Annotated in this window: 54 protein-coding genes, 1 tRNA gene and 1 pseudogene (1 of these 56 only partly in view); 31 read left to right on the top strand and 25 right to left on the bottom strand. The window is 63.9% G+C overall.

What is annotated here, in order from left to right:
• The 3 genes from ACV7NO_RS00280 to ACV7NO_RS00270 form a co-directional block, all read left to right on the top strand.
• Positions 1-30, top strand: partial view of an efflux RND transporter periplasmic adaptor subunit gene (locus ACV7NO_RS00280; RefSeq protein WP_463404041.1) — the 3' portion only. It extends 1149 nt beyond the left edge of the window; the window shows 30 of its 1179 coding nt (coding positions 1150-1179); its start codon lies beyond the left edge, outside the window; it ends in the stop codon at positions 28-30.
• Positions 31-42: 12 nt separating this feature from the next.
• Positions 43-3261, top strand: a complete 3219-nt coding sequence (locus ACV7NO_RS00275; protein WP_463404040.1) for an efflux RND transporter permease subunit — start codon at positions 43-45, stop codon at positions 3259-3261.
• A gap of 87 nt (positions 3262-3348) precedes the next feature.
• Complete coding sequence (locus ACV7NO_RS00270) at positions 3349-4626, top strand: DUF445 domain-containing protein (RefSeq protein WP_463404039.1); 1278 nt, start codon at positions 3349-3351, stop codon at positions 4624-4626.
• Between the two features lie 17 nt (positions 4627-4643).
• On the opposite strand, the gene ACV7NO_RS00265 is transcribed toward ACV7NO_RS00270, so the two are convergent.
• Positions 4644-5345, bottom strand: a complete 702-nt coding sequence (locus ACV7NO_RS00265; protein ID WP_463404038.1) for an HAD family hydrolase — start codon at positions 5343-5345, stop codon at positions 4644-4646.
• Positions 5346-5422: 77 nt separating this feature from the next.
• Between ACV7NO_RS00265 and ACV7NO_RS00260 the strand changes: the two genes are divergently transcribed.
• The 4 genes from ACV7NO_RS00260 to ACV7NO_RS00245 are packed head-to-tail and all read left to right on the top strand — an operon-like array spanning position 5423 to position 8947.
• The gene (locus ACV7NO_RS00260) at positions 5423-6532 is read left to right on the top strand and encodes an MlaE family lipid ABC transporter permease subunit (protein ID WP_463404037.1); all 1110 of its coding nucleotides are present in this window, start codon (positions 5423-5425) and stop codon (positions 6530-6532) included.
• Entirely contained in the window at positions 6532-7377 is an 846-nt protein-coding gene (locus ACV7NO_RS00255) for an ABC transporter ATP-binding protein (protein ID WP_463404036.1), read from the top strand. The genes ACV7NO_RS00260 and ACV7NO_RS00255 overlap by 1 nt, the downstream gene beginning before the upstream one ends.
• On the top strand, positions 7377-8342 hold the full coding sequence (locus ACV7NO_RS00250; protein ID WP_463404035.1) for an MlaD family protein: 966 nt from the start codon (positions 7377-7379) through the stop codon (positions 8340-8342). Before ACV7NO_RS00255 ends, ACV7NO_RS00250 begins: the two co-directional genes overlap by 1 nt.
• Before the next feature lie 8 nt (positions 8343-8350).
• Positions 8351-8947: an ABC-type transport auxiliary lipoprotein family protein gene (locus tag ACV7NO_RS00245; RefSeq protein ID WP_463404034.1), complete on the top strand. Its 597-nt coding sequence runs from the start codon at positions 8351-8353 to the stop codon at positions 8945-8947.
• Between the two features lie 12 nt (positions 8948-8959).
• Here ACV7NO_RS00245 and ACV7NO_RS00240 read toward each other — a convergent pair whose 3' ends face one another.
• A complete protein-coding gene (locus ACV7NO_RS00240) occupies positions 8960-9919 on the bottom strand; it encodes a peptidylprolyl isomerase (protein WP_463404033.1) in 960 nt (319 codons plus the stop codon).
• A 98-nt stretch (positions 9920-10017) separates the two neighbouring features.
• On the opposite strand from ACV7NO_RS00240, the gene ACV7NO_RS00235 reads away from it, so the two are divergent.
• A tRNA-Ser gene (locus ACV7NO_RS00235) sits at positions 10018-10108 on the top strand.
• 767 nt (positions 10109-10875) lie between these two features.
• On the opposite strand, the gene ACV7NO_RS00230 is transcribed toward ACV7NO_RS00235, so the two are convergent.
• From ACV7NO_RS00230 to ACV7NO_RS00205, 6 genes are all read right to left on the bottom strand, one after another.
• Complete coding sequence (locus tag ACV7NO_RS00230) at positions 10876-11187, bottom strand: hypothetical protein (protein ID WP_463404032.1); 312 nt, start codon at positions 11185-11187, stop codon at positions 10876-10878.
• 119 nt (positions 11188-11306) lie between these two features.
• Positions 11307-11645, bottom strand: coding sequence for a DUF5681 domain-containing protein (locus tag ACV7NO_RS00225; protein ID WP_463404031.1), 339 nt, complete (start codon positions 11643-11645; stop codon positions 11307-11309).
• Positions 11642-12997, bottom strand: coding sequence for a site-specific DNA-methyltransferase (locus ACV7NO_RS00220; protein WP_463404030.1), 1356 nt, complete (start codon positions 12995-12997; stop codon positions 11642-11644). Before ACV7NO_RS00220 ends, ACV7NO_RS00225 begins: the two co-directional genes overlap by 4 nt.
• Positions 12998-13047: 50 nt before the next feature.
• Complete coding sequence (locus ACV7NO_RS00215) at positions 13048-13461, bottom strand: hypothetical protein (protein ID WP_463404029.1); 414 nt, start codon at positions 13459-13461, stop codon at positions 13048-13050.
• A gap of 83 nt (positions 13462-13544) precedes the next feature.
• Complete coding sequence (locus tag ACV7NO_RS00210; protein ID WP_463404028.1) at positions 13545-14198, bottom strand: hypothetical protein; 654 nt, start codon at positions 14196-14198, stop codon at positions 13545-13547.
• Complete coding sequence (locus tag ACV7NO_RS00205) at positions 14191-15135, bottom strand: hypothetical protein (protein ID WP_463404027.1); 945 nt, start codon at positions 15133-15135, stop codon at positions 14191-14193. Before ACV7NO_RS00205 ends, ACV7NO_RS00210 begins: the two co-directional genes overlap by 8 nt.
• Before the next feature lie 462 nt (positions 15136-15597).
• On the opposite strand from ACV7NO_RS00205, the gene ACV7NO_RS00200 reads away from it, so the two are divergent.
• Positions 15598-15789 (top strand): DUF6771 family protein, encoded by a 192-nt coding sequence (locus ACV7NO_RS00200; protein ID WP_463404026.1) that lies wholly within the window; start codon positions 15598-15600, stop codon positions 15787-15789.
• Positions 15790-16086, top strand: a complete 297-nt coding sequence (locus ACV7NO_RS00195) for a hypothetical protein (RefSeq protein WP_463404025.1) — start codon at positions 15790-15792, stop codon at positions 16084-16086.
• A gap of 442 nt (positions 16087-16528) precedes the next feature.
• Here ACV7NO_RS00195 and ACV7NO_RS00190 read toward each other — a convergent pair whose 3' ends face one another.
• Complete coding sequence (locus tag ACV7NO_RS00190) at positions 16529-17122, bottom strand: histidine phosphatase family protein (protein ID WP_463404024.1); 594 nt, start codon at positions 17120-17122, stop codon at positions 16529-16531.
• A 244-nt stretch (positions 17123-17366) separates the two neighbouring features.
• Between ACV7NO_RS00190 and ACV7NO_RS00185 the strand changes: the two genes are divergently transcribed.
• From ACV7NO_RS00185 to ACV7NO_RS00160, 6 genes are all read left to right on the top strand, one after another.
• Complete coding sequence (locus ACV7NO_RS00185; RefSeq protein ID WP_463404023.1) at positions 17367-18443, top strand: HD domain-containing protein; 1077 nt, start codon at positions 17367-17369, stop codon at positions 18441-18443.
• On the top strand, positions 18415-19347 hold the full coding sequence (locus ACV7NO_RS00180; protein ID WP_463404022.1) for a hypothetical protein: 933 nt from the start codon (positions 18415-18417) through the stop codon (positions 19345-19347). The genes ACV7NO_RS00185 and ACV7NO_RS00180 overlap by 29 nt, the downstream gene beginning before the upstream one ends.
• 173 nt (positions 19348-19520) lie before the next feature.
• The gene (locus ACV7NO_RS00175; RefSeq protein ID WP_463404021.1) at positions 19521-20006 is read left to right on the top strand and encodes a hypothetical protein; all 486 of its coding nucleotides are present in this window, start codon (positions 19521-19523) and stop codon (positions 20004-20006) included.
• A complete protein-coding gene (locus ACV7NO_RS00170; RefSeq protein WP_463404020.1) occupies positions 20003-22837 on the top strand; it encodes a DNA methyltransferase family protein in 2835 nt (944 codons plus the stop codon). Before ACV7NO_RS00175 ends, ACV7NO_RS00170 begins: the two co-directional genes overlap by 4 nt.
• Positions 22838-22846: 9 nt before the next feature.
• Positions 22847-23434 (top strand): RES family NAD+ phosphorylase, encoded by a 588-nt coding sequence (locus ACV7NO_RS00165; protein ID WP_463404019.1) that lies wholly within the window; start codon positions 22847-22849, stop codon positions 23432-23434.
• Between the two features lie 524 nt (positions 23435-23958).
• The gene (locus tag ACV7NO_RS00160; RefSeq protein ID WP_463404018.1) at positions 23959-25302 is read left to right on the top strand and encodes an IS1182 family transposase; all 1344 of its coding nucleotides are present in this window, start codon (positions 23959-23961) and stop codon (positions 25300-25302) included.
• A 598-nt stretch (positions 25303-25900) separates the two neighbouring features.
• On the opposite strand, the gene ACV7NO_RS00155 is transcribed toward ACV7NO_RS00160, so the two are convergent.
• From ACV7NO_RS00155 to ACV7NO_RS00145, 3 genes are read right to left on the bottom strand one after another with little or no spacing between them, the layout of a single operon-like run.
• On the bottom strand, positions 25901-26092 hold the full coding sequence (locus ACV7NO_RS00155; protein WP_463404017.1) for a hypothetical protein: 192 nt from the start codon (positions 26090-26092) through the stop codon (positions 25901-25903).
• Positions 26089-26421, bottom strand: a complete 333-nt coding sequence (locus ACV7NO_RS00150; protein ID WP_463404016.1) for a hypothetical protein — start codon at positions 26419-26421, stop codon at positions 26089-26091. The genes ACV7NO_RS00155 and ACV7NO_RS00150 overlap by 4 nt, the downstream gene beginning before the upstream one ends.
• Before the next feature lie 34 nt (positions 26422-26455).
• Positions 26456-26731, bottom strand: coding sequence for a hypothetical protein (locus ACV7NO_RS00145; protein ID WP_463404015.1), 276 nt, complete (start codon positions 26729-26731; stop codon positions 26456-26458).
• A gap of 376 nt (positions 26732-27107) precedes the next feature.
• Between ACV7NO_RS00145 and ACV7NO_RS00140 the strand changes: the two genes are divergently transcribed.
• From ACV7NO_RS00140 to ACV7NO_RS00125, 4 genes are all read left to right on the top strand, one after another.
• Positions 27108-27620: a hypothetical protein gene (locus ACV7NO_RS00140; RefSeq protein ID WP_463404014.1), complete on the top strand. Its 513-nt coding sequence runs from the start codon at positions 27108-27110 to the stop codon at positions 27618-27620.
• A gap of 86 nt (positions 27621-27706) precedes the next feature.
• The gene (locus tag ACV7NO_RS00135) at positions 27707-28252 is read left to right on the top strand and encodes a DUF4145 domain-containing protein (RefSeq protein WP_463404013.1); all 546 of its coding nucleotides are present in this window, start codon (positions 27707-27709) and stop codon (positions 28250-28252) included.
• Between the two features lie 175 nt (positions 28253-28427).
• Entirely contained in the window at positions 28428-28685 is a 258-nt protein-coding gene (locus tag ACV7NO_RS00130) for a BrnT family toxin (protein WP_463404012.1), read from the top strand.
• A complete protein-coding gene (locus tag ACV7NO_RS00125; protein WP_463404011.1) occupies positions 28678-28953 on the top strand; it encodes a BrnA antitoxin family protein in 276 nt (91 codons plus the stop codon). The genes ACV7NO_RS00130 and ACV7NO_RS00125 overlap by 8 nt, the downstream gene beginning before the upstream one ends.
• Positions 28954-28972: 19 nt before the next feature.
• Here ACV7NO_RS00125 and ACV7NO_RS00120 read toward each other — a convergent pair whose 3' ends face one another.
• From ACV7NO_RS00120 to ACV7NO_RS00110, 3 genes are read right to left on the bottom strand one after another with little or no spacing between them, the layout of a single operon-like run.
• The gene (locus ACV7NO_RS00120; RefSeq protein WP_463404010.1) at positions 28973-29641 is read right to left on the bottom strand and encodes a hypothetical protein; all 669 of its coding nucleotides are present in this window, start codon (positions 29639-29641) and stop codon (positions 28973-28975) included.
• Positions 29638-29922: a hypothetical protein gene (locus ACV7NO_RS00115; RefSeq protein WP_463404009.1), complete on the bottom strand. Its 285-nt coding sequence runs from the start codon at positions 29920-29922 to the stop codon at positions 29638-29640. The genes ACV7NO_RS00120 and ACV7NO_RS00115 overlap by 4 nt, the downstream gene beginning before the upstream one ends.
• A gap of 19 nt (positions 29923-29941) precedes the next feature.
• The gene (locus tag ACV7NO_RS00110) at positions 29942-30379 is read right to left on the bottom strand and encodes a DUF6950 family protein (RefSeq protein ID WP_463404008.1); all 438 of its coding nucleotides are present in this window, start codon (positions 30377-30379) and stop codon (positions 29942-29944) included.
• A gap of 86 nt (positions 30380-30465) precedes the next feature.
• On the opposite strand from ACV7NO_RS00110, the gene ACV7NO_RS00105 reads away from it, so the two are divergent.
• Positions 30466-31161, top strand: coding sequence for a M20/M25/M40 family metallo-hydrolase (locus tag ACV7NO_RS00105; RefSeq protein ID WP_463404007.1), 696 nt, complete (start codon positions 30466-30468; stop codon positions 31159-31161).
• Positions 31162-31244: 83 nt separating this feature from the next.
• Positions 31245-32903, top strand: a complete 1659-nt coding sequence (locus tag ACV7NO_RS00100; protein ID WP_463404006.1) for a dipeptidyl-peptidase 3 family protein — start codon at positions 31245-31247, stop codon at positions 32901-32903.
• A 227-nt stretch (positions 32904-33130) separates the two neighbouring features.
• On the opposite strand, the gene ACV7NO_RS00095 is transcribed toward ACV7NO_RS00100, so the two are convergent.
• From ACV7NO_RS00095 to ACV7NO_RS00075, 5 genes are all read right to left on the bottom strand, one after another.
• Positions 33131-34909 (bottom strand): pentapeptide repeat-containing protein, encoded by a 1779-nt coding sequence (locus tag ACV7NO_RS00095; protein WP_463404005.1) that lies wholly within the window; start codon positions 34907-34909, stop codon positions 33131-33133.
• Positions 34910-35220: 311 nt separating this feature from the next.
• Positions 35221-37047 carry a DUF885 domain-containing protein gene (locus ACV7NO_RS00090; RefSeq protein ID WP_463404004.1) on the bottom strand — a complete coding sequence of 609 codons (1827 nt, stop codon included), beginning with the start codon at positions 37045-37047 and terminating at the stop codon, positions 35221-35223.
• A 505-nt stretch (positions 37048-37552) separates the two neighbouring features.
• Positions 37553-39238 (bottom strand): recombinase family protein, encoded by a 1686-nt coding sequence (locus ACV7NO_RS00085; protein ID WP_463404003.1) that lies wholly within the window; start codon positions 39236-39238, stop codon positions 37553-37555.
• Entirely contained in the window at positions 39235-39663 is a 429-nt protein-coding gene (locus tag ACV7NO_RS00080) for a DUF2924 domain-containing protein (protein WP_463404002.1), read from the bottom strand. The genes ACV7NO_RS00085 and ACV7NO_RS00080 overlap by 4 nt, the downstream gene beginning before the upstream one ends.
• Positions 39660-40184, bottom strand: a complete 525-nt coding sequence (locus ACV7NO_RS00075; protein ID WP_463404001.1) for a DUF3489 domain-containing protein — start codon at positions 40182-40184, stop codon at positions 39660-39662. The genes ACV7NO_RS00080 and ACV7NO_RS00075 overlap by 4 nt, the downstream gene beginning before the upstream one ends.
• Before the next feature lie 275 nt (positions 40185-40459).
• Between ACV7NO_RS00075 and ACV7NO_RS00070 the strand changes: the two are divergent.
• The 7 genes and pseudogenes from ACV7NO_RS00070 to ACV7NO_RS00040 form a co-directional block, all read left to right on the top strand.
• A pseudogene (locus ACV7NO_RS00070) lies at positions 40460-40651 on the top strand (DDE-type integrase/transposase/recombinase); the annotation flags it as partial.
• Positions 40652-41067: 416 nt separating this feature from the next.
• On the top strand, positions 41068-42126 hold the full coding sequence (locus ACV7NO_RS00065; RefSeq protein ID WP_463404000.1) for a hypothetical protein: 1059 nt from the start codon (positions 41068-41070) through the stop codon (positions 42124-42126).
• A 30-nt stretch (positions 42127-42156) separates the two neighbouring features.
• Positions 42157-42357: a hypothetical protein gene (locus ACV7NO_RS00060; RefSeq protein WP_463403999.1), complete on the top strand. Its 201-nt coding sequence runs from the start codon at positions 42157-42159 to the stop codon at positions 42355-42357.
• Positions 42342-45011 (top strand): RHS repeat-associated core domain-containing protein, encoded by a 2670-nt coding sequence (locus ACV7NO_RS00055; RefSeq protein WP_463403998.1) that lies wholly within the window; start codon positions 42342-42344, stop codon positions 45009-45011. The genes ACV7NO_RS00060 and ACV7NO_RS00055 overlap by 16 nt, the downstream gene beginning before the upstream one ends.
• 891 nt (positions 45012-45902) lie before the next feature.
• Positions 45903-48212, top strand: a complete 2310-nt coding sequence (locus ACV7NO_RS00050) for an RHS repeat domain-containing protein (RefSeq protein ID WP_463403997.1) — start codon at positions 45903-45905, stop codon at positions 48210-48212.
• Between the two features lie 182 nt (positions 48213-48394).
• On the top strand, positions 48395-49117 hold the full coding sequence (locus ACV7NO_RS00045; RefSeq protein WP_463403996.1) for an IS6 family transposase: 723 nt from the start codon (positions 48395-48397) through the stop codon (positions 49115-49117).
• Positions 49118-49562: 445 nt separating this feature from the next.
• Positions 49563-50734, top strand: a protein-coding gene (locus tag ACV7NO_RS00040; protein WP_463403995.1) for an IS3 family transposase whose coding sequence is annotated in 2 segments (ribosomal slippage) — positions 49563-49827 and positions 49827-50734 — 1173 coding nt in all. Because the reading frame shifts where the segments join, the coding sequence is not laid out codon by codon here.
• Between the two features lie 104 nt (positions 50735-50838).
• Here ACV7NO_RS00040 and ACV7NO_RS00035 read toward each other — a convergent pair.
• Complete coding sequence (locus tag ACV7NO_RS00035; protein WP_463403994.1) at positions 50839-51075, bottom strand: excalibur calcium-binding domain-containing protein; 237 nt, start codon at positions 51073-51075, stop codon at positions 50839-50841.
• A gap of 352 nt (positions 51076-51427) precedes the next feature.
• Here ACV7NO_RS00035 and ACV7NO_RS00030 point away from each other — a divergent pair, with 352 nt between their 5' ends.
• Positions 51428-51625 carry a hypothetical protein gene (locus ACV7NO_RS00030; RefSeq protein ID WP_463403993.1) on the top strand — a complete coding sequence of 66 codons (198 nt, stop codon included), beginning with the start codon at positions 51428-51430 and terminating at the stop codon, positions 51623-51625.
• Entirely contained in the window at positions 51622-52281 is a 660-nt protein-coding gene (locus tag ACV7NO_RS00025; protein ID WP_463403992.1) for a UPF0149 family protein, read from the top strand. Before ACV7NO_RS00030 ends, ACV7NO_RS00025 begins: the two co-directional genes overlap by 4 nt.
• 80 nt (positions 52282-52361) lie before the next feature.
• On the opposite strand, the gene ACV7NO_RS00020 is transcribed toward ACV7NO_RS00025, so the two are convergent.
• From ACV7NO_RS00020 to ACV7NO_RS00005, 4 genes are all read right to left on the bottom strand, one after another.
• Entirely contained in the window at positions 52362-53195 is an 834-nt protein-coding gene (locus tag ACV7NO_RS00020; protein WP_463403991.1) for a DUF5694 domain-containing protein, read from the bottom strand.
• A 111-nt stretch (positions 53196-53306) separates the two neighbouring features.
• Positions 53307-54965: a recombinase family protein gene (locus tag ACV7NO_RS00015; protein WP_463403990.1), complete on the bottom strand. Its 1659-nt coding sequence runs from the start codon at positions 54963-54965 to the stop codon at positions 53307-53309.
• A complete protein-coding gene (locus tag ACV7NO_RS00010; protein WP_463403989.1) occupies positions 54962-55390 on the bottom strand; it encodes a DUF2924 domain-containing protein in 429 nt (142 codons plus the stop codon). Before ACV7NO_RS00010 ends, ACV7NO_RS00015 begins: the two co-directional genes overlap by 4 nt.
• The gene (locus tag ACV7NO_RS00005) at positions 55387-55911 is read right to left on the bottom strand and encodes a DUF3489 domain-containing protein (protein WP_463403988.1); all 525 of its coding nucleotides are present in this window, start codon (positions 55909-55911) and stop codon (positions 55387-55389) included. The genes ACV7NO_RS00010 and ACV7NO_RS00005 overlap by 4 nt, the downstream gene beginning before the upstream one ends.
• Positions 55912-56037: the final 126 nt, after the last annotated feature.

Genomic DNA, 56037 nt, shown 5'->3' with positions numbered 1-56037 from the left:
AAGATCAAGCCGGTGCTGAAGGCCAAGTAAGGGGCGACGACGATGAGCTTCCGCAACATCTCCGCCTGGTCGATCCGCAACCCGGTGCCGTCGATCGTCCTGTTCCTGATGCTGACGGTGGCGGGCGTCGTCAGCTTCATGCGAATGGACGTGAACAACGATCCCGACATCGACTTCCCGGTCGTCATCGTCCAGATCAGCCAGCCCGGCGCGGCGCCGACCGAGCTGGAGACGCAGGTGACCCAGCGCGTCGAGGCGGCGGTGCGTTCGCTCCAGGGCATCGACGAGATCAGCTCCGACGTGTCCGAAGGCAATTCGACCACCGTCATCCAGCTCGACATCGGCACCCCGATCGACCGTGCCGTCAGCGACGTGCGCGACGCGGTCAGCCAGGTGCGCAGCAACCTGCCCGAGGGGATCCTCGAGCCGCAGATCATGCGCGCGAACACCACCGACAACGATCTGGGCAGCTATTCGGTGATCGGCACCGACATGACCGTCGAGCAGCTGAGCTGGTACATCGACAACACGGTCGCCAAGACGCTGCTGTCGATCCCGGGCCTCGCCGCGGTGGAGCGCAACGGCGGCGTCAGCCGCGAGATCCGCGTGATCCTCGATCCCGCCAAGCTGGCGGCGCAGGGGCTGACCGCGACTCAGGTGAACCAGCAGCTGCGCCAGGTGAACCTGAACGCGGCGGGCGGGCGGGCGGAGATCGCGGGCTCCGAACAGTCGGTGCGCGTGCTGGGCAACGCCAAGAACGCCTATGTCCTGGGCCAGACGCAGATCAACGTCGGCAGCGGCCGCACGATCCGCCTGTCCGACATCGCGCAGGTCCGCGACCTGTACGCCGAGCAACGCAACTGGGCCGCGGTCGACGGACGCCCGGTGCTCAGCTTCGACTTCAAGCGCGCCAAGGGCGCGTCCGACGTCACGGTCTTCGCCGAAGCGACGAAGAAGCTGAAGGCGCTGGAGGCGCGCAACCCCAGCGTGAAGTTCAAGCTGCGCAACAACGGCGCGAAATATGCCGAGGAACAGTATGAGTCCGCGATCCATGCGATGATCGAGGGCGCGGTGCTGGCGGTACTGGTGGTGTTCCTGTTCCTGCGCGACTGGCGCGCGACGATCATCTCCGCGCTGGCGATCCCGCTGTCCGCGATCCCCGCCTTCTGGTTCATGGACCTGCTGGGCTTCACGCTGAACCAGATGACGCTGCTGGCGCTGAGCCTGGTCGCGGGCGTGCTGGTCGACGATGCGATCGTGGAGATCGAGAACATCGTCCGTCACATGCGGATGGGCAAGAACGCGTATCAGGCGTCGATCGACGCGGCGGACGAGATCGGGCTGGCGGTGCTGGCGACGACGATGGCGATCGTCGCGGTGTTCCTGCCGGTCGGGCTGATGCCGGGCATCTCGGGCCAGTTCTTCAAGAATTTCGGACTCACCGTCGTCGCCTCGGTGCTGATGAGCCTTGCCGTCGCGCGGTTGCTCACGCCGATGATCGCGGCCTATTTCCTGAAGGCGCACGGCAGCGCGTCGCACGGCGAGGGGCGGATGATGGACGCCTATGTCGGCATGCTCGCCTGGACGCTCGACGACCGGCGCGCGAAGGCGGCGGCGGCGGGCCGGGGCGTGGTCCGGCGGATGCTGGCCAAGTTCCGCGACCACCGCATCTGGGTGAGCGCGACGGGCATCGTCGCGTTCGTGCTGACGCTGGTGATGTTCGGCGTGCTGCCGCAGCAGTTCCAGCCCGCGCAGGACAACGAGCGCAGCTCGGTCGCGATCGAGATGGTGCCGGGCACCACGCTGGCGCAGACCAAGATCGTCGTGCAGCGCGTCGCCGCGCTGCTGGCCAAACAGCCCGACGTCGAGACGGTCTACGCGCGCGCCGGCGTCGGCACCGGACGCGTCACCGCGCAGCTGCGCGAGGACCGCAAGATGAAGTCGACCGAGTTCGAGCGCAGCCTGGCGCCCGAGCTGGCCAAGATCCCGGACGCGCGCGCCAACTTCCAGTCGCAGTTCGGCTGGGGCGGCAGCAACCGCGACGTCTCGATCACGCTGGGCGGCGACGATCCGGTGGTGTTGCGCCAGACCGCGAACAAGGTGGTGGCGGAGATGGCCACGCTGCCGGTGCTGGTCGCGCCGCGGATCTCGGGCGATCTCAACCGGCCGGAAATCGTCATCAAGCCGCGGCTCGATCTCGCCGCCAGCCTGGGGGTGACGACCAACGCGCTGTCGAACGCGATCCGGATCGCGACGCTGGGCGACATCGACCAGAACAGCGCGCGCTTCTCGCTGAGCGATCGCCAGATCCCGATCCGCGTCGCGCTCGACCAGGGCTCGCGCGAGCGGCTGTCGACGATCCAGACGCTGCCGGTGCAGACGCAGAGCGGCGGATCAGTGCCGCTGAGCCTGGTCGCGGAGATCGGGTTCGGCGCGGGGCCGACGAAGATCCAGCGCAACAACCAGCAGCGCCAGATCACGATCGGCGCCGACCTCGCGCCCGGCATCGTCAGCGGCGTCGCGATGAAGCAGATCAAGGCGCTGCCGACGATGAAGAACCTGCCGCTGGGCGTGGGCGAGCTCGTGCTCGGCCAGACGAAGTGGCAGGCGGAGATGATCCAGAACTTCCTGACCGCGGTGGTATCGGGCGTGTTCCTCGTCTTCGCGGTGCTGGTGCTGCTGTATCGCCGGCTGCTGCCGCCGCTGGTCAACATGGGATCGCTGCTGCTCGCGCCGCTGGGCGGGTTGCTGGCACTGTGGGTGACGGGCAACGCGATCTCGATGCCGGTCTATATCGGGTTGCTGATGCTGCTGGGCATCGTCGCCAAGAACTCGATCCTGCTGATCGATTTCGCGCTGGAGGAAATGGACAAGGGCGTGCCGATCCGCACCGCGATCATCGATGCCGGGCACAAGCGCGCGCAGCCGATCGTGATGACGACGGTGGCGATGATCGCGGGAATGGTGCCGACCGCGCTGTCGATCGGCAGCGACGGATCGTGGCGCGCGCCGATGGGCATCACGGTGATCGGCGGGCTGGCCCTGTCGACCATCCTGACGCTCGTCATCGTGCCCGCGGCGTTCAGCCTGGCCGTCGGCGTCGAGCGCTGGGTCGGGCCGCGGCTGGGCCGCCGGCTGCTCAGCTATCGTCCCGGCGACGACGGCTCGAAAGTGATCGGCCCCACCGCCACCGCGGGCGCTATCGGCGCGCCGCAGGGCAAGCTGGGCTATGGCGACGACGACGCGCAGCCGGCGGAGTGACCCCGGCCCTCCCGATCGACGCGCGCGATCGGGAGGGCGGGCACGAATAGGCCTGAACTATCCCGCGCGTCAGGGATTGTTTCGGGCATGATCTCCATCGCCCGCGGGCGGCTTCCTCACGACCCGACGCCCGCGGCGCTGGTCCGCATGCGCTGGATCGCGACCGGGCTGCTGGTCGCGATGGCGGCGACGTTCCTGGCCGTGCGGGCGTGGCAGGGCGCGCATCCCGATACCGGCGCGTGGCCGGGCTATGTCCGCGCGTTCGCGGAGGCCGCGATGGTCGGCGGCCTTGCGGACTGGTTCGCGGTGACCGCGCTGTTCCGCCACCCGCTCGGCCTGCCGATCCCGCACACCGCGATCGTGCCGCGCAACAAGGACCGGATCGGCGACACGCTGGCGGCGTTCCTGCGTGACAATTTCCTGACCCCGGTCGTGATCTCGCGCCGGATGCGGCGGATGGACATGGCGAGCGTGGCGGGCGCGTGGCTCGCCAATCCGGGCGCGTCGAGCAAGCGGCTGACGCGCGGCTCGTCACGCCTCGCGGTCGAGATCTTGCAGGCGCTCGATCAGGAACGGCTGGGCGGGATGGTCCGCGGCGCGATGGTCCAGCAGGTCCGGAACATCGATCTGGCGCCGCTGCTGGGGCAGGGGCTGGCGGCGGCGATGGCGCAGGACCGGCATTTGCCGATCCTCGACGGCATCGCCCGGTGGACGGGTCACGTCCTGCGCGCGAACGAGCATCTGGTGCGCGCGATGGTGCACGATCGCGCGGGATCCATCATGCGCTGGACCGGGCTCGACGAAACCCTGTCGAACAAGATCATCGACGGGCTGGAAAAACTCGTCGCGGACATCGCGGACGATCCGGAACATCCCTTGCGCGAGAAGGCGGAGGAGGGCCTGGCGACGCTGGCGCGCGATCTCCAGCACTCTCCCGAGATGCGCGCGCGCGTGGAGTCGCTGAAGCTGGCGCTGCTTGAGAACCCGGCGATGCAGGGCTGGATCAACGGGCTGTGGGAGCAGGCGCGCACCGCGATGCTGCGGATCGCGCGCGATCCCGAAAAGCTGCTGGCGGGCAAGTTCGGCGAGGCGCTGAAGCAGTTGGGGGAGACGCTCGAGCGCGATGCGCGGCTGCGCGCGACGCTGAACCGGTTCTTCCGCCGCGCGGTGGTCGGCACCGCATCCGACTATGGCGACGGGATCGTCAGGCTGGTGTCTGAGACGGTGCGCGGGTGGGATGCAGGCACGATCACGCGGCGGCTGGAGAATGCGGTGGGCAAGGATCTCCAGTTCATCCGCATCAATGGCACGCTGGTGGGCGGACTGGTCGGCGTCGCGATCCATGCGGTGGACGCGGCGTTGTGAGGGGGTGGACGGCGCGCCTATCGCTCCCAGTCGAGCACCGGCCAGCCGCGCAGCTTCGCGAGCGTGCGCAGCGCCCCGTGCGGGTTCACGACGAAAGCCTCGTCGGCCCATGCGAAGGTGGGCGCGTCGGAGACGTGATCGGAATAGAAACGAATCTCCGCCTCGTCGCGATCGATCCCCTCGCGCGCCATCCACGCCTCGATCATCCGCAGCTTGGCGGGGCCGTAGCAATTCTCGCCCAGGATCCGCGCGGTGATGTGGCCGCGATCGTTCGCGACGATCTCGGTGCCGATCGTGCCGTCGAAGCCGAGCCGCTCCGCGATCGCCTCGGCGTAGAAGCGGTACGAGGCGGTCGCCATGACGAGGCGGTATCCGGCGGCTCGATCCGCCGCGATCCGCTCGCGCGCGCTGCGGAAGACCCCGGTCGCGACGACGCGCGCGGCGAAGGCGTCGGCGGCGGCGCGCGCAGCGTCCGGCGTGAGCCGCCCGCCCAGCAGCAGCGTCTGCGTCGCCTGTTTCAGCCGGCCGCGATCGATCAGCCGCGCGGCGTAGCCAGCGGTGGCGAGCCCCGCGAGCGGCAGCAGCGCGAGGCGCCACGGTGTGGTCGCGCGCGCCGTGGAAACGAGGAACGGCGTCCAGGTCGGCGCATGCGTCAGCGTCTTGTCCATGTCGTAGATGGCGAGCCGATGGCGGCGGCGGTCTGTCTCGGGATCGGTCATCGCGCTGGCTCGGCTCCGCTCGTCTCTTCGGGGGAACCGCTTGCCGTTGCACGCAGTTTCCCGCAAGGGTGGCGACGATGACCGAGCGGGCCGATTTCGAGCAGACGGGAGACGGCGGCGGTGCGCTCCGCTTCTCCGGCGATCTGACCCTGTCGATGATCGGCGACCTGCCGGCGCGGCTTGCCGCGGCGGACGGTGGCGCGGTGCGCAGGATCGACTTGTCGCGGGTCGAGCGGATCGACACCGTCGGCGCCTGGGTGGTCCACCGTTTCGCGCGCGAGCACGACGCGACGATCGAGGGCTTGTCCGAGGATAATGCGCACCTGATGGACCAGGTGGCGCGCGCCGACCAGCCGGTCGCGATGCGCCGCGCGCATGTCGGCTCGTTCCAGCGCGTGCTGGGCGAGGTCGGCGATGCGGTGGTGACGTCGGGCCGAACGCTGCTGGGTCTTCTGGGATTTCTCGGCGCGACGGTGATCGCGTTCGGCGCGGTGATCCGGCATCCGCGCCGGTTCCGGTTCAACGCGGTGGTCCAGCAGCTCGAGGTGGTCGGCGTGTCCGCGCTCGGCATCGTCGGGCTGATGAGCTTCCTGATCGGGATCGTCATCGCGCAGCAGGGCGCGGTGCAGCTGCGCCAGTTCGGCGCGGAAGTGTTCACGATCAACCTGATCGGGCGCATCACGCTGCGCGAGCTCGGCGTGCTGATGACCGCGATCATGGTCGCGGGCCGCTCTGGCTCGGCGTTCGCAGCGCAGCTCGGCACGATGAAGCTGACCGAGGAGATCGATGCGATGCGCACGATCGGCGTGTCGCCGATGGAGGCGCTGGTGGTGCCGCGCACGCTGGCGGCGGTGGTGCTGATGCCACTGCTCGGCTTCTATGCCTCGCTGGTCGCGATCATCGGGGGCGGGCTGCTCGCCTGGCTCCAGCTCGACATTCCGCCGGTCACCTATGTGCAGCGGATCCGCGAGGTCGTGCCGATCACCGACCTGTATGTCGGGCTGGTCAAGGCGCCGGTGTTCGGCGCGATCATCGCGATCGCGGGGTGTTTCCAGGGGATGCAGGTCGAGGGCGATGCCGAGCAGGTCGGGTCGCGCACGACCTCCGCGGTGGTGCAGGCGATCTTCCTCGTGATCGTGCTCGACGCGTTCTTCGCGGTGTTCTTCACCTGGATCGGGTGGAACTGATGGCCGATCGCGCCGAAACCATCATCGAGGTCCGCGGTCTTCGCAACAGCTTCGGCGAGTCGGTGATCCACGAGGGCCTCGACCTGGACGTGCGCAAGGGTGAGATCCTGGGCGTCGTCGGCGGGTCGGGCACCGGCAAGTCGGTGCTGATGCGCTCGATCATCGGGCTCCAGACTCCCGACGAGGGCGAAGTGACCGTCTTCGGCGAGCCGACGATCGGCAAGGATGCGACCGAGGCGGTCGACGTGCGCAAACGCTGGGGCATCCTGTTCCAGGGCGGCGCGCTGTTCTCCACGCTGACGGTGGCGGAGAACGTGCAGGTGCCGTTGCGCGAATTCTATCCCGATCTGGATCTGGCGCTGCTCGACGAGATCGCGTCGTACAAGGTGGTGATGACCGGGTTGCCGCCCGATGCTGGCCCCAAATATCCGTCCGAGCTGTCGGGGGGCATGAAAAAGCGTGCAGGCCTCGCGCGCGCGCTCGCGCTCGATCCCGAGCTGCTGTTCCTCGACGAGCCGACCGCGGGGCTTGACCCGATCGGCGCGGCGGCGTTTGACGAGCTGACCAAGTCGCTCCAGCGGACGCTGGGGCTGACGGTGTTCCTCATCACCCACGATCTCGATACGCTCTACGCGATCTGCGACCGCGTCGCGGTGCTGGCCGACAAGAAGGTGATCGCGGTAGGGACGATCGACGAACTGCTCGCGCTCGACCATCCGTGGATCGAGGAATATTTCAAGGGACCGCGCGGCCGCGCGGCCGTGGCGACGCAGGAAGCCCATGAGGGCCGCGCGCGCGCCGAAACCCCCGCTGCCACGCCAGCCGCGACGATGAGGGCCGACTGATGGAAACCCGTTCCAACCACGTCCTCGTCGGGGCGGTCGTGCTGATCCTGCTGGCGGTGCTGGCGCTGTTCACGGTGTGGATCGCGCGGCTCGGCGGCACGAGCGAGAAGGAGTATGACATCTTCTTCCGCCAGTCGGTCGACGGGCTGGCCAAGGGCTCCGCGGTCACCTTCTCGGGCGTGCCGTCGGGGCAGGTGAAGGAGATCGCGCTCTGGAAGCCCGATCCCCAGTTCGTTCGCGTCCGGGTGAGCGTCAACGAGGATACGCCGGTGGTGCAGGGCACGACCGCGACGATCCAGGGCAGCTTCACCGGCACCAGCACCGTCTCGCTCGACGGCGCGCGCAAGGGCGCGCCCGCGATCGTGTGTCCCGAAAGCAATCCGCTGACGGCCTGTCCTTACGGCAAGCCGGTGATCCCGACGCGGCAGGGCGGGCTGGGCGCGATCCTGAACTCCGCGCCGCAGCTGCTCGAGCGGCTGTCGACGCTGACCGAGCGGCTGACGGGGCTGATGACCGACAAGAACCAGGCGTCGATCGCGGGTATCCTCGACAATACCAACCGGCTGACCGATGCGCTGGCCGATCGCGGGCCGGAGATCGCGGCGACGCTGGCGCAGACGCGGGTCGCGATCCAGCAGGCTGGCGACGCGGCGCAATCGATCGGGCAGCTTGCGGCGACCACCAACGGCATGATCGCGCAGGACGTGGCGCCCGCGATGAAGAACCTGAACGGCGCGATCGCCGCCGCGCAGCAGTCCGCCGAGACGCTCAACGGCGCGATCGCGGATGCGCGGCCGGGCCTTCAGACCTTCTCGAAGCGGACGATCCCCGAGGTGAACCAGCTGGTGCTCGACCTGCGTCGCACCTCTGCCGCGTTCGCCTCGATCGCGGAGAAGGTCGACCAGCAGGGTGCGAGCTCGCTGGTCGGCTCGCCGAAACTTCCCGATTACAAGCCGGCCAAGTGAGGGTGACGATGAACAAGCTCCGGGTATCGCTCGCCGCGATCGCACTGTCGGTGCCGCTCGCCGGGTGCATCAGCTTCGGCGCGAAGCCGCCCGCGTCGCTGATGACGCTGACCGCGACCGCGCAGGTGCCGGCGGGGCAGGTCCAGTCTAGCGCGGCGGCGACCTCGTCGATCACCGTCCTGGTGCCCTCCACCCCGCAATCGCTCGCGACCGCGCGGGTGCCGGTGCAGGCGACGCCGACGACGGTGGCGTATGTGAAGGATGCGCTGTGGGTCGAGCCGCCCGCGCGGCTGTTCGCGCGCGTGCTGTCGGACACGATCGGCGCGCGGACCGGGCGGATCGTCGTCGGGACGGAGCAGGCCTATGCCGATCCCGGCGCGCGGCTGACGGGCGAGCTGCGGTCGTTCGGCCTGGATGCCGCGACCAGTGCGGCGGTCGTCACCTATGACGCGGCGCTGGTCCGCGCGGACGGCAAGGGAGTCGAGAAGCGCCGCTTTACCGCCAGTGTGCCGGTCGCCGCGATCGATTCGGCGTCGGCGGGTCCCGCGCTCAACCAGGCGGCGAACCAGATCGCGGGCGAGGTCGCGGACTGGGTCGGCCGATAGGCGCGGCCGGCCCTATGGGACTGCGCGTACCGGCACCGGAATGTTGCAGACGTCCGCCGCGCCCGCGGGCCTGATGAAGAACGGCAGCTCGCGGTTCTGTCGCGCCTTCGTATAACGCGCGAAGGTGTCGGTGTCGGTCGCCAGATACTCGAACCGGGGTCGCTCCGCGGCGGGCAGGTCGCTCGCGAGGCGGATCGTGCGGATCGCGACGCGCTGGTCCGGGCGCGCGTAGAAGCCCATCCCGCCGGTGCCGCGCGGCAGCACGGACAGATACTCGATCCCTTCCAGGACGCGGCCGACCAGTGCGACGTTGCGATCGAGATGGCGCGGCGCGTGGCCGATCACCGCATAGAGTTCCGCGCCGGAGCCCGTGTCCGGCGACAGGTCCCGGCCGACCCCCACCATGCCGTAGCAATGGATCGGCCACGCCGTCCTGCGATCGGTCGCCAGCGGGAAACCGCGATAGTAGAAGAGCGCGGGTGCGTAGACGTCCGCCAGGGTCGTGCCGGTGCCGGTCGCGAGGGGGCGGGTGGCGGCGGGATCGATCGCGGCGATGGCCGTGTCGTAGTCGCGCTCGGGCACCTTGGGCAGCCCGGCGGGCAGGGGCTTCTTTTCGGTCGCGTCGCCCCATTGTGCGACGTAGTTGTCCTGCACGCGGTTGATGCTCGTCCCGTCCCACCAATGGGCGGCAGCGAGCGCGCGGACGTTGGCGACGTGGCCGGCGGAGACCGGCGCCGGGATCAGCTGGATCACGATGCGCCGGGGCGCACCCGCGGTATCGGGGGCGAGGTGCATCACCAGCAGGTCCGCCGCTGCGATCGCGCGCCAGTCCGCGGCAGGCGCGGCCGCCGCGATCGCGGCGGGGGAGGGCGGGGCGTCCGCGGGCGCGCGTCCGGCGGCCTGTGCCGCGGCGGCCTGTGCCGCGGCGGCCTGGCCGAGGGTGGCGACGATCGAGAGGAGCGATGTAAGCATGCGCGGGATGGTGCCCCGTCGCGCCGCCGGACGCAATCCATCCCCACCCCTTGCACCCGACGTCCTCCCGGCCTAGTGCGCTGCCTTCCGAGGCATGCGGAGCGGTGGCCGAGTGGTCGAAGGCGCTCGCCTGGAAAGTGAGTATACGTCAAAAGCGTATCGTGGGTTCGAATCCCACCCGCTCCGCCACCTAGTGTCCTGATTCGACTGTGTTTTTCGGAAAAACCGATCGAGTCAGACTGCCAATTTTCTCCGTTTTTAGTACGGATTCTGAAAATCGTGGCTGATTCGGCCTGATTGTTTCTCTTGGTACAGTTTTCGGAATAATATCCCGTAAAATCAGTAGCCTGTCCTCGATTGTATTCCGAGTTCGAATCCGTCTCGCTCCGCCACACAGTCGTAAGTTACTGAGGTAGCAGGATTTTAGGCCTGGAAATGGCGCAGAACTGCCCCGTTTCTGCACCGTTCGGTAGTGCGGAGAGTCATCTGCAAACCGGAAATACAAAATCGGGGCCGGGTTTCTCCGCCGCTATCCCGGCCAGTACGGAATCAAAAACCCACCGGTTTCAGATCGGATCCCGGAGCGAGTCTTTGCTCGCCCCGCGTCGGTGGCAATGGTCCACGCGACCCATACGGCGCAAGATGACCCGCCGATGGCGCCTCTTCCCAGCGCCTCGCGACCGACATGGTTCGAGACGTTCGTTTTTTCGACACCGCTGGCTGGGTCGTTTCCCAGCAATCCCTCACCCAAGTCGTTGTTTTGTAGCCGGAAAGATGGCTGCCATATTACGGCCACGCGCAATTCAGCAGGAGCGCCAGCAGGCACGATACAGGCGACGCTGCAGGTAGAAAACATGTCCTGGCAGGCCTGACCGTGGCCTGATTCGCCGCCACCGTTTTACAAATCTTATCGTCGCAGCCGTTGATGGCGTAACCGACGGTATAAGGGGTGAAATTCAGGGGCGTTCGCGTCGCGCCGCCATCTGGGTCATTCGCAGCAGATCAGCGATAGCGTCCTCGACATCGGCGTCACTGGCTGAGACGAGTCTCCCATCCATCGGCTCCCGCGCGCCTGCCGCCTCAGGCATCAGGGATGAATCAGCATCCGTCCCCGAGCATGCGATGACGAGCGCGATGAAGGGCATGGGCGAGATGCGCCGGCTGGTCTTGCCGGCTGCCAGCCGACGCACCAACATCTCGAACAAGGGTACGGTGACACGCCGGCCGTCCGGACGGGTTACCGCGACCGGGGTATTGGCGATCGCCATCACGGTATCGCGCAACGGGCGGGGCGGGACACACTGATCTCTTACCGAGTGCGTGCGGAAATGCGGGCCGCCAGCATGACCGGGCGCAAGTGGCTCCGCTGCATCTTGCTCCCGTACCATCAGGCCGACCCGCCACCGGACCGCGGCCGCAAGGGGTAACGCTCGCGAAGTTCGAAGTAGGCGGCGGCGCTCCTCGACAGATCCATGAAGTCCTTTGCGGCAAGGCGATTGCCCTTGCCCGACGCCAACACCCACAGATTGCGCTCAAGTATGCTGATCGTCTGGACTTTCGTATCGTTCGCCAGCTTCGTATCGCTTCCCGCGATCTCGAGGATCGTCCGGTGAATGTCCTCAAGCGTCATCAAAGGTTTGGACTTGCGACTGCGGGCGCCGGCAGCATTGCCCGACTGACCGGGTGCGAACTGCCCGGCGCGCGTGCGCTGGATATCCCCGCTCATGCCAGCGCATCCTCGGCCAACCGGTCCATCTCGGCGCCACGGCGCGCGTGGACCGCGTCGAACGTTTCGCCGGTCGCAGCGAGGACGGCATCGGTCCTCGCCAGCTTCTGCCAGCGCCGGATCGTAACTGCGCAATAGTTCGGCTCATATTCAATGAGGCGGCCATGCCGACCGGTCTTGTGCGCCGCGATCAGGGTCGAGCCCGATCCGCCGAACGGATCGAGCACGATCTCGCCACGCTTGGACGTATCCTTGATGGCGTCCATGATCATGGTGACGGGCTTGACGGTCGGGTGCATGGCGAGCTCGGCATCGCGTCCGGTCTTTGTTGCGCCGCGGTAGGTCCAGATGTTGGTGCGGTAGCGCCCGTTCTTGCCCAGCTGCACGGTGTTGAGATGCGGTGCGTCCCCCACCTTCCACACGAACACCAGCTCATGCTGCGAGCGATAGAAGCTGCCCATGCCGCCATTATCCTTGGCCCAGACGCAAAGGTTCTGAAGCCCGGAATAGACGCCGTGTCCGGCCTCCAGCATCTCACCCATATGACGCCAGTCCATGCACTGGTAATGGATGGCGCCGTCCTGACTAACGGCTGCGGCATTGGCGAAGACGCTCGCCAGGAAGGCAGTGAATTCAGGCCGGGTCATCTCGCCGCTACCCATAGCGAACTCGGCATGCTTCGTCTGGCCGAGGCCACCGACATGGCCGTCCACCTTCACATTGAACGGTGGGTCCGAAAAGACCATCCGGGCGGTGCCACCATCCATCAGCTGCGCGAACGCCGCAGGGTCACGGCTGTCGCCACAGACGATCCGATGGGGTCCGAGCATCCACAGGTCACCGCGTTCGACCCCCGTCACCTCGCGACGCTCGAGCACAGGGGTTTCCTCGAGTTTCGCGTCGGCCGGCGTGGTATCCAGGATGAGGTCGATTTCGGTGGTCGAAAAACCGGTCACCTCAAGGTCGAATGGCAGGTCGAGAAGGGCCAGCTCTTCGAACTCGAGGCGGAGGATATCGGGATCCCAGTCGGCGTTCGCGGCGATCTTGTTGTCGGCGAGCCGGTAGGCCCTGAGCTCGGCGGGAGTGAGATAGGCAAGCGCGAGCGTCGGCACATCTTCGATATTGAGCAGGCGTGCTGCCTTGGCACGCGCCTGACCGGCAACGATCGTGCCATCGGCATCGATGATGATAGGATTGGTGAAGCCGAACTGACGGATCGAGGAGGCAACCTGCTCGATCTGGCGGTCGCTGTGTCGGCGGGCGTTGCGGGCGGCAGGCTTGAGCGTTCCCAGCGGGCGCAGTTCGACCTTGAGCGGGTCGATAGTGTGTCGGTGGATATGATTATCGTTCACTCTTCGTCCTCCATCATGGTGGCTGATGGAGTACCTATGTATTACATCAGCTAACTGCGCAAGAGGCTTTGAAGCAGCGCGGCATGCTCGGGCATGCGTTCGGCCGCGACGCGCTGCATTTCCGTCACAGCGACCTGTCGCGGCATGAGCAGGAGACCGTCGGCCGTCGGCCGTACGAAGAGCTGACCCCCGTTGCGAAGATCGTAGGCGTCGAGCAGCGACGGGGGTAGCATTACGGTCCCGTCAGCGCAGACCTCCATCGCCACCACCGGTGCCTGCTCTGTAGTGTCGGTGTCACGACCGATCCGTTTTGCACGCAGCAACACATTGTATGTGTGCTGGTAACGGATACCGAGAAAGGACGAGATATCGGTGGTGCTGAAGCCCGCTTCGTTCAGCGCCCTGATTTTGGCTGCCTTGGTGTCATGCTCGTCGGCGATCCTCGCCATCTCGTCGTGGTCCATCATTCCCTCCAGTGTCCGCGGTTATATACACTGGTGACCTTCCTCTGAGAAGGAGGGAGATCGCGAATGTCGCAGCAATCCGTTCAGCGATCGCTCGTCGTGACGATCCCGCAAGCGTTCAGCCCAGCGCGCAAGCTGTCGTCGAGCGGATACGGGCGCAGACCATTCTTGGTGATCTGGCCGACACGCTGCCCGCCTTCGCCGGGGAGACCGTAAGCGGGGGTGGCCGTTGCGGCACGAAAGACCAGTCCCTGGCCAGCGAGCATCTCGTCGAGGATCGCGCGGGCGGTTTGACCGCTGGCAACGGTACTGGTCGCGGAGGCTGAGGCTATGAGCCGCATCTGCTGGTCGACAAGGCCTTGGATCGCTGCATTTCCCTGTGGGATGGCGGATGCGGTTGCCCCCGCGGGGCTGTCGGCTGCGGCGAGGGTGCGGAACGGCCGGTCATCCACTCGCCAGACGATATCACCGGTCGGCAAGCGCACGCGGCCACCGCTACTCACTCCGACCAGCACGCCATGAACGCTGTTGTTCTCGACAAAGGGGTAGAGCGCACCGATGCGCGAGAAGCTGATGCCCGCTGCCTGATCCAAGGCGGCAACGATGCAGCTGGTGGCGCCGGTGATCGGATCACTGGTCCGCGTGACCTGCCACACCGGCCTTGGCGCCTTCTTTGCCTGCACCGCGTGAGCAAGAAGGGCGGAAGCCATCATGGCGACGATAACGCTCCTATGCATGGGCGGTCTCCAGCGCGATGAGTGCGTCGCGCAGCTGTTGGATGAGGAGGTCGAGGTGCGGCGTGGTGCCGCTTTCATCGTTGCTGCCGAAACGGACGGTGCGGGCTTCGAGGAAGGCGGTAATCCACAACTCTGTGGCATCGCCGGGCCAACGGCCGGTGGATCGCTGCCGGGCGCGTTGCTGGTCGAGGAACGCTGCCGGATCGCCCTCGCCGGTAAGCTCGAGCACGCGGTAGCCGTCGATCATGCCGGCGAGCGCCATGCCATCACCCCAGCCGGTTCCCGCAGGGATTTCTCTGAACCCGCCTTCGGCGACGTCCTGGAGCCACCTGGGTTCTGCGGGTACGTCGGGCCGCAGGCGGGAGTACAGGAACGCGAGCGGGTCTGCCGGCAGGCGGCCGAACAGCCGGTCGACGAGATGGCCGATATCCTCGAGCCGTTCGAAGCGGCGGGCTAAGATGACACGGTGGTCGGGGCGTTCGCCCTTGAGACCTTGCGCATTCCCGCGGCTGTGGCGTGCCACCTTGTGCCCCGGATCCGGAAGCGGTCGACCCGGCGCGCCGCCGAACCAGCGGATATCGCAGAAGCTGCGCGTTGCAGGATCGTAGGTCAGCCAGATCACGCAGCCCGAGGGCCGGCTGGCGAGCCGGCGGTGGATGGTGACGTCGCTGCGTTTGCCGCCGCGAGTCTTCACCTTGAGCTGGATGTGGCGCTGGATATCACCAGCCTCGAGAAGGACGTCATAACCGTCCTTGTCGACGCTGCTGTGCAGTTCGTCATAGTCGACGCAGCGGGCAAGCATTTCGGCGCCGATCTGTGCAAGCAGCAGATGCTCGAAAACATTCTCGCGCGCGGACGACTGGTGGGTGAGCTGGCGGGTGCGGCGGTGCACCTGGTCATGCCGTTGCGGTGCGCCGATGGAATTCAGGCCGGTCATGACGTCTCCTGTCTTAGGCGACGCCGTTGCCGATGACCTCGTTCGTCGCGCCTATGTCCTCTCGGAGCGACGGCCCGAAGCCGGATGTTGGAAACCTGCTAACACACAGGCGCATGCGCCTTTACCGGCGAGCCGGCTGGACATGCGCGCATGCCACCCGGCCCCGACTAAAGTCGTGACCGAGCAGTGTTAGAGGGGTTTCCACGCCCCGCCCCCCGGCTTTCACGAGGGGCAGCCGTGTAGTTGCTCTGCCCGGCACGGCAGGCAAGTGGAATGTGCGACCGGCACCGGAATAGTTCGGCCAATGCCCGGAAAGCCTGCTTCACATTCATCAGAGCCAAGCGATCGTGTTCGGCGACGAGGGCAGCCCGCAGACGCCAACAGGGCAGGGTGTCGAGAATCGAGCGAGCAGCGACACATGATCTCTTGCCCGAATCATATGTTCATGGTCTGTTCTGGATCATGCACAAGCTCAGCCCCATCTCGCTCGCCAGCATGATCCTCACCGCGCCCGGTTGGGTCCGGGTTGGGATAACCGCACCCAGCGAACGATTGCGGCAGGAAGCGGCGCTGGAACTGGCGATCGTGATCGTGGAGGAGCTGGAGCATCCCGCCCCGGTCCACGACCGGCGGCAGATCGCGCTGCCGCTGTAGATGGGCGCGAACCGGCGGTTCGAGACGCTCTTCGATCTGCATAAGATCGCCGCCAACGTCGAATGCCGCTGCGCGTGCGGGCATCGCTCGACGGTCGACGGCCAGAAGCTGACCCGGTGGTTCCTCGTCAATTGCTGGGATACCCGCATCAGCGCGGTCAGAGACCGCCTGCGGTGTCTGAAGTGTGGCGGGCGGCCCTATGAAATCCGACCGGCGAACACGCCGCCTACCGCCCCGGACCGGTTTCCGCGCGACGAGACCGCGTGGAAGCGCAAGATCAAGCGGCTTCGCGATTGAAGCAGCGGGATCGACGGTCAGCGGCAGCTATGCAATCCGGCAATTCAATGTGGTCGACCGCGCATCCGTATCACAGCTTCGCTGGCACATCGGCTCCGCCACGCTCATTCGCGTGACTGCGCGGTGATCGTAACGCCACGGTCGGGCGACCACTGCAGATTGTGGAGCCCGTCCGATATGGCTCGAATGGTTGACGATACAGGCATGTCCCTGAGAGCGGACCGTCTGCTTCTTGGAAAAACTGGTGGAACCCGGCCCGTCCGGTTTAGAGCTAGAGACAGCGTAAATGCGTTTTTGTTCATCTCTGAGGGAGGGGTGTGGAGTGTCTCTCAGTTGAGTTGCGCGACCCCACTGCGCGGGATGATCGCGTAGGGTGTGGTGGAAGTGACGAAACGAGCGCAGCGTGGCGGTTAAACGCTGCGGGAGACAGGCACGTCGATCATCAGTCGGAAACGGCCTCTTCGACGTAGAAGGGCCGAGCATCGTAGCGATCCATATTTGGGACGGTCCTGAAATCAAGCACGCTTACAGAGGCATGGCCAACCGCAGAGAGCATGCCGGCAGGCACGCCCAGTATGATCTTCATGATTGCGCGGATGACGCCACTATGCGTTACGACAAGTACTTCGCCTGGTATTGATGAGAGGCGCGCGAGACTGGCGCGCAGGCGAGCCTCGAATACCGACCAAGATTCGCCACCAGGTGGCGTGTGCTCACCCGAGCGCCAGCGAAAATAGGCCTGATCTTCGTTTGCAATGAGGTCGTCGATGAGACACCCGCTCCAGTTGCCCACATCAAATTCGCGCCACGAAGGATCCGGTTGGGCTGCAGTGTATCCTGCGAGCGCGGCAGTCTCGCGTGTCCGCGCCAGATCCGAGCAAAAGACGGAATTGAACTCCGTGTCCCGCAGATATCGCCCGAGAGCGACGGCCTGTTCACGGCCAAGGGCCGATAATGGCCGATCCGCATGACCTTGCAGCCGTCGCTCGGCGTTCCAGTCCGTCTGTGCATGTCGGACGAGAAAAAGCCGTTCCACCCTTACCCTCCGACTATTGCTCCGCTGGGCGCATGCCCGTTAGAGGCGGTTCACGCAATCGCCGTCGCGGCGCATCGGATCACACGAGCCCACTCATCGCATTCTGATGGCATATGCCGTGCGGGCTGCGTAAACTCATTCGAGATATGTGAGTCATGGTCGATGCGCCGCGCGCAGATATGGCCGGGGAAAGACAATAGTGAACCTACACGCATTACCCAGCTTTGGACGGGCGGCCGGGGGGATGGATAGCGAAGAGCTGCAACCCTACGATTATATGCAGCCGGTTGCGAAGAGTAATGCGTCAGACGATCCGCTATTTCACGAGCTCGTTGCTACGGCTGCGTTCAGCCGCCTGGCGGACATCCGCTTTCTCGGCGGCATCGATTATTTCCTCGTGCGCTATCCCAATGGTGCCCCCGGAAATCGCCGCTACACACGCATGCAGCACAGTCTGGGCGTCGCCAGGCTCGCCAAGCTCTACGCTGAGGTCAAGGGGCTGAGCCAGAAGGAAGGGCGTCTCGCCTGGGCCGCAGCACTTCTTCATGATGTCGGGCACGCCCCATTGTCTCACACGCTCGAAGGTGCGTTCAAACGCGCATTCGGCATCGATCATCATATCGCCGGTGCGGACATCATCCTAGGCCGCTCGCCCCATGGTCGCGAGATTACAGATATCTTGCTGGCATATGGCCTCGACCCCGAAGAAGTGCTTGCTATTGCGAGCGGTGAGCAAGACCGTTTTGACGGTTTTTTCAACGGTCCTATCAACTTCGATACGATCGAAGGCATCTTGCGGTCGTGGATGTATGTCAGGCCGCATCCGAACATGCTCAGCCCGGAAAAGGTCGTCCTCGCATCGATACATCGTGCTACACCCGCCGATATGCGGACCGTAGACAACTTCTGGGAATATAAGGATTACGCATATCGGTTCATAGTGCGCTCCGAATTCGGCGTGGCGTCCGATTACCTGTGCGAGGCTATAGTCTCGAGCAACATTCTTTGCCTCGAGCGCAATGACTATTTCCTGACCGAAAAACAGATATTCAGGAAGATTCCCGACCTAAAGAAATTGCTTCTCAACTTCGAATTGCGCTCACGGGCCACTCACAACGAGAAAAAGGAAATAGCGTACAAGGCCCGATTTTTCTCGGTGGATCATCGGTTTGACTTCTATTCCCGCAACGATAAAGCTCGATACACGCAGCGGAAGGAGGACAGGGTGATGAGGGCACCCGATCCCGCCACTGCCGACGATCTTCCTCGCCCCTCGCTGCCGGCGTCATTTCATGAACTCGACTTACGAGAAGACCACTGAGGCGTCCAACGCGGCGCTGGAGGCGCTGCGTAAATCGCTCGCACCGATCGTCCCGGCCAATGCGGTCGCGCTGACGTGCGGATCGTATGCCCGGCGTGAAGCCACGGCCGGCTCGGACCTAGATTTCTACGTCCTTGTTCCCGAGCTTGAACAGGCTGAACCCACATGGTTCGACGACGCAAAAACCGCGATCACGCAGATCGTCACGAAGCCGCCGGCTGCTGGCGGCGCCTTCGAGGCCCTCATTTCCAAAGATGAAATCCTCGCAAATTTCGGTGGGGACAAAGACGTCAACAAGACAATTACGAGGAGGATGCTATACCTTCTTGAAGGAGAGTATTTGACGAACGAGGCTGCGTTCAAGGATGTCAGGCGACAGATCATCGCGCGCTATGTGTCGGAGACGCGCGAAGATCATCACATTGCCCAGTATCTTCTGAACGACATTATTCGGTACTGGCGTACGATTACCGTAGATTATGCCTTTAAGACCCAGGAGGCGAACAAGCCTTGGGCAATCCGCAACATTAAACTCGTTTTCTCTCGCAAGCTTATTTACGCCAGCGGTCTCTTCAGTGTCGCGATGACCGCTGACCGGAGCCAGCAGGCGAAGATCGACATTCTCGAGGAGCTATTCTCGATGACGCCGTTGGACCGCCTAGTGCAAATTTGCGGAGAGAGTCGCACGCGCGAGCTATTAAACAGCTACAACATCTTTCTTGGACGGATCGATGATGAGGCGACGCGCCAGCATCTCGAGACCTTGAAAAAGGACAATCGCGACACCGACGAGATTTTTCGCGAATTGAAGAATGAAGGCTATCGTTTCGCGAGCGAACTGCTGATGGCGTTCGAGAAGACTTTCCATTCGACTCACCCCATCCACCGGGCTGTCCTCTTTTAAGGCTTGAAACGGACGATCTACTGACGAGGGGCGAACAGAGGCTCCTCTGCGAACATTGTGTTCGGCCTTAACGCTTATGTTCCGGTACCTGCCGCCGACCGTCAATCCGGCGGCACACCCGATCTCGTTCTTAATTTGTACCGTTTACACCGACCTTTCCGCACCCTAAGGTGTTGTCCGTCAACACCTTGGAGCGTCCCTTGTCCATCCTTTTCACGCCCGGGCAGGTGATGGCTGCGCTCTCGCTGAGCAAACAGCAATGGCGGACGTACCGCCATGCCTTACCTCCCCTCAATCTTGAGACGGGCCGTTCTGCCTGCTTCAATGCCGGCGATCTTCTGGCTGCGGCCGTCGTGCAGGCGGGAAGTGAAGCCCTCCAATCGCCGGTCTCGACATTCGGACCGGTGGCCAGCGCTTTGTTCGAACTTTGCAGTGCCGCTTCTTGGCCCAGGCTTGAGCGCGCCTACCTCGTACTCGTGCCCTCTCAGGGGCGGGCTCTGCTTGTCGAGCCCGAACAGAAGGTTCCTGTCCACTCGCTGGCGATCGTGATCGAACTGGCGCCGCTGGTCGCTCAATTACGCGAGCGTCTCATGGCTGCGGGCACCAGTCCCCAGCACGACTTTGCGTTTCCACCAATGGTTGCCGGTGGTCGGCCATGAATCTCGCGCGCGTCCTTGATCTGGTTGCCGAGGAGACCGCTGCGCTTGGGTATCGCGCAGACGCGGTGCGGCGCGGGTATGCCTATAGCGATGTCTGGGTTACCGCGGGCGGCACCCGCTCCGTACCTATGGTCGCTTTCACCCAGACGCCGCCGTCCTATCGATCGGCAGCGTTTGCGGTCGCCGAAGGATCGTCGGAGACCGCCCAGTTCCTGGTAGAAAGCCACCGTGCTCTGGGCGCGCCGCTCTTCTTCGTTGTCGAAGGAGACGATGTTTCCGCTTGGCAGGTTTTTGCGAGGCAGCAGCCAAGACTCCTGGAGCGGGTTCCCATCGACCACCTGCCGGAGATGTTCCAGCGGCATCGCGATGATTGGGCCCCCGACGTCATCCACCGCGCCAAGTCGATCGGTCGCGTCGATACTCGATATCAGTTGGACTTCGTCGATATCGGGCTGATCCCCGCAATCGAAGGGGAAATCCATATCAAGCTTGATAAGCTAATACGCGAGGCGGTCGCAGACGTCCGGCACGTAAACAATAACGACGCGATGCGCCTCCTGTTTCGCGGTGTCTTTCGCCTGCTTGCCGCCAAAATTCTGACCGATCGTCAGAATGGCCGCGCAGGGACTTGGGATGCGGACAACGTTGCGGACGTGTTGTCCGAGATGGGTGACTATTACGCGCTCGGCAACGACACGCAAATCTGGCCGGCCCGCACGCTGGAGATGCTGGATCCCGTCTGGAAGGCGTTCCGGGCGGGTTTTAACGTGGCGAACATCTCCGCTGACGATCTCGCCTATGTCTATGAGTCCACCTTAGTTACGCCCCAGGCGCGTGCGCAGTTTGGCACCCACAGTACCCCGCGACATGTCGCCGACTATATCTTGGATCGCTTCAGGCTCTGGGAGTTCGGCACGGAACCGCTCAACGTCTACGAGCCGTTCGCGGGTGCAGGCGTGTTCCTTGGCTCGGCGCTCCGCCAGATGCGCGATGGTCTGCCCCATGACTGGAGTGACAAACGGCGCCACGACTTGCTTATCAAGCACATTGGCGGTGCCGAGATCGATCCCTTCGCGTGCGAGGTGGCCAAGCTCTCGCTTATCCTGGCCGACTATCCTAACGCAAATGGGTGGAAGATCCAGGAGAAGGATCTGCTCGTCGCGAGCGCATTGGGCGCCTGCATTGAGGGCCAGGACGTCATATTGTGCAACCCGCCATTTGAAGCGTTTACGCGCGACGAGCGGACGAAATATCCAGAAGCTTATGCGATTGACGGTTCGAAGGCCGTCTTCGCGCTCGAGACCGCCTTGCGTGCCAAGCCGAGAATGCTGGGCTTCGTCGTGCCAAACACGCTGCTGGTCGATCGTCGATATCGCTCGCAGCGTCGTGCGGTCGAACAACTTTACGGGGAAGTCGAACTCGTCTCGTTACCTGACGGCGTCTTCAATGTCTCGCAGCTCGACACGGCGCTCCTGATCGCGCGCGACCTGCGCCAACCAGGCGCGTCGCAGCGCGTGCGGTCGAGCGCCGTGTATGACGCCGACAAGAAGCGCTTTGCGGTTGACCGCATTCCCTCGCACATCTCGGAGGAAACACGTGAGGTTTCGGCGACAGCGGATGGAACCCTCTGGTCGCCTCCGTTGCAGCATGTGTGGAGCGCGCTCAGTGATTTGCCGACCCTTGGTTCCCTCGTGCACGGACATTGGGGCCTTCGGTGGCATGGCCAATTCAAGGTCACGCCGCGAGTATTCGACACTTCGGGATCCGATCGCGTTCCCGGCTTTATGGACAGCCGCGCGCTCGATCAATTTGTTCTTGGATCGCACCGGTATCTCGACGCATCGAGCGGCGCTATCCGTTGGGGGGGCGGTTATCCCTGGCACGCGCCCAAGATCTTGGCGAATGCCGGTCGACTGAGCCGCGGGTATTGGCGGCTCGCAGCGGCGGTAGATCGTCAGGGACGCCACGCTTCGCAGCAGTTTATTGTATTCTGGCCGACGCCTGATCACTCCAATGTCGATCTGGATGCCGTCGCTGCGTTGCTGAACGGTCCTGTTATCAACGCGTTTCTCACCGAACATTCCTTCGACAAACGCTTCCGTATCCGCACCCTCGAAAATGCGCCCGTCCCGGCTCGGATTCCCGCGGCGCTCGGCGACCTCAGTCGTGCCTATACGGCCGCCGCGCAGCGCCCCGACACCAGCCCCGAGGAACTCGCCAAGCTTCTCGCGGCGGTCGATGCTGCCACTCTCGAGGCTTATGATCTCGATGCTGACCTGATGGACGATCTCAAGGCTGCTCTCGGTGCAAACGAGCGGGCAGTGCGAGGTGTGTCGTCGAAGCGTCGATCGAGAAGGTCTGGAGGGAGTGTTGGCCGATCGGCCCTGCCGCTTTTCCTCGGCAACTCAATCGAGGAAGACCGGGGCGAAGATTTGGGTGTCGCGCTGACCGATGAGGAAGCAGATCGCCAATTGCAGTCGCTTGCCACCGCTCTTTCCGTAGAGCGATGGGCGGGTCCTCTCATGAACGCGCGGGATCTGCGCGAGAAGTTGGGTATATCGCCAGGGTCACTCGATTCATGGGCCCAGAGCAGAAAGGTTGTCAGCTTCGCCGACGACAAGGGAGTGACGCTCTTCCCTCTGGCTCAATTTGTCGGGGCCGCGCCCGCGGAAGGCTTGGACCGGGTGGTTGCTGAGATCGGTGACGCGCGCGTCGCATGGCTTTGGCTTACTCAGCCCGTCGCCGGGCGAGCCCAAGAAACGCCTTTGGGGATACTCAAGGCGCGTGGCCTCAGCGAGCTGCGCTCCCTACTCGACCGCGACTTTCGCTGACAGGATATGATGCTGGCGGCAGATGCACTGACCAAGGTCACATCTACCTTCTTGCCGAGGTCGTACCAGCGCATTTTTCCAATCGGACATATTGCTACGCCGCTCGGCACCGGGCCCGGAAAAGCAAGGTTCAGTAGTGTGGATGGCAGTTTCCACACCCTTTATGCTGCTGCGTCGCTCGCGACAGCCATTGCGGAAACGATAATTCGGGATCGCTTTGAATGCGTCCCGGAGCGCTGTCTTTTCAGTTCTGAACTGACCGGTTCCAGCGTTGCGTCGCTCACCGCAATAGCGCCGCTCAATCTTGTCGATCTACGGACCGACGGCTGCTTTCAGCTAGGCTTATCAACGGATGTTGCCGGTGCGAAAGGCCATATCGACGGATGGGCCGCCTCCCGTGAGGTTGCCCAATACGTGCACGATCAAACTGCTCTCGACGGCTTTCTCTACCGATCACGTCTCACGGGTACGCACTGTATTGCCGTCTTCGACCGCGCCATTCCGGGAAAGCTGATCGCGGGAACCGGTCGGCCGCTTGTCTCCGCGGGAAACCTCCGGAAAGCTCTGGAAGAGCTATGCGTTCAGATCATTAGATAGCTGTGACTCAGCTACGCTGCCCTGAGTTTTTGTATGCTGCCTCCCTACTATTGAGCCGTTGCCAGTCTGGCTTGCCAAAAATAGCCGTGAGATCAAGCTGAACGAATGTCCGAAACTGGGGAGCGGGAAGGGCGGCGTGAATGTCTACAACTGGGTCTCGGAGCACGCGAATGGGCGGGGCAGCTCTCGACCAACATGCGTCATTCGCGGTTCTGCCTCGGACGGCTGCTTCTACCACAACCTACCGTTCGCACAGCGCAAGGCCGTCCGACAGCAACGCGGCGCATATCGGTCATTCGGCCAGTCACCGGCTGATCTTGAAACTGCCGTTCGTTCATCGCGATCGCTGCGCACGATGGAACGGCTGGGTTTGGGGACTTTCCTACCAGTCAGCTCTCAGGACTGGAACGGTCTAAAGCCGCCGGTGCGGGATTTCACAACCGTACGAGACTGTTGAAAAACGGCTGCTTGCGAAAGGGCCGGAGGCGTGATTCACTCCTACCAGGCGGTAAGGAATAACGAACATGATGGGTCGGCAGGTGGCGCAAGGCGCACTGTTCTACGGGTTCCGCCTGGACGATCATGTGCCTGCCGACCACCTGCTGCGACGCATCGACGGGCTGCTCGACTTCGGCTTCGTGCGCGAGGCGCTGGCGGCGAGCTACAGCACGAGCGGGCGGCCCTCGATCGATCCGGAACTGATGCTCAGGATGCTGTTGATCGGCTACTTGTTCGGCATCCGTTCGGAACGCCGCCTGTGCGAGGAGGTGCATCTCAACCTCGCCTATCGTTGGTTTTGCCGGCTCGATCTGCCCGACCGGGTGCCCGACCATTCCACCTTCTCCAAGAACCGGCACGGCCGCTTCCGCGCTTGCGACCTGCATCGTCTGCTGTTCGAGCAGGTGGTCGCTCGGTGCGCCGCGGCCGGGCTGGTGGCGGGGCGCGACCTGGCGGTGGACGGCAGCACGATCATGGCCGACGCCAGCCGCGAGAAGAAACTGAAGGGAGCCGATGCCGCGGACGAGCTTCGTGCCGGGGACAGCATATCGCGACCGGTCGCTGAATATCTGGCAGCGCTCGACGCCGCGTTGCCGCCAGATCCCGACGAACCTGCGCCCGTCATTCCAACCAGCATCTCGCCGACCGACCCGCAGGCGGCGCTCACTTGCAAGCACGGGCCGGCGCGCTACGCATACGCCATCAACCCGCTGCTCGACCTCGATACCGACTGCATCCTCGATGTGGAGGCGACGCCGGCGCGCTTCTCGTCCGAGGTTGCGGCAACCCGGACACTGGTGTCGCGTGCTGGCACCATGCTGGGCATCGCACCCGAAAGCCTTGCGGCTGACAAGGCGTATGGCAGCGGCCCGTTGCTTGGCTGGCTAATCGACCGAAAAATCATTCCGTACATCCCGGTCATCGACCGCAGCCGCCAGCGCGACGCCTTCTTCACACATGATGCCTTTTGCTATGATCGCGAGGCCGATGCGTATCGTTGCCCGGCGGACAAGCCGCTCGGCTATTGCGGCACCAGACGCGCCAGCCAGGTTCGCGTGTACCGAAGCCATGTCGCCGATTGTGCTGGCTGCGAACTGAAGCCCCAATGCACCGTCAGCCGGAAACGCAGCATCACCCGCCTCGTCAGCGAGGATGCCCGCGATACCGTCCGCGCCCTTGCTGGCACCGACGCCTATGTGCACGCGCGGCGTCGAAGACAGCGGATCGAGCGCGTGTTCGGCCATCTGAAACGCAATCTGGGGCTACGAACGCTCAAGCTGCGGGGCCTCGCCGGGGCAGCCGAAGAGTTCACCATGGCTGCCGCAGCATACAACCTTCAGCTGCTGGCCCGGCAGGCCGCGCCGGCCTGATACGTGGCGCATCCTCCGGTGTACGGCGTCACCAGCCATCCGCCAGGCCGATCTCACGCCAGCCTTTTTCAACGGTCTCGGTCGGTTTTGCGGCTGCAGATCCAACCACGGTTTTCCAAAAGTTTGCGTGTGTCAGAAACCCTGTTCAGAATGTCAGCTTCCAAGATCGGCCACGTAGCTCGGCTACGTCTGCCTTTAGTCGCTTCCGGCCCGGCGGCTTTAGGCAAGGTCGCGCCGATCAGCGACGACGTTATGGCAGCTATTGGCCGGTCAGCGTGCGAAACTCGTCGATCGGCTACCGGCCAAATCTCTGTCGTTCTGCGGTGCCGGTCAGGCAGACGCCGAATGTCGGCTCTTGGCGACATCTGCCGTTCGACACGTCGCCGGTGAACGGCAGAAATGTCCCAAACCAAGCCATTCCGACCCGCGTTCCTCGACATGAACGAGCGACCGAAGTTGGGAAGGCGGAATGGGCCTGCGAGTGTCGACTATTGTGAAGGAAATCGGGCACCGGCAGGTGTACGATATCCTCCAAAGCAGGAAGCCGCGTCCCCCGAGTGATCACCTATGCTCTCCATCTCCATCGTTTCGTCGAAGCTCATAGCCGGTGCCCCTCTAGGATGGCGTCGACACGCCCGGAGAGGTCGCCGATGATCTCCGCTACGCCGTTGAGGGCCATCGTGGCGTCGTGATCCGCGACGATCGTTCGGGCGCACAGCTTGGCAACCGCCGCAGCGTGCACCAGTCGGCGCGCCAGGGCGTCGAGCGCTTCTCGTTCACCCGGCGTCATGCGCCGAACCCCGGCTGGTCATACGCCGCGGTCAGGAACAGCGCCGCCGACTGGTCGATCACGTAGCCGGGCGGGTCGCTGGCCTCCGCGTCCGCGTCATCGCCGACAAGCGCACCGGTGTAACGGTCGTGCCGCTCCCAGAAGGCCCGCGCATTCGGGTGCACGGGCCCCGACTCAATGCGGTCGTCGCCAGCCGCACAACAGTCGCTGTCGTCGTCTTCTCGATCAGGGTCGCCGTCGCGATCGTCGAGGCGCGCGATCAGCGCGTCGACCGCCGCCTCGATCTCGTTGCGCTCGAGGGCGTCGACCATTCGCATGAACTGCGCCACGCGGGGCGGGATCGCAGGGGTGAAGGTCAAGCCCTCAAGCATCGTCCATCCCCTCGGCTGCGAGGGCGGCGGCGATATACCGCTCGACGCGCGCTGCGGTCGACGGGTCGACCCTCTCCCCGGCGCGCAGCTTGCGGACCAGTCCGAAGTCGCCCGCCGCCGCGCGGCCGAACGTGCCCGCGGTCGTCTCGGTCAGCGCAAGGTAATCCTCCACGCGGGCGCGCAGCGGGTCCGGCCGCGGCGTGCTGGGCAGCAGCGCGGGGGTAGGGGGGATCTGCCGCGAGGGCGGATTCGTCCTGAAATGGTGCATGTTTCGTCTTTCGAGAACGGCTTTCTACGGCCGATCCAGGTGGCGGACCTGGAGCCGGGGGGTAGAAACCTGCTCGAAAAACAGGCCGGCAGCTTTTACGCTTTCGCGCTGGACATGGCGTACCGCCCCCGGCCATAAGGGCCAGGTTGCGACACGCCGCCAAGCGTGAGCGCGGCGATCCCGCCAAGGATCGCGTCGCTGCCGAAGCCCTCGCCAAAGGGTCAGGCAGCCAATTTCGAGCCGGGTTTCTACGCCCACGGCTATGTTGCACCTATGTAATTCGAAGCGCAAGCATCCTCCGCCAAGGGGATCGCTTCCGCGCGCCGGTTTTCCGGCTCACCCTAGCGCAGCAGCGCAGTCCGAGGCAGAAAGGGGCATGACAAGCCGCCTGGACCCCGAGGAAACCCATCGCATCCTGATCCGGTCGTTTTGGGGGTACGGGCTGGCCGCGGTTGTGCTGACCTTTTTTGTGGCACCCTTGCTGAAATTCGTCGATCCGAATGGCTTCTCGTTGTCGGGTCTGATGCTCGCGGCCTCCCTTGCGATCCTCTATGGCGTTCTGAGCGATGGCAGTCATCGAAGCGTGAAGGGCGGGCTAGGAATGCTTGCTGGAATTGCTCTTGCGCTCACCGGGTGGATTGGGGCCATCAATGTAACGGGTTCCGCAAGGTCGGCTTCCGCGGCGAACGACCGGCGCTGCCTCGCCATCCAGCGCGATATGCTGTCCGCCCGCCCCCGCCGATCGGACGGACCCGATCTATTCCAGGCGCTCGGTTGCCGGCCGCAAGGGGAGGGAAGCGTCTACGCGCCGCCGCCGAAGCGCGCCGGCCTAAGGCCCCCCGCTCAACAGTCGCCCAGCCGGGCCCTGCCTTTGCCGCAACGTAGCTAGGACGACGAATGACCGACCGAATTGGCCATCCACTATCTTCGGTGCCGTCTTGCCCTCATTGCGGGATCAGTACCCCGAATATCGGGATGCTCTCCCGGCCCAAGGATAGTATAAGGGGAAGGGTTACCAACGTTCGGCGCAGATGGGCGCTTTACGCCTGCGAAGCTTGCGCTGGGGCGGTCGTTGTCGAGGGGGCTCTCGACGGAACCGACAACCCGATCATTATCGACGTCTGGCCAATTGCAAAGACGGCGCATGAGGACCTCCCAGAGACCGCGCGCCGCTATCTCGATCAAGCCTATCGGACGTTAGCGGCCCCCGATGCCGCCGCGGTCATGGCTGGCAGCGCCGTCGACGCGATGCTCAAGGAGCTCGGGTATCGGGAGGGATCGGTCTACGCGCGGATCGATAGAGCGCTTGCCGATCGCCACCTCACGGAAGGGATGGCCACGTGGGCGCACTCGGTGCGCCTCGGGGCGAACCGTCCGCGCCACGCTGACGGGGACAATCCTCATGTCTCCCCACAGGAAGCCCAGCAGGCAGTCGATTTCGTCGAGGCGCTGGGCAATTTTCTGTTCGTTCTCACTGCACGGATCCAGCGGGGGATCGCCGCCGCCGGCGGGGACGGCTGACCGACGACAGTTTATTTTCACAGCGAAGGGTTAGCCTAAGGGGCGAACGCGGTTCCGGCGGCCCTCCTGTGGGAAAACGGTTCCCAAGGTGTGAGGGGCTCCAGATGGAGCACCCACTATGCGTATCTACAAAAACCTCTTGACCCGTGAAGTTTTCGCATCTACAAATACCTCTATGGACATCACGTTCGACCCCGCGAAGAACGAAGCGAACATCGCCAAGCATGGCCTGTCCTTCGCGGACTTTGCCGGGTTCGACGCGACGCCCCATGTCGCCGAAGATGATCGCTACGACTATGGCGAGACGCGCTACCGCGCGATCGGCCGAATCGACGGCGAGGGGCGCGTTCTGGTCTTCACGATCCGTGACGATGAGGTCCGCGCGATCAGCCTGCGGCGTGCGCGTGAGAAGGAGATGCGCCGGTATGAATAAGCCGCTTCCCCCCGTCGACTATGACGATAACCCCGAATGGACGGACGAGACGTTCGCTCGCGCGCGGCCGGCGGACCAGGTGTTGCCTGCCGCCGTCGCCGCCGCGTTGGTCAAGTCGAAGGGTGGTCGCCCGCGCGGTTCGACCAAGGAACAGGTGTCGCTGCGGGTCGACGTTGACGTGTTGCAGCGGTTCCGCGCGACCGGCCCCGGCTGGCAGTCGAGGATGAATGAAGCCCTGAAAGCGGCGAGCGCCCAGCTTGGCCGGTAGGCGGATTTCCTATCCTATCCTACGCAACTGCGGCGGGTAGGGTCCGGCCGCACCGGGATGGCCGGATCAGGTCGCCCACGGTGTCCGGCCACCGGTGCAGGATCTTGGGGAAGATCGCGTTGCGCCGCACCGTGGCGAGCTCGACGTGCCCGCCGACGAAGTAGCCGCCCTCCGGCCACTCGACCGAGCGCTGGCGCTCCATCAGCTCGACGATCGCGCCGTCGAACTCGCACGCGTCGGCGTCGAACGGCAGGTCAGGCGTCACGACCTCGTCGACCTGTGACCAGGTGCCCGGCTGGTACTCCCCCCAATGCGGCATGGGCTTCGTCGACAGCATCCAGCCCTGAGGCTCGTCGTTCCGATCGGACCATAGCGCGACGTAGATCTGCAAATGCGGGTCCGTCGCCGGCGCGTTCGCCAACGCTTCGAGGTTGGCGAGATAGATGTCCGTGGCAACCGCCGGCAGCGCTGCCATGGCCAGCGCCTGGCTATCCACCCCGCGACCGAGCAACCGGATTGCAATCTGGCCAATCGACGCGCACCCGCTCAGCGCGATGGCCATTCGGTAGGCGCCGATGGTCAACAGCTTCGGCGCGATCGACAGGATCCGGCCGGACGTATCGAACATCGCCCCGTCGGTGATGATGTGCGCGGCGTCGTGCCGCACGAAGAGGTTCACGGCCGTCATCGTTTCGTTCTCCGAATGCGCGCGGTGGGCGGCGCGCGGCCGAATGCGATCGGGATGCCCGTTTCCCTCGCGATCGTGAATTTGGTGGCGGACCCGGCCCCGAGGCTCCCTTTCGGAGCGGTTGCCGCCGCGGCGAGGGCCAGCACCCCACTCACCGCGCTGGCGATCGTGCCGACGAGAGTGATCGTGCTGGCGGCTCCGGCGAGCCCGGCGCCGAGCAGCCCCGTGCCCGCCACCGCGCCGACGCCGGTTGCGATCAGGCCTACGGCGCCGATAATCATCGCGGCCTTTGCGAGCCCCTTACTCACGGAAGGTCACCCGCCACGCCGCCTCCCATTCGATGATCTGGATTACTTCCGCCGCTGGCCACGATTCGTGAAACCCGAGCGCCCGGCCATTCGAAAGCTGGACCGCCAGCGCTCCAAGGTCGTTGTCCGCCGGCCATGCGACGATGTCGCCCTCGACCGCCGCAGCGGCCGGGATCCGCTCAAGCCCCAGCGCGTCGATGGCCTCGACCATGTTCGCGCAACCGCGCTCCCGTAGCCGCCGGCGCGCTGTCAGCGCCGATCGGTAGGAGCCGGCTGGCGGCATGACGACACGGTGGCCGAATCGCCGAAGGTGCGACGCCGCGAGGCGCGCGCAGTCAACCTTGCCCCACTGAAACGGCTTGCCCTTCCAATGATCGAGCGTCGCTTGCGTCGCTGCCGTTCGTCGGACCGCTATCGGGATCTCGCCCACGCCGCTCTCCGAACTGTTGGGCTGCCGACGACGATCGCGGAGACGGCATCGTCGGCTTTCGGCCCACCCAAGGCCGCCGCGTCAGGATGTCCCGGCGCCGATGCGCCAGCGCGGTCCTGATCGTCGCGGATATCCGCAACGGCGCGATCGACAACGGCACCGGCACTGCGACCCTGCTCGAGATCGCACGCGCGTTCGCGCAACGTCCGCGTCCGCGCCGCTCGGTCGTCTTCGCGCTGTGGACGGCCGAGGAAAAGGGGCTGCTCGGCGCCTATTGGTACGCGGATCACCCCGTGCTGCCGCTGGCGACGACGGCGGCGCAATTCAACCTCGATCCTCACGTCGTCCTCGGCCGCACCCGCGACCTGGAACTGATCGGAGTCGGGCGCACGCCGATGGAGGCCGACCTCGCCCGCGCCGCCGCGGCGCAGGGGCTTCGCGTCGTGCCGGAGGAGAACACCGAGGCAGGGTGGTATTATCGCTCGGACCACTATGCTTTCGCGCAGAAGGGCGTGCCCGGCGTCTATTTCCGCGCCGGCCGCAATCTCGTGAAGGGCGGGGTGGCGGCGGGCGAGCGTGAGCGCGCGCGCTACAACGCCGAATGCTACCACCAGACCTGCGACGAATTCGACGGCAGATGGGACATGACCGGAGCGGCACAGGAGGGCAGCGTCGCCTACGCGCTCGGTCGGGAGATCGCCGATGGGCGGAACTGGCCGGGCTGGAACGGGACGGAGCCGTTCGCCGCAGAGCGCGCAAGGACCGCCGACCGGCGGCGCTGACGACGCTTGGCCAGATCCGAATATTTTCACGCCCGAATGACCGCGATATTGATCGCGCCGTTTCGGTCTGTCAGATTGCCGCCATGCGCTCCCTTTCATTGGCGATTTTGCTTCTCTCCCTTGTCGCCATCCCCGGCTCTGCGGAGCCGCCCGTTGCGACTGAGGACGCGGCGACACTCGCAGCGACGCGTGCTGCGCTGGTGCGTGTCGATATGCGCCCGGACGAAAGCTATTTGACCGCCGAAGAGCGCAAGGTCGTCAACCTGCTCAACTTGGCTGCGGACGAGCTGAATCACGTCTACCTGCGCCAGAACGGAGACAGCAACCCAGCGGTTCGGGCGGCGATCGCGGCATCCGCGCGTCCCGACAGAGCGCGCCTGCTTGCGATGTTCGACCTGATGGCCGGCCCCTGGGATCGTCTCAACGGTGACGCTCCGTTCTGGGATACCCGCCGCCCAGCCCCTGGCGGCGGCTATTATCCCGAGGATCTCACCAAAGCCGAACTCGACGCCTATCTCGCCGTTCATCCCGCCGAAAGGGACGCATTGCTCAACGCCTATACTGTTGTGCGACGTTCGGGTGGGAAGTTGATCGCGATCCCCTATTCGAAATATTATGCGCAGTGGCTGGAACCTGCAGCGAAGCTGCTTGATCAGGCGGCGGCGACAACGTCGAACGCTAGTCTCAGGACTTTTCTGTCGCTGCGCGCGAAGGCCTTTCGGACTGACGACTATTTCCAGTCTGAGCTCGCATGGATGGATGTGAAGGGCACGCCGATCGAAGTGACAATCGGACCCTATGAGAGCTACCGTGACGAACTCTACGGACAGAAGGCCGCGTTCGAAGCATTCGTCACCCTGCGCAATCCCAGGGCTTCGGCGGCGCTAGATAGGTACAAGCACTACCTGCGCGACATGGAAGCCAACCTGCCGGTAGCGGGGCGCTACAAGAACTTCCAGCGCGGTTTCGAGTCCCCCATCGCCGTCGTCGACCAGATCTATAGCGGTGGCGAATCCAAGGCGGGAATTCAAACTGCGGCCTTCAACCTTCCCAATGATGAACGCGTGCGGGAAGCGAAGGGCGCGAAGAAGGTTCTCCTCGCCAATGTCATCGGCGCCAAGTTCGACCGTATCGTCGCGCCGATGGGCAATCTCGTGTTGGCGACCGATCAGGCTGCCTGGGTCTCCAAGGAGCAGATGCTGAACCACGCGCTCTTCCACGAACTGTCGCACAGCCTTGGACCCGGCACGATCGTCAAGGGCGGGCGCAAGACCAGCGTCGCTGCCGAGTTGAAAGAGCAGTTCTCGGGCCTTGAGGAATGTAAGGCGGACGTGTTGGGTGTGTGGAATATCCTCTTCATGATGAAGAAGGGCGAGCTTGCGGAGGCCGACCGGCCAAAGCTCTATGCGACCTACCTTGTCCAGCTCTTCCGGTTCATGCGCTACGGGCTGGGGGAAGCCCATGCCAAAGGTGCGGCGGCGCAGTACGCTTTCCTGCGTGAGCATGGCGCGGTGGTCTGGGATGCGACGGCAAAGCGCTTTCGCGTCGACCCGAACAAGATGGACCAGGCAATTGGCGATCTTGTCGCAACCATCGTCAAGCTGCAGGGCGATGGTGATTATGAGGGGGTGAAAGCCTTCTATGCCCGTTACTCTAAGCTCGACTCCGATGCGCAGGCCGTAATTGTCACAATGAAGGCGTTACCGGTCGATGTCGAACCAATCTACGCACTGCAAATCTGACCGCAAGATCCGGGGTGGCGTCGGGACGTCCACTTTGTTGAAAATAGCCGTTCAATGCTCAACTGCGAGTGACTGTTCATTCCCACTTCACGTCGTTCCGCGCCGGCCTCCGCGGCTCCTCGGGGCTTGACCAATTCACATGAACGAACGGGCGAAGTTGGGAAGCGCAACAACGCCGCTGAATGGCGGGAAGTGGGTCGTTGCGGCGACCTCGGTGCTGGCTAGCATCACTGGACATGGAAACGCTTTCGGATCGCCAACCCGAGCAAAAACAGTAAGATTACACCTATAAAAGACTCGATCGTAGAGAGGATCCTGATTAGCAATAACATTGGCGCGCCAAGTGACGCGAAGCGCTCCGGCATTGTCTTTAGTGCCCAGGACCCAAATGGTAGAAATATGTTGCCCAAAGCGAGGGTCGTGGACTCTGTTGCCCGATCTAATTGGAAAGTTGCTGGTGAGAAGCTCAGAAGAGCTGATGCATCAGAGATAATTGCGCTAAAAGCTAGCATCATAACGACAATCAACCCGGCTAGCCATGCTAGAGGTTTCCGCAACGACACACCGTACCCGCTTGTCCAATCATATAAACGCGATACAAGCTTTTCTGCGCCCCCAATGTCAGACTGCGCTCGGCGAATGGTAAGTTCGAACCGCGTTAAAAGCATTGCCTCAAATCGATCATCGGTCTGGCTGCGAAGCTGCTTAAGCGCTCTACACCCGTTTTCAGCCTGCCGAAGCCTAAAGTCGCGCCTTTTTATATATGAAACCTCTTCTGTACCCGCTTGATCTCGTGGCGATGATAGGTCTGCCTTGGCAGCACATTCAGCGAGTTGAATGGTTTGACTTATCAATGGCTCAACCGTCGCTTCCAAAACATTGTCGAAGCGCGCGCCCCGTTCGATGCGCGCACCGTCGAATGCTGCAATGAAACAGTGGTCGAGGCCTCTAAAATCCACAGACCCACCGAATCGAGTCCGATCGAAAGCTGAAAACCAATACTCTGGCCGCTCAATATCAAGTATCAATCCATCAAAAGCAGACACTCCATCGATAGTCGATCCAGAGAACGTGAGGCAACCTTGAACAGTAACCTTTTGATAGGAAAGCCTGTCTTCAAAAATAACATTTTCGAAGTTCGCTTGCCGAGAAAAAACTATCAAGGAAAAAGTAGCGGTCTTAACAAATCGACTATCTTTGAAGCTCGCCTCCGCATGGAAGCGAGATCGTGTGAAATCTGCTTCGTGGCGGCATTGCAAATTCGAGGCATCGAAAGGGCCGCGAAAAATGTTATGCGCGAGATAAAGAGTGTGCTCAAATATCGAGCGGTGCAGCGTAAAAGAACCGGCATATATGTTGCCGGCGAAGATGGCGGCTCCTACGTTGGAGCATGTTACGAGTGATACATCGCTTAAGAACAGGCTATCTTCAATAGAAAATGCAGCGCCAAACGTCCGTCCGCTAAGATCAACTGATGCAATGAGCGCCATCTGCCGACCGACTGCAAACAGCGGCTCCTTCAGATCATCAGGCAGAGGGAGTTCATTGAGGATGCATCCATCCAATATTGCTCGACCGTCCAGTGCTCTGGGCTCCCAATAGAACCGCAAAGATCCGTCGGATAGCAGTTCCTTTCTCGGTTTTCCCTCGGTCGCGACTCCGGACGCGATCCGCATTTTCACAATTTGTCGGAGCAAGAGCGATCGCTCGTCGTCGACGTCGGATTTCCAAGTTACCGTCCCATCCTCAAGCAAAGGGGGCACATGAGCAATGTGCCAGACCCCATTGCCTTCTCGGGATCCGTCGACAGACCATAATTCTCCCTGATCCCAGAGATCATCGTCTGTTCTGACAGAGCCGTCCGGTGCGCGGCGCCAATAATCTGCGAGGGAAATGCCTTGGGCGGCTTCGGCGCCCTTCGGTACCCGGTGGTGACTGTTGAGTGCTCCCCACGAATAGTCAGCTTTTCGCCACTCGGCCCACCAACCGGAGATTTCTTCATCCATCGACCGGCCGACACCCCAGATCTGCTCCGTTTCCCATGGTATGGACATCACTACACGCGCCGCCTGCCGTCAAGCTCTGACGAACCTGGCAGCTCTTCACTTAGCAGGTTCGTGGCTCGCAGGAATTGCTCACACAGCAGGTTTTCTTACCTTAACAAGCGGCCGCTTTCTGGAAGCGTTGCGGGCAACGTGAATGACCAATGATGGGTCCACCTGCCGCGATTACGCCGCGACAGGTGGGCTTAAAATGCGAGCGACAGCAATATTTCGCCTATTGGCCGAGTGGAGGTGGGCTTCGGTACGCCTCCGCCCTATTTTGCTTTTGTTTCCGCGATGTAGCGGTTGACCTGCTCCTCCAGCACCGCGAGCGGCAGAGCGCCTTGGCTCAGCACCGCTTCGTGAAAGTCGCGGATGTCAAATTTGGGGCCGAGCTCCTGTTCCGCCCGCTTGCGCAGCTCGGCGATCTTGAGCTGCCCGACCATGTAGCTGGTCGCCTGGCCCGGCCAGTTGAAATACCGGTCGACTTCCCGCCCGATGTCCTTTTCCGACACCGAGCTGTTCGCCTTAAAATAGCTGACGGCCTGTTCGCGCGTCCACCGCTTGGAATGAATCCCAGTGTCGAGCACCAGCCGAATTGCGCGCCAGACCTGAAGCGACAGCATGCCGAACCGCGCATAGGGGTCCTTGTACCCGCCCATTTCATTCGCCAGCCGCTCCGAATACAGGCCCCATCCCTCGATATAGGCACCGTAGAAGCCAAATTTGCGAAACTTGGGGATGCCGGTCATCTCCTGCTGACGCGCCTTCTGGAAATGATGGCCCGGAGCGCCCTCATGCGCGGCAATGGCGGCGACCTGCACCTTCTGCGTTTGGTTCATGTCGACCAAATTGACGTAATAGATCCCCGGCCTCGATCCATCGGCGGAGGGCGGATTGTAGAATGCGGTCGAAGCAGTGCCTTCGCGCCACTTCTCAACCGCGCGCACTTCCAATGGTGCCTTGGGCAGGACACGGAAATAGCGCGGGGCGGCGACCATCACCGACGCGATCACTGCACGGGCATCCGCCAGATACTGCTCGCGGCCGGCAATGGTGTTCGGATATTTGAATTTGGGATCGGTACGGATGGTGTCGAAGAACTGCTCCAGCGTGCCGGTGAAGCCGACCTCCCGCTTGATCGCCTCCATCTCCTGACGGATCGCCGCGACCTGACGCAGGCCGAGTTCATGGATCTGGTCGGCGGTCAGGTCGGTCGTCGTCGAATCTTTCAGCCGGTCCGCATAATAGGCTGCGCCGTTCGGAAGGCTCCACGCGCCGAAATTGCCCTTGGACAGCGGCTCGATCGCATCCAGCGCCGCGAAAAGCTTGTCGTAGCCGCGGCGGAAGGGCCCGGTCAGCGCTGCGCTGGCGTCAGCCAGAAGCTTCGCCTTAGTCGCCTCGGGCACTTTTAACGCGCTCACCTTCTTGCGGAAATCAGCCATGACGGTGGAATCGGGGCCATCGTCGAACGGCACGCCCGTGATCACCGCCTTCGCATCGGCGCGCGCAGGAGCGAAATTAACCTTGTTGGGGATGATTCCCGCAGCCGCTTGCGCCCGCATCGTCGCAGCGACCTCGCGCATCACGCGCTCGGTATCGCGCAGGCGGGAGATGTAAGCCTCGGCATCAGCGACGCTGTCGACCTTGTGGTTGTTGATCAGCAGCACAGGGATCTTGCCCGCCGGACTGCCGTTGGTCGACACGGGGAAACGCAGATTGCGAAACCGGAAGGACTCGCCCTCGCGCTCGACCTGATATTCGAACAGGCGATAACTAACCCGCGCGCTATCCCCCAGTTGCTCGGGCCGGAACTGAGCTCGCATCGCCTTCAACTGCCGCTCGGCCAGCGCCCGCGCTCGCACGGCGGCGGCATCGGTGTAATCGTCGAGCTTGCCGTAGTTGGTCTTGAAGCCGAGCTGCGTCTGGCTCTCCGGGCTGAGCGCCAGCTGCTCGTCATATGCGCGGTCGAGGAATTGCAGCAGCGCGGCGTCCTGGGCCTGGGTGGCGGCTGCCGCTGGAGCGGCCTGAAGCGGCATTGGCGCGCTCGCCTGCATCAGCGGGGTCAGGGGAAAAATCATGAGGGCGAAGGCAAGACGCATCGAATACTCCTAGGCGAGTCCAGATCTTCGGTTGCTCTCCGGCGTCTTGAAGGTGACTAAGCCGGACACGATTGTTTATACGGACCTCCCTCGTGCGGTCGAGGTCCAGACAGGTCATAATCGTCACTGACGAACCATCAGATCTGTAGCTGCTGCGGGAGGTACTCCCAATCGGTCACGATATCGAGGCAGATTGGCTGAAGCTGACCAAAGCGAGCCTCGCCAGATCACGGTTCGTCAACGAGCAGGTGATCTCGGCGTTGCTGACCGGCGCTTGAATTCTGCCGGGTATTGCCGCCGCCCGACGGATGATACTTAAAAGCACGAACTACGACGATCGGGACGTCGGCAGACGCCCATCGCCGCCCTAAGCCGGACAGGGCACCCTACACCAGATTGCGACAGTCCCGGATGGAAGCCGGCGCAGAAAACCGCGCATAGTGGATGATGAATGAGCGTCCGAAGTTCGGAAGCGGGAAGAGCAGGCTGAGCGTCCACTTGTGGGTCAAAATCGCGCAAAGCGGTCCTGGGTTTGACTTGGCAACAACGCGCATTTCTGATCCGACCACAGCGGCGCGATCGCACCGGTAGCGATGAGCGACATTCCGTCGACCCCGTGGCGCAGCGTGCCCGCGAGGATGGCGTCGAGCACGGCCGGGGAGAGGAAGGCGAGGCGCAGCACGCGGGTGAGGTAGGAGGGCTGGACGCCTTCACGTTCGGCGAGCGCGGCGGTCCCGATCTCACCCTCGCGCAAGATGCTCCACCAGCGCCGTGCCTTGACCACGAGCCGGACGAGCGAGGGGCTGGCGGCGCTGGTCAGGGTGGCGCCATTGTCCTGAACGAGCCGCATGACGTGCCCCGAGCGGGTGAGGCGGGTGTCGAGCGCGAGTTGGAAAGTGGCAGGCGCATCGTCAGCCAGCGGGACGTCGAGCACGGCGGCAATTGCCGCGGTCGCGCAGTCGATTTCGATCCCGCTGTCGTGGATGCGCAACCAGGTGACGAGAGCCCCCGCGGTGGCGCGGACGCTGCGGGTCTCGCCTGCGGCGATATCGGTCGCGCTTGCGATGACACGGTTGAGGTCGCCCGGTGCGACGCGCAGCCACGGCATCGACGCCAGCACGAACCCATCGGCGAACAGATCCGCGACCCGCTGGGTCACCGCGGTCTCGAGCTCGTTCGCGGGAATGCGCAGGCCCGTGGTGATATCCCCGGTCTGGAGCGCGTGGCTGACATAGTAGCGATAGCGCCGACCCTGCTTGCTGGCATGCGTCGCGATGAGCGGCGCGCCGTCTGCATCGACGACCCGCCCGGCGAACAGGCTGACATTTGGAAGAACGCCGGCTCGGCTGCGCGTGCCTTGCGTGTTGTCGGCAAGCTTGGCCTGCACCGCGTCCCATGTCGCCCGGTCGATGATGGGGGCGTGGAGCGCGGCATGAACCTTTCCCTGATGGTGGATCTCGCCGACATAGGTCGGGCATTTGAGCATCGCGTGGATCTGGCCGCGGCTGAAGACGACGTCGCCGAAGGCGCGCCCGGTCTTTGTCGTGCGCGGCGGCGCGCGCACGCCGTCACGCTCGAGGGCTTGCGTGACGAGGCGGACATTGCCGAGCGTCAGGTAGCGCGCATAGACATCGCGCACGATGGCGGCATGCGGCTCTACGATCTCGAGGCTGCGTCCGTCGGGAGCGTAGCCGAGCGGCGGGGTGCCGCCCATCCACATGCCGCGCGCCTTGGAGGCGGCGATCTTGTCGCGGATGCGCTCGGCGGTGACCTCGCGCTCGAACTGCGCGAACGACAGCAGCATGTTGAGTGTGAGGCGTCCCATGCTGGTGGTGGTATTGAACGACTGGGTGACCGACACGAAGCTGGTGCCCGCCGCATCGAATGTTTCGACGAGCCTGGAGAAGTCGAGCAGCGAGCGGGTCAGCCGGTCGACCTTGTAGACGACGATGATGTCGAGCCGCCTGGCCGCGACATCGGCGAGCAGCCGCTGGAGGGCAGGGCGCGCGAGCGTGCCGCCCGAGATGCCGCCATCGTCATAGCGCTCAGGGGTAAGCGTCCAGCCTTCGCTGGCCTGTGAGAGAATGTAGGCGGCACAGGCCTCACGCTGCGCATCGAGCGAGTTGAAGTCCTGCTCGAGACCCTCCTCGCTCGACTTGCGGGTGTAGATCGCACAGCGCACCGGGGTCATGCCGCGGTCCTCGCAGCCGCGGCCTTCGTCTTCAGCCCGAAGAAGGCGGGCCCCGACCAGCGCGTGCCCGTGATCGCGCGCGCGACTTCGCTCAGCGAGCGGTAGCTGCGGCCCTCCCAGCGGACGACCTGATCCTCCCCTACCATCACGACATGGACGCGCCCCTGCCACTCGCGCACCAGCCGCATGCCCGCGCGCGCCGGCGTGGTACGAGTAGAACCGCGCGCCAGCTGGTCGAGCGTGCGGGTCGTGGTACGCGACACCCCGCCATGGGCACGCGCCTGGATCTCCCAGGCGAGTGCGAGCCGCAGCAGCGCAGGGCTGACGCGCGGCAACGGCGTCCCCGTCATCCGGATCCAGCGCTCGCGTAGCGCGAAGGAGGACATCGCCTCCAACCCTGCGACCTGCTCCGCGACGCTGCTCATGCGACCGCACCGATGGTGTAGCAGGTGGCGCCGTCACGTGTCCCACGGACGATGACGTGACCCTTCTTGCGCAATCCGGTCAGCGCCGCGCGCGTGGTGTGCGGCAGCCAGCCGGTCGCTGCGATGAGCTCGGCGAGCGTGGCGCCGCCCTCGCGCGCGAGCAGCGCGACGACTGTGGCGGTCTTGGTGGCGCGTGCTGGGACAACCGCAGGGGGCATAGAGGGGGCAACTGCCCTCTCTACTACAGTGCTCGTTGCGTCGTCCTCGACGATCCCGATCGCGGTCAGTCCGGCGGTGGTGACGAACACCCCGTAGCGCAGGTCGCCATCGGCACGCCGGACACAGGTCGCATCGCTGGTCTCGCGCTCCTGGGCGAGGCCGTGCTTGACGAGCGCGGTGATGGACTTGGCCACCCCCGCGCCGCTCGACGAGAGCGTATCGGGCAGGGGGAGCAGGCTGCCGCTATCGCGCTGGGCAGCATGGGCGAGCAGGATCGACTGGGTGTCGCTGAGCCTGGGCATATTGGTGTCCTTTCGACCGGGGCAGCGTCAGTGCCGCCTCCACCACCCAGAGCCCCGTCGGTCGCGCCGATCAGGGCTGCGCCGGGGCTTGTCCACCGCCCGGCGAGTCGCGCTGTGCTGTCGCTCCGGTGCGCTGCGAAGTCGAGCGCCTTATCTTGAACCTCACGAAACCCGCGCAGGCTAGGCGGCGTGGACAAATTCTCGGGGCGACATCTGACGGTTAGTCGTGGGCCCATTTCAGCGATGAAGCATCGACGGTGTCATGCCCCATGTGGCGTATGGGCAACCCCGACAAGCAGGAGGTCAGTCGCTGGGCCAACAACCGGGTGGAGAACTCCCACCAGCCGTTTCGACGAAGAGAGCAAGCGATGCTCAGGTTCGGGCGGATGAAGACGCTACAGACATTCGCCTCGGTGCTCGGCAACGTCCACAACCACGTCAGCTTGGAACGCCACCTCGCGGACTGACAGACCTATAAGGATCGCCGCTCAGCTGCGCTGGCTGAGTGGCAAATGCTCGTAAGCCAAGCCCCTGCGCCAAAGCACGAGGTGCATCCTGTGAAGGGCAGTTCGAGTTAGACTGACAGCACCGGCGTCGCATTTCGGATATCTCGAATGTTGGCCGCGAGACATTGACGTAGGGTATCGCGGGTTCGGGCCTGTGACAAAACCGAGGGCGGCATAAAGAACAAAAAAAGAACATTGTAATGTTGGAAAATGAGGCAGATCTCCGGTGCAGGGTTTGAGCGGCGGAACTGGAGATCGCTATGCACTGGGCGCGAGATCAGCGAAGATTACAAGGGGCGTTGTTGGTTTTGGTGTGGGCTGGTCCGGCTTCAGCCAACGAAACCGTCTCCTATCGTTACGATGTGTTGGGACGATTGGTGCGGACCGCGCATGTCGATGGACCGGCAGCCAACCTTCAATCGACCTATAGTTACGATGCGGCCGGCAATCGTCAGGCCGTGACGTCGGCCAGTTCGACCAGCCAGGGGACGCCGGTGGTCACCAATGCGTCGTTCGAGACGCCTCCGCTCGGCAACACCTTCCAATATTCCCCGCAGAATAGCGGGGTGACCTTCAACCCCTGGTCGGGGATCGCGGGGAATGGGAGCGGGTGGAGCTTTCCGCCTGCACCGGCAGGGAGCCAGGTTGCGTTTCTCCAGAGCCCGAGCGACGGCAATGCCGGGCGCATCGACCAGCCTGTGTCGGGGCTCGTCCCCGGACGCAGCTATGTAGTGGCATTCAGCGCGGTCAAGCCGCCCAACCATGCGCAGAACAGCGTCAGCGTGAGCGTGGGCGGAACGACGCTGCTGACGATCGCACCGCCGGGGGTGTTCCAGGCATATCGCAGCGCGGCGTTCGTCGCCTCGTCTTCGTCCGCGACGATCACCTTTGCTGGCGCGCCGTCCGGCATCGATTCGGCATCGGGGATCGATGGCGTCTCGGTCGAGGAAGCGGGCGTGGTGGTGCCCGTCCCCACCGTCGCGAACGCGTCGTTCGAGTCACCTGATACGCAAGGTTCCTATTTGTACGGACCGTCGGCACCGGGCGTGGTGTTCTCGAGTATTTCGGGGCTTGCGGCGAATGGCAGCGCGTTCGCGTTTCCAACGACGACCGATGGCGCGCAAGTGGCGTTTCTCCAGGCGTCGCCGGGTGGGGCGTATGGATCGTTTGCACAGACGGTCGACGGGCTGGTCGCGGGGCATGCCTATCGGGTGCGCTTCAAGGCGGTCGCGCGGCCGGGCTATGACCCTAACGCGGTGAAGGTAAATGTCGCAGGAGTCTCGCTCTTCGACCAGACACCGGGCGCGGCATTCGCGACCTATGTGACCGGCTATTTCACCGCATCCTCGTCGAGCGCGCAGATCGTCTTCGCGGCGACGCCGGCGAGCGCGGACGCGGCCAGCGGCATCGATGCCGTCTCGGTCGAGGCTCAGTAAACCCACACACGATCTTCGGGAGATTTCACGATGTTTGGCACCATGCCAAGGATCGTCGGCGCGGCTGCGCTGACGACATTCATCACCTGTGCCCCAAGTCAGGCGCAGATGGCCGAACGCTATTTCTACGTACAGCGCGATGCTTGGGTGGCCAGCGATACGCGGAGCTGTGTCCGCGCGGCCACGCCGGTGCGGCTGCTAAACGACGAGCCGGCATGCCCGGCGAACTGAGCGGGCGCGCCGCGCCTTCCATCATGATCGGCCAGAAGGGGAACAGGCTGATGAGCAGGATTTCATGGTTCAAACTGTCGTTGGGGCTGACCGTCGCGTCGCTCCTGGTGCCGGCTGTGGCCGGTGCCCAGGCGTCCGCATCGGACTTCACCTATGCGACGCGCTACGACAGCATGCGCCGCGTGACCGGGACGATCGCGCCCGATCCCGATGGCGAGGGCCCGCTCGGCCATCAGGCGGTTCGCAACACCTATAACACCGCGGGCCGGCTAGTCTCGGTGGAAACGGGAGAGTTGTACGGCTGGCAGCCCTCTGCGATCGCGCCGGCAAACTGGTCCGGCTTCACCGTCAATAGCCGCATTGATACCGACTATGACGTGCTCGGCCGCAAGATCGCGGAGCGGACGACGGGCAGCGACGGGGTGACGCGGACGCTGACGCAGTTCGGCTACAACAATCAGGGGCTGCTCGGTTGCACAACGGTGCGGATGGAGCCGTCGCAGTTCGGCGCCGGTTCCGATGCCTGCACGCAGGGCCAGGGGCGCGCGGGAAGCGACAATCCCGACCGGATCATGCGCAACAGCTATGACGCTGCGGGCCAGTTGACGCTGGTAGAGAAAGGCGTCGGGACGCCGCTCCGGCAGGATTTTGTCGTCTATCGCTACACCCCCAATGGCAAGCGCGAGCGGGTGACCGATGCGAACGGCAACTTCTCGACGATGACCTATGACGGGCACGACCGCCTGGAACGCTGGTATTTCCCGTCGAAGACCATTTCGGGTCAGGTCGATGGCAACGATTATGAGGCCTATGGCTACGACGCCTCGGGCAATCGGACGTCGTGGCGTCGCCGCGATGGACGGACGCTGACCTATGGGTTCGACGCGCTCAATCGGATGACGTCGAAGATCATCCCCGACGGTCCCGCGCCCAACCAGATCGGCGGACCGCCGCCGAACGCGGCGCTGCGCGACGTCTATTATGGCTATGACCTGCGCGGGCTGCAGACGTTCGCGCGGTTCGACTGGCCCGGCGGCGAGGGCGTGACGACCGACTATGACGGGTTCGGGGCGGTGTCGTCGTCGACGACCAGTCTCGCGGGCACGGTCCGCACGATCGCGTCGCAATATGATGCCGACGGCAACCGCCGACAGGTGAGCGCGCCGGGGGGCTCGTGGAGCTATGGCTATGACGGCGCCGACCGTCTGTCGACGCTGACCGAGGACTGGACGGGAGCGGTGCTGTCATCCTGGGGCTACAACGCGCGCGGGCTGAAGTCGAACGTCACGCATCTCTTCGGGAGCGGGACGGCGTGGCAATACGACCCGCTGGGCCGCCTATCGCAGCAGGTGGAGACGATCGGCGGCGGCGGGGTGACGCTGGGCTATGGCTATAACGCGGCGGGCCAGATCGCATCGGTGTCGCGGTCGAACGACGCGTATGTCCGGTCACCCGGCGCGCCGGGGACACAGGGTTACCGGGTGAACGGGCAGAACCAGTATGAGGAGGTGGGTGGTCTCGGCCATCTCTACGACGCGACGGGGAACCTGATCGCGAACGGGGTGACGGCATATGCCTATGATGCGGAGAACCGTCTGGTCCTGACGTCCACGGGGGCGCGGCTGGACTATGATCCGCTGGGACGCCTGTTCCAGGTGACGCCGGGGAGCGGCCGGGGCTGGACGCAGTTCCTATACGACGGGGACCAACTGGCGGCGGAGTATGACGCGGGCGGGCTGGCGGCGTCGTACGTGCATGGTCCCGGCGAGGACGATCCGATCCTGTCGTACGAGCGCGGGATCGGCGCGCGCTGGTATCACGCGGACCATCAGGGCTCGGTGATCGCGCGGTCGACGGGGCCGTCGGGCGGGCTGGTCGGGGTGAACACCTACGACGAGTATGGCGTACCCGGCAGCGGCAATGCGGGCCGGTTCCAGTATACCGGGCAGGCGTGGCTGCCCGAGATCGGGTTGTACCACTACAAGGCGCGGGTTTATTCTCCGGCGCTTGGGCGGTTCATGCAGACCGACCCGGTCGGATATGACGATCAAATCAATCTATATGCCTATGTCGCAAACGATCCAGTGAATAAGTATGACTCGACGGGGCGCGACGGTCAGTGGGTTTACAACAAGAGTACCGGTCAAACGACATTGAGAATACCAGTATATTATCATGGAGCTGGGGCCACGTCTGAAGCAATTGCAAATATTGAGAGGCGTGTCGAAAGCCTGAAAATTCCGAATGAGAATTACAAGATTGATGTTGTAATTCTTTCATCTCCGGGAGGAAAAGGAACCAATTCTCTAGACATTAGCCCGGGTGAAGACCGAAAATCCTACCAAACTGCGGGAGAGGGAATTAATAAACTGGGAGGCAATGTCGGCCATATAAACTCGTCAAATAGTGATTATACATCAGCGAGTGCCCACGACACTCTGCATTTTGTAGGCATCAAAGACAGATATGTTGAGGGTTCGGCCAATGCAGATGGTAGTCGCGGGGCAAGCTCGCCGGCGCCCGGGTATACGAACAGTAACATCATGACATCGCGCCAAGGAACCCAGCTCAACAACTCACAGTTTGAAGAATCCCGGCGAAATTTCTCCACGAAAAGGTGCACAGTAAAGGGGAGTTCTACGATATGCTCATAAAAATCGCGGCTAATTTAGCTATCTTGCTTGCGGCGGGCTGCGCCACGACATCACCTCGCCATACCGATCCTGTGCCGTTCGAAGTGGCTTCCGCTGGAGACGACGGCCTTACGCAGAGCGTTGTTGCGGGGTTGCGGGCAAGGCTTGGAACGATGAGCCAGTTTCGAGAGGCTCGTCGGTCTCCAGGCACAATAACTATGATAATTCCGAATGTCTCGTCCAAACAAGAAGGTAGCCAATCTCGTATATCGGCAACGGTGGTATTCAGTGGGCTGAAGAATGGGGAACTAGTTGTGATAAAGGAGTACCGCGCCGCTTGCATGGAAAGTGATCTATCTCGATGCTTCAATCGAATTGCAAGAGCTGCGCTTAAGCTTTGAGCTGAAGGTGGAAGGGCGATGGTAGCTTGCTTTCGGCCAGATTGCGCCATCACTGCATCGATCACGCCGTTCTGGCTGCCGTCACGCAATCGAGAGCCTCGGTGAGGTCGGCGCGGCTGTTGGTATAGGTGACGCGCCGGTCCTGGCGCGACTGACCGCGACATACACCGACGCGCATTGACGGTGTTTGCCTTGAACGACTCTAGGCGCGGAATGACCCAATCGCACGTCGCGCTCTGCGAGGAGTGGGTGGTGCGAACCCACTACTCGGCCAATAACGTCAATGTCGCCTTCTCGAATACCGATCTTAACTAGTTCGCTCCGTCGAGCATCGACTTCAGTCAAGCCGTGACCCTGGCTTTTCACCCGTTGCCGAGCAGCGGGGGGTGTCGAGCTTTGCCGGCGTGAACTCCGCGGTCAGCGGCACGGGGACGAATGCCCCTTCCGTGATGCCCGCTCCCTGAGCGGCATTACCCATCAATCCAATCGCACATTATCTGGAGTAAAGCATATGCATAATCGCCAGTTGTGGGTTCGCGCGACCTCTTCGATCGCACAGTCCGACGCTTTGCCGTTTGACATCGCGGAACTCAAAATCGCAAAGCCGTCGGGTCGCCGTTGGCCGATCTCGCGCGGCTTTATACGCTTCGGCCTGTCGCTCGGAACGGTCCTTTGTTCGGTGGCCGTTCTGCCTAGCGTCGCACAAGCGGAGTTGCCCGTCGACCAGTGTCTGGATTCGACCCAGCAGGCGACAGGCGGCAGCGCGGCCAGCGAGAGCTTTACTCCGCGTGAGCGCAACTTGTCCCGCCCGATCGCGACCGTGTCGGACGAGCGGCTGGGATCAGTCGATACCAAGACTGGCGCGTTCAGCTTCAGCAACGATGACATCACGCTGGGTAGTGGCGACTTTCCTGCATCGCTCGCTCTCAACCGGAGCTTCAGTTCCGGCGAAGACAGCGTATCGAACAACGGGCTACCGCGGTTCGCCGCCGGCGCGCCTGCCTATTATCCGTTCGGACGCGGCGCGACGCACAACTTGGACGGACGTACCGATGTCGGTCTCGCGTCGTTTGGCGGAAAGAATTATGCGATGTCCTATGTCCGCGTCGGATTGCGGCGTTGGGCGTTTCAGGGCTGCGCGTCTGGCCGGGCGGTCAGCACCCAGCGCGATGGTGCACGGATCGGGCCCGATACCACGTTTTTTCGCGGATCGTTGCTCGAGCTGGCGGACGGAACGAAGCTCTATTTCGGCAGCCCGACCCGGCAAAGCGGACGGACGTATTGCAACGATGCGGGCAATTGCGAGGTGCTGATGCGCTGGGTCGCGCCGAACGGCGACCGCGCGGATTTTGAGTACGAGGAGTATTTCAGTCATCCCTCGAACTACACTTCGCCTGGCAGCAGCGCGGGGTATCAGGTTTACGCTACCCAGAACGAAGGTTCCAGTTCGGAGTGCCATCAGAACTATCAGGGGCAAAACGAATGTCGGACGACCAACCGCCCGGCCTATTACACCCGATCGGACGGTTGGGCACCTACAGGTTCGCAGCCGGTCTATGACTGGCGGCTGAAAAAGGTCACCAATAATCGCGGATTTAGGCTGGAGTTTCGCTACGTCGACCCCTCGGTTGGCGAGGGTGGCTCGTGCGGTGCCGCGTTCAATGGCCTGCAGTGCACGCCTAGCAAGAATGTCGATCAGACGCGGGCACTTTTGCAGTCGGTTGCCGCATTTGCGCCTGGCGCGTCAACACCGCTGGGGACGACCCAGTATGCCTATTCCAGCGACGGCTCCGCGTCACCCTGGGGCAGTGCCGCGCGCTTGACGGGGTTCACGGACTTGCTCGGCAACATGACGAGCTACGCTTACTCGCCGGAGCTCACCGTCACATTGCCCGGGCAGTCTGCTCCAGCGGTGCGTGTCAGCTATGCCGCCGCGGAACGCGGTTACTACTGGCCGACCATTCTCCCCGGACAACCGGATTATCCGATACGCACCCCCGTCTATTACGATCGGGTTTCCCAAATCTCGCTGGCCGGCGGGCAGACGATCGCTTACACACCCACCGTCCGCTCGCAATGGATCGAGGAAAAATACGGAACCTCGCAGTGGGCGGAATATGTGTCGTCGATGAAAGTCGATGCGGGGAATGGCGATATTACGCAGTATGACTACGACGACAGCACTGAAAACCATTTCCAGCCGGTTGCTGTCAAAAACGGCCTAAACAACATCTGGTCATCGACCTACGACGTGTTCGGGTCGATTCGCACGGAAACCCAGCCGGAGGGCGGCAAGGTGACGTATGAATATGACCTTCGGGGCAATGTCGTCTCGCGAACGGTCAGTGCCAAGCCCGGTAGCAACCTCGCGGATCTCAGTGAAACCCTGACCTATGTCGAGGGGGCGGGCATCGGCATGTCGGACTGTGTCAATCAGCTGACCTGCAACAGAGTAAGTACACACACCGACGCGCGGAATGCGGTGACGTATTACAGCTGGAATCCGGCCACCGGGCTGCCAAGCGAGAAGAAACTGCCTGCGGCCCCCGATGGACAGCGTCCGACGACGAACTATCAGTATAATGCATTCGCCGGTGCCCTTGGCACAAATGTCGTTTTGCCGACCACCGTCACGGAAGCGATTGACGGCTCGCGAAGCGTCGTCAGCGGCAGTGAATACTCCGCCGACGCAAAACGAACGCTCCGGGGGCAGACGGTCACTGCCGACGGCGCGACGCGCAGATCCTGTTTCGCCTATGACGATTGGGGCAATCGCATCGCCGCCACGTTGCCGCGTGCGGGCCTCACGAACTGTCCGTGAAGGCACTGTCAGACCAAATGCACCGGTCGTTAGGGGGAGGGCGGGTAGGGGCTGCGAATGCCCCGCCCGCGCAAGCCCGCCAGTCCGTTTCGGTACTTTAACTCGTCGCCGGAGGTGATCCGGTTGGTGGGCACTGTCAGACCAACGTGGCAGGCGGGAAGGAGGGGTGATACCCGCCGTTAATGAGCCGAAAATCAAGGGCGCTACCGTCTAGCCCGTTCCGCCGTTTCAACTCGTCGCCCGAGGTGATCCGGCTGGTCGTGCTGATGTACGTCCGTTTCCCGCTGTCGCTCAGGAACGTGGAAGACCTGCTGTTCGAGCGCGGGATCGACATCTGCCATGAGACGGTACGGATGTGGTGGAACAGGTTCGGGCCGATGTTTGCAAGCGACATCCGCCGCCAGCGGGTCAGTCGGATGCAGGGCTTTCGTCACTGGCGCTGGCACATGGACGAGATGTACGTGAAGCTGAACGGCGAGATGGTGTACCTCTGGCGAGCGGTCGACCATGAAGGCGAGATCCTCGAGAGCTACATCACGAAGACCCGTGACAAGGACGCAGCGCTCACCTTCATGAAGAAGGCGCTCAAGCGCCACGGATCGCCCAACAAGGTCACCACCGACGGCCTTCGATCGTACCGTGCCGCGATGAAGGATCTGGGCAACGCCGACAAGCAGGAGGTGGGTCGCTGGGCGAACAACCGGGTCGAGAACTCTCACCTGCCGTTCCGACGAAGGGAACGAGCGATGCAGCGTTTCCGGCGGATGAAGACGCTACAGAAGTTCGCCTCGGTACATGCCAACGTCCACAACCATTTCAGCCTGGAACGCCATCTCGTCGACCGACAGACCTACAAGCAACGCCGCTCAGCCGCCTTGGCCGAGTGGCAAATCCTCGCGAGCTAGGCTGCTGTCCCCAAAGCCAGAAGCGCATCCTGTGGAGAGCGGTTCGCATTAGACTGACAGCACCCAATCGACGGCAGGTTCTCGCGGTCGAGGACCGCGAGGGTCCGGTGATCGGGGCTAACCGCGACACCCGGGGTTGGCGACGTCTCAAGCGCTTTCGCGATGGCGTCGGGCGCGCGGTGGTAGGCGGTGCCGGGCGTCTGCGCGGCGGCGGCTGTGGTGGTGAGGAGGAGAGCGACCAGGCAGGCACCGACGCGCATTTATAACCCCTTGTTCTTCGATCTGCATTCGTGTGCCACGCGGGGGCGACGCTCACCAGGGAATACCGCAATATGCCTATAGAGAGGGCCTGAACGAGTGTCCCAAGCTGGGGAGCACGCGATGAGCTGCCCCCTTCTGAGTGGTCCATCGACTATGACAGTCTGGACCAAGGAAGGGACGAGGAATGCCTGCGAAGAAGCACAAGCCCGAGGAGATCATCGGCAAGCTGCGCGAAGTGGAGATCATGCTGGGCCAGGGCGGCACGACCGCCGAGGCGTGCCGGCGTATCGCGGTTAGCGAGCAGACCTACTATCGATGGCGCAAGGAATACGGTGGCCTGAAGACGGATCAGGCGCGGCGGATGAAGGATCTGGAGAAGGAGAACCTGCGGCTGCGCCGTGCGATCTCGGACCTGACGCTGGACAAGCTGATCCTGCAGGAGGCGGCGCGGGGAAACTTCTGAGCCCCGCACGGCGCCGGCGGTGCATCGACCATGTGCGGGAGGTGCTGGAGGTATCCGAGCGACGCGTGTGCCGCGTGCTCGGGCAGCACCGGTCGACGCAGCGCAAGGTGCCGTGCGGGGCAGATGACGAGCAGGCGTTGACCGAGGATATCGTCGAGCTGGCCAAGCAGTACGGACGCTACGGCTACCGCCGGGTGACAGCACTGCTGCACGCAGCCGGCTGGTCGGTGAACCACAAACGGGTGGAGCGGATCTGGCGACGTGAGGGCCTGAAGGTGCCGCAGCGGCAGCCAAAACGCGGCCGGCTGTGGTTGAATGATGGCTCATGCATCCGCCTGAGACCGGAGTATCCAGGACACGTGTGGGCCTACGACTTCGTCGAAGCGCGGACGCACGACGGCCGCAAGTTCCGCATCCTGACCATCATCGACGAGGCGAGCAGGGAATGCCTGGCGCTGGTGGTCGCCCGCCAGCTGCGCCACGAAGACGTGTTGGCGGCCTTGGCCGAGCTGTTCATCGACCGGGGACCGCCTGCGCATATCAGGTCGGATAACGGCAGCGAATTCATCGCCACCGCCGTCCAGAAATGGCTGGAGCAGATCGGGGTAAAGACGCTCTACATCACGCCTGGCTCGCCGTGGGAGAATGGCTACAACGAGAGCTTCAACGGCTCGCTTCGTGACGAGCTGCTCAACGGCGAGATCTTCTACAGCCTTGCCGAGGCCAAAGTGCTGATCGAGGCCTGGCGGCGCCACTATAACACTGTCCGTCCGCACAGCAGCCTCGGCTACCGGCCACCAGCCCCGGAAGCGGCGACACCGCCATTGCCGGCCTCCGGTTCCGCTTCGCTCCACCTCCGACCGGCAATGGCGGCGGAGACGACGATGCACTAACTATTGAACCGGACCACCCGGTGGGGGCTGCTCAGCGAAAGCGGCGAAATGACCGGTACTGGGTCGGCGAATCCTGTTCGGAGCAGCCGTTCGAAATCTGACTCTCACATCCCGCGATATGGCTCACACGCGATACCGTCACCATCGCCATCCATGCCCTCGCGGTATCCTGGTGATCCACGATAGATCGGTGCGACTCCAGCGGCGCGGGCCTGATCACAACCCTGATAGTAGATGGAGCGTTCAACGACCTCGATCTCGACGGGCGACGTTGAAGACGTGCGCCAATGGCTGATCAGCTGCGCGCAAGCGTCCAGCTCGTTGTCGCTGCAAGGATACAACCGGAAATAACCTGAACGGCAAAGCTCTCACGCTGGCGCGCGCGCCGAGCCCAACGACCTGGCCGGTGCGGACCACCGTGACGCCGAGCCTGACGGAACTTAGGATATCCCTCACCCATAGGGTCAGTCTATGCATGCTTGGGTTGCCGAAAGGCTAACAGCGTTTCCGCACGCACAACCGAGGCGGTGACATACGCTATGAACGGGAGTCGGCTTCCGGCGATTATTCACCTGTGAACGACCAAGACTGGGTCGTTTGGCTTGTAGTGATGTCTGCGTCCCACATCTCCCAGCCAGCTATTGATGAGACCAAGCGCTGCCAATTCCGGATCGATCCTGCTAGCGGTCGCGCATGCTGAAGACGAGAACGAGGCGGCTGGCTGCCGAAACCGAGCGGGCACTCGCGCGCCTCGCCGCTGTGGAGGCGTCGGTGGTGGCGCTGGACGACGAGGATCTGCTCGACCTCGCCGACATCTTCGCCTCGGGCGAGCCGACGCCGTTGCGCGAAATGGCCGCTGTCGAGATGCGCCGCCGCGGCCTCAGCCTGTGAAGCGGCTTCCCTCGCGTTTCCGTCGCCTTGACGGCGCGCTCGCGGACCTGCCCGTCGAGGAGCCCATGCTGCTCACCGAACTCGACGGCTTCCTCACCGGATTGCTGGTCTGCCCGGCGCCGATTTCGCCGGCCGAGTGGATGACGGTCGTGTGGGGACCGGAGACGGACGGCATACCGCCATTCGAGGATCCGCAGGATGTGCAATGGTTCGCCGCCGCGGTGGCGGCACGGCGCGACGAGATCGCGCGCGATCTCGCCCGCGGCAAGCTTCAGCCGATCTTCGATGTCGACGAGCGCGATGGCGAACTCCTCTGGGACTATTGGATCGACGGCTTCGCAGAGGCGGTCGCGTTGCGTCCCGAAGAATGGGATGGACTGGTCGACGATCCGGACAGCGCCGCACCATGGGCACGGCTGATAACGCTGATCGCAGTGGTCCGCGACGAGAGCGACCTCGACAGCGTCGCGATCAACGCGCTCCAGGACCGTGCGGCGGCCGAGGTGGTGGACGCCGTCCAGCTCCTGTACGCGGCGCGCGCTGGCGTCACCGACACGCCGGCGGATCCTGCATCGCCAGCGACGGTGTCGAAGGTCGGCCGCAACGACCCATGCCCTTGCGGATCGGGGAAGAAGCACAAGCGCTGCTGCGGCTGATCTGGTGGGGTGACGGCCTGGTGGATCGCATGGTCGCCTCCGCCAGCCGCAGCGCCCCGCACGCCGCTAACACAGCGCGGTCACCGCGCGGCGCCAAGCCGGTCGGCAGCCGCCTGCAGATACGGCCTCGCGTCCACCGATCGATATCCCGGGGTCGTGGCCGCGAAGTGCCGCAGCCAATATCCGTGCCCGGCCCCATAGACGACCAGAATGCGGTCTCCCGGCGTCGCGACGTTGACGAGCTTGGAGAAGATCTTGGCGTTTCGCAGATACCACATGGCATTCAGGTCCGCGCCCGGCTGGTCTTCCCCGTCGCCGAAGTGGAGGAGCGCGTAGTACAGGTCCTGGCCGCCCATCGGGGTGGAGGGGTCGTTATACCGGATCAGCATCCGGGGAATGCTGGTCGTCGCCTGCTCGGCCTCGAACCGGCTGGCGGCCGACTGCACCGTCGCGAGCGCGCCGGCCAGCCGCGCTTCCTCGCCATGAGCCTTGGCATAGGCTTCGACGCGGCCGAACGGGAAGTAGTCCGGCTCCCCCTTGCTCGGTTGCTCGTCGATGCCCTGGACGCTTTTCAGCCCCATCCGCGCGGCGATGCGATAGCCGATCTGCGTCGTTTCGTCGCGGTCGCGGCGAAGCACCGACGGGGTGAAGGTGGCGAAGTCGGTCACGTCGTAGGTAGGGCCGGGGCGCTGGGCCTCGACCATCACTTTCGTCGGACGGAATGTCGCGATCGCATCCGCAAGCGCCTCTAGCTCGCGCTGGCGCCGGGGGACAGTAACATCGTCGACCTTGACGTTGACCTTATCCTGCCCGGGATTGCCGAAATGATAGGTTCCGAGCACCATCACCTGAATCGGCGCGGGTTGCGGGGTCACCGCAGCCGCCGCAGCTGCGACCATCATAAGGACAGACATCGAACCTCCCGCAATGTGTGTTGTTTGAACAATACACCAAGTTACAACCCAGTCCAGCGGCGTTGGCTTCGCTACCTGGCCTTTTGTTCGCGATGTTGATTTATGCGCCTCCTATCGCGGCAGCATCACGCGCGTCTGCTCCGCCCACAGCGGTGCGATCGCACCAGTCGCGATGAGCGCCGTCCCGTCGACCCCGTGCCGCAGCGTGCCCGCGAGCACGGCATCGAGCACGGCCGGGGAGAGGAAGGCGAGGCGGAGCACGCGCGTGAGGTAGGAGGGCTGGATGCCTTCGCGCTCGGCGAGCGCGGCGGTACCGACCTCACCCTCGCGCAAGATGCTCCACCAGCGCCGTGCCTTGACCACGAGCCGGACGAGCGAGGGGCTGGCGGCGGTGGTCAGGGTGGCGCCATTGTCCTGGACGAGCCGCATGACGTGCCCAGAGCGGGTGAGGCGGGTGTCGAGCGTGAGCTGAAAGGTGGCAGGCGCATCGTCGGCCAGCGGGACATCGAGCACGGCGGCAATCGCCGCGGTCGCGCAGTCGATCTCGATCCCGCTGTCGTGGATGCGCAACCAGGTGACGAGAGCCCCTGCGGTGGCGCGGACGCTGCGGGTCTCGCCTGCGGCGATGTCGGTTGCGCTGGCGATGACACGGCTGAAGTCGCCGGGTGCGACGCGTAGCCACGGCATCGACGCCAGCACGAACCCATCGGCGAACAGATCCGCGACCCGCTGGGTGACCGCGGTCTCGAGCTCGTTCGCGGGAATGCGCAGGCCTGTGGTGACATCCCCGGTCTGGAGCGCGCGACTGACATAATAGCGGTAGCGCCGCCCCTGCTTGCTGGCATGCGTCGCGATCAGCGGCGCGCCGTCTGCATCGACGACGCGCCCGGCGAACAGGCTGATGTTGGGGAGAACGCCGGCTCGGCTACGCGTGCCTTGCGTGTTGTCGGCAAGCCTGGCCTGTACCGCGTCCCATGTCGTCCGGTCGATGATGGGGGCGTGGAGCGCGGCATGGACCTTCCCCTGATGGTGGATCTCGCCGACATAGGTCGGGCATTTGAGCATCGCGTGGATCTGGCCGCGGCTGAAGACGACGTCGCCGAAGGGGCGCCCGGTCTTTGTCGTGCGCGGCGGCGCGCGCACGCCGTCACGCTCGAGGGCTTGCGTGACGAGGCGGACATTGCCGAGCGTCAGGTAGCGCCGATAGACATCGCGCACGATGGCGGCATGCGGCTCGACGATCTGCAGGCTGCGCCCGTCGGGGGTGTAGCCGAGCGGCGGGGTGCCGCCCATCCACATGCCGCGCGCCTTGGAGGCGGCGATCTTGTCGCGGATCCGCTCGGCGGTGACCTCGCGCTCGAACTGCGCGAACGACAGCAGCATGTTGAGAGTGAGGCGGCCCATGCTGGTCGTGGTGTTGAACGACTGGGTGACCGACACGAAGCTGGTCCCCGCCGCATCGAATGTTTCGACGAGCCTGGAGAAGTCGAGCAGCGAGCGGGTCAGCCGGTCGACCTTGTAGACGACGATGATGTCGAGCCGCCTGGCCGCGACATCGGCGAGCAGCCGCTGGAGGGCAGGGCGCGCGAGCGTGCCGCCCGAGATGCCGCCATCGTCATAGCGCTCGGGGGTAAGCGTCCAGCCTTCGCTGGCCTGTGAGAGGATGTAGGCGGCACAGGCCTCACGCTGCGCATCGAGCGAGTTGAAGTCCTGCTCGAGACCCTCCTCGCTCGACTTGCGGGTGTAGATCGCACAGCGCACCGGGGTCATGCCGCGGTCCTCGCCGCCATGGTCTTCGTCTTCAGCCCGAAGAAGGCGGGTCCCGACCAGCGCGTGCCCGTGATCGCGCGCGCGACTTCGCTCAGCGAGCGGTAGCTGCGGCCCTCCCAGCGGACGACCTGATCCTCCCCTACCATCACGATATGGACGCGCCCTTGCCACTCGCGCACCAGCCGCATGCCCGCGCGGGCCGGCGTGGTCTTCGTCGTGCCGCGCGCCAGCTGGTCGAGCGTCCGGGTCGTCGCGCGCGTCACCCCGCCGAGTGCACGCGCCTGGATCTCCCAGGCGAGCGCGAGCCGCAGCAGCGCAGGGCTGACGCGCGGCAACGGCGTCCCCGTCATCCGGATCCAGCGCTCGCGTAGCGCGAAGGAGGACATCGCCTCCAACCCTGCGACCTGCTCCGCGACGCTGCTCATGCGACCGCACCGATGGTGTAGCAGGTGGCGCCGTCGCGCGTCGTGCGGACGATGACGTGACCCTTCTTGCGCAACCCGGTCAGCGCCGCGCGCGTGGTGTGCGGCAGCCAGCCGGTCGCCTCGATGAGCTCGGCGAGCGTGGCGCCGCCATCGCGCGACAGCAGCGCGACGACTGTGGCGGTCTTGGTGGCGCGTGCTGGGACAACCGCAGGGGGCATAGAGGGGGCAACTGCCCTCTCTACTACAGCGCTCGTTGCGTCGTCCTCGACGATCCCGATCGCGGCCAGTCCTGCGGTGGTGACGAACACCCCGTAGCGCAAATCGCCATCGGTACGCCGGACACAGGCCGCGTCGCTGGTCTCGCGCTCCTGGGCTAGGCCGTGCTTGACGAGCGCGGTAATGGACTTGGCCACCCCCGCGCCGCTCGACGAGAGCGTATCGGGCAGGGGAAGCAGGCTGCCGTCATCGCGCTGGGCAGCATGGGCGAGCAGGATCGACTGGGTGTCGCTGAGCCTGGGCATGGTGGTGTCCTTTCGACCGGGGCAGCGTCAGTGCTGCCCCCACCACCCAGAGCCCCGTCGGTCGCGCCGATCAGGGCTGCGCCGGGCTTGTCCACCACCCGGCGAGTCGCGCTGTGCTGTCGCTCT

This window comes from Sphingomonas sp. Ell38C01 (assembly GCF_055231975.1).
This window is presented reverse-complemented; position numbering and strand designations above follow the sequence as displayed.

Bases quoted from the DNA above. Each gene is read 5' to 3' on its own strand.
- ACV7NO_RS00140 (WP_463404014.1), top strand. From the start codon at position 27,108: ATGACAAGCCGCCTGGACCCCGAGGAAACCCATCGCATCCTGATCCGG.
- ACV7NO_RS00165 (WP_463404019.1), top strand. From the start codon at position 22,847: ATGCTGGCGGCAGATGCACTGACCAAGGTCACATCTACCTTCTTGCCG.
- ACV7NO_RS00060 (WP_463403999.1), top strand. From the start codon at position 42,157: ATGTTTGGCACCATGCCAAGGATCGTCGGCGCGGCTGCGCTGACGACA.
- ACV7NO_RS00250 (WP_463404035.1), top strand. From the start codon at position 7,377: ATGGAAACCCGTTCCAACCACGTCCTCGTCGGGGCGGTCGTGCTGATC.
- ACV7NO_RS00195 (WP_463404025.1), top strand. From the start codon at position 15,790: ATGGGCGCGAACCGGCGGTTCGAGACGCTCTTCGATCTGCATAAGATC.
- ACV7NO_RS00095 (WP_463404005.1), bottom strand. From the start codon at position 34,909: ATGGATGAAGAAATCTCCGGTTGGTGGGCCGAGTGGCGAAAAGCTGAC.
- ACV7NO_RS00170 (WP_463404020.1), top strand. From the start codon at position 20,003: ATGAATCTCGCGCGCGTCCTTGATCTGGTTGCCGAGGAGACCGCTGCG.
- ACV7NO_RS00230 (WP_463404032.1), bottom strand. From the start codon at position 11,187: ATGGCGATCGCCAATACCCCGGTCGCGGTAACCCGTCCGGACGGCCGG.
- ACV7NO_RS00005 (WP_463403988.1), bottom strand. From the start codon at position 55,911: ATGCCCAGGCTCAGCGACACCCAGTCGATCCTGCTCGCCCATGCTGCC.
- ACV7NO_RS00045 (WP_463403996.1), top strand. From the start codon at position 48,395: ATGAGCCGAAAATCAAGGGCGCTACCGTCTAGCCCGTTCCGCCGTTTC.
- ACV7NO_RS00135 (WP_463404013.1), top strand. From the start codon at position 27,707: ATGCTCTCCCGGCCCAAGGATAGTATAAGGGGAAGGGTTACCAACGTT.
- ACV7NO_RS00030 (WP_463403993.1), top strand. From the start codon at position 51,428: ATGCTGAAGACGAGAACGAGGCGGCTGGCTGCCGAAACCGAGCGGGCA.
- ACV7NO_RS00085 (WP_463404003.1), bottom strand. From the start codon at position 39,238: ATGACCCCGGTGCGCTGTGCGATCTACACCCGCAAGTCGAGCGAGGAG.
- ACV7NO_RS00105 (WP_463404007.1), top strand. From the start codon at position 30,466: ATGTCCCGGCGCCGATGCGCCAGCGCGGTCCTGATCGTCGCGGATATC.
- ACV7NO_RS00055 (WP_463403998.1), top strand. From the start codon at position 42,342: ATGCCCGGCGAACTGAGCGGGCGCGCCGCGCCTTCCATCATGATCGGC.
- ACV7NO_RS00015 (WP_463403990.1), bottom strand. From the start codon at position 54,965: ATGACCCCGGTGCGCTGTGCGATCTACACCCGCAAGTCGAGCGAGGAG.
- ACV7NO_RS00080 (WP_463404002.1), bottom strand. From the start codon at position 39,663: ATGAGCAGCGTCGCGGAGCAGGTCGCAGGGTTGGAGGCGATGTCCTCC.
- ACV7NO_RS00090 (WP_463404004.1), bottom strand. From the start codon at position 37,047: ATGCGTCTTGCCTTCGCCCTCATGATTTTTCCCCTGACCCCGCTGATG.
- ACV7NO_RS00240 (WP_463404033.1), bottom strand. From the start codon at position 9,919: ATGCTTACATCGCTCCTCTCGATCGTCGCCACCCTCGGCCAGGCCGCC.
- ACV7NO_RS00125 (WP_463404011.1), top strand. From the start codon at position 28,678: ATGAATAAGCCGCTTCCCCCCGTCGACTATGACGATAACCCCGAATGG.
- ACV7NO_RS00145 (WP_463404015.1), bottom strand. From the start codon at position 26,731: ATGCACCATTTCAGGACGAATCCGCCCTCGCGGCAGATCCCCCCTACC.
- ACV7NO_RS00075 (WP_463404001.1), bottom strand. From the start codon at position 40,184: ATGCCCAGGCTCAGCGACACCCAGTCGATCCTGCTCGCCCATGCTGCC.
- ACV7NO_RS00270 (WP_463404039.1), top strand. From the start codon at position 3,349: ATGATCTCCATCGCCCGCGGGCGGCTTCCTCACGACCCGACGCCCGCG.
- ACV7NO_RS00210 (WP_463404028.1), bottom strand. From the start codon at position 14,198: ATGCATAGGAGCGTTATCGTCGCCATGATGGCTTCCGCCCTTCTTGCT.
- ACV7NO_RS00260 (WP_463404037.1), top strand. From the start codon at position 5,423: ATGACCGAGCGGGCCGATTTCGAGCAGACGGGAGACGGCGGCGGTGCG.
- ACV7NO_RS00120 (WP_463404010.1), bottom strand. From the start codon at position 29,641: ATGACGGCCGTGAACCTCTTCGTGCGGCACGACGCCGCGCACATCATC.
- ACV7NO_RS00100 (WP_463404006.1), top strand. From the start codon at position 31,245: ATGCGCTCCCTTTCATTGGCGATTTTGCTTCTCTCCCTTGTCGCCATC.
- ACV7NO_RS00180 (WP_463404022.1), top strand. From the start codon at position 18,415: ATGAACTCGACTTACGAGAAGACCACTGAGGCGTCCAACGCGGCGCTG.
- ACV7NO_RS00050 (WP_463403997.1), top strand. From the start codon at position 45,903: ATGCATAATCGCCAGTTGTGGGTTCGCGCGACCTCTTCGATCGCACAG.
- ACV7NO_RS00245 (WP_463404034.1), top strand. From the start codon at position 8,351: ATGAACAAGCTCCGGGTATCGCTCGCCGCGATCGCACTGTCGGTGCCG.
- ACV7NO_RS00010 (WP_463403989.1), bottom strand. From the start codon at position 55,390: ATGAGCAGCGTCGCGGAGCAGGTCGCAGGGTTGGAGGCGATGTCCTCC.
- ACV7NO_RS00115 (WP_463404009.1), bottom strand. From the start codon at position 29,922: ATGATTATCGGCGCCGTAGGCCTGATCGCAACCGGCGTCGGCGCGGTG.
- ACV7NO_RS00275 (WP_463404040.1), top strand. From the start codon at position 43: ATGAGCTTCCGCAACATCTCCGCCTGGTCGATCCGCAACCCGGTGCCG.
- ACV7NO_RS00205 (WP_463404027.1), bottom strand. From the start codon at position 15,135: ATGACCGGCCTGAATTCCATCGGCGCACCGCAACGGCATGACCAGGTG.
- ACV7NO_RS00185 (WP_463404023.1), top strand. From the start codon at position 17,367: ATGGATAGCGAAGAGCTGCAACCCTACGATTATATGCAGCCGGTTGCG.
- ACV7NO_RS00160 (WP_463404018.1), top strand. From the start codon at position 23,959: ATGATGGGTCGGCAGGTGGCGCAAGGCGCACTGTTCTACGGGTTCCGC.
- ACV7NO_RS00020 (WP_463403991.1), bottom strand. From the start codon at position 53,195: ATGTCTGTCCTTATGATGGTCGCAGCTGCGGCGGCTGCGGTGACCCCG.
- ACV7NO_RS00225 (WP_463404031.1), bottom strand. From the start codon at position 11,645: ATGAGCGGGGATATCCAGCGCACGCGCGCCGGGCAGTTCGCACCCGGT.
- ACV7NO_RS00155 (WP_463404017.1), bottom strand. From the start codon at position 26,092: ATGACGCCGGGTGAACGAGAAGCGCTCGACGCCCTGGCGCGCCGACTG.
- ACV7NO_RS00215 (WP_463404029.1), bottom strand. From the start codon at position 13,461: ATGGACCACGACGAGATGGCGAGGATCGCCGACGAGCATGACACCAAG.
- ACV7NO_RS00130 (WP_463404012.1), top strand. From the start codon at position 28,428: ATGGACATCACGTTCGACCCCGCGAAGAACGAAGCGAACATCGCCAAG.
- ACV7NO_RS00265 (WP_463404038.1), bottom strand. From the start codon at position 5,345: ATGACCGATCCCGAGACAGACCGCCGCCGCCATCGGCTCGCCATCTAC.
- ACV7NO_RS00255 (WP_463404036.1), top strand. From the start codon at position 6,532: ATGGCCGATCGCGCCGAAACCATCATCGAGGTCCGCGGTCTTCGCAAC.
- ACV7NO_RS00200 (WP_463404026.1), top strand. From the start codon at position 15,598: ATGCACAAGCTCAGCCCCATCTCGCTCGCCAGCATGATCCTCACCGCG.